A 48,847-nucleotide genomic window follows, 5' to 3' on the forward strand; every position below is an offset into this window, starting at 1 on the left:
GATTCGAAAAAGGGAAGCCCTGGCTTCCCTTTTTTCATTTCTTTGTGCTCTTTTGGGTGTTGCGTGGCCAGTGGCCGCACCAAGGGGGGCTCTGTCGAACCTGCGACAATCAAAGGTCGCCTCGATGGTGAAATTGGTAGACACAGCGGACTTAAAATCCGCCGCTTTCCCGTGAGGGGGCGTACCGGTTCGACCCCGGTTCGAGGCACCAGGCCCTAGGATTTTTCCGGTTTCGCCGGTACAGTGAGTTTCCATGACCCGATACAACGCGCCGTTCGAAATCCATGTGCATGGGGATGTGCCCCTGCGTGAGGATGTCGAGTTCGGCCAGATCCAGGAGGCGCTCAAACCTCTGTGGCAATACGCGGGCGCTCGCTCGCTGGCGGCCGCTGCGGAGAGCACCTACGAAGACGAACCGGGCATCCGCTTCGACGCCGCAACCCATGTGTTGCAGATGTGCTGGACGGTTCCAGGTGACGAGGACTTTCGTCAGGTGATCGAAGAGGCCTGCATGGGGCTCAATGAAATTGCCTCGGCGGGTGCACCGCTCGAGGTGTCGTTCTACGATGCCGAGTTCGACGAGGAAGATGATTCCTCTGAAGAAGAGGCGCGCGACGATTTCATGATGTGTTTTGTAGGCCCCACGCCGGCGGCCATCATGCAGGTGCAGCGGGACCTGCTGGTGCAGGACGTGATCCATGTCATGGAGCGTCATTTTGATGCGGCTGAGCTCGCGGACGTGGTCGGTGCCATCGACAAGCTGTTCACCGAGCGTTTCGATGCCCTGGTCAACTCCATGCAATTGGGCAAACCACCAAGGGGTCACGGTGGCTCCTCCGGCCATGGCGGCCCGCGCAAGCCCCGCCATTTGCACTGATGGTGAACCCGGTGCGGTTCTTCACGCACCGCGACTAGACTGCGCAATAGGGCGGTCGCCGACCGCCATCTGACCGGAGCGGCGGCGATGGCCCTGTTTTCTTCCGAATCCCTGAACCCGGGCGTGCGCAAGCGCGAGGTGTTTGGCTGGGCGATGTACGACTTCGCCAATTCCGGCTACACCACCGTGGTGCTCACGGCGGTCTTCGCGGCCTACTTCGTGGGTTCTGTGGCCGGGGGGGCAGATTGGGCCACGTTCGCCTGGACCCTGGCCTTGAGCGCATCGCACGTGGTGGTCATGTTCACAATCCCCGCTCTGGGGGCGTGGGCCGACCGGCATGCCGCCAAAAAACGGTTGCTGATGCTCTCGACGGTGGGCTGCGTGCTGGCCACGGCGGCGCTGGCCCTGGTCGGTCCCGGCGCGGTGGTGCTGGGCATGCTGCTTGTCATGGTTTCCAACGTGTTCTTTGCCTGGGGAGAGTCGCTGATCGCGGCATTTCTGCCCGAGTTGGCACGCCCGGCGGCGATGGGCAGGGTCAGCGGCTGGGGCTGGAGTTTTGGCTATCTGGGCGGCATGCTGGCATTGGGGTTGAGTCTGGTCTATGTGATTTGGGCGCAAGCCCACGGGCAGCCGGCGAGCCAGTTTGTCCCGGTCACCATGCTGATCACGGCTGGCATCTTTGCGGTGGCGTCGGTGTTCACGCTGGGCCTGTTGCGCGAGCGTGCGCAGTCCACGGGTGGGGAGGGTGGTGTTTCGGGCGTCAAAGCTTCGCTGCGGCAGTTGGGAGACACCTTGCGCCGTGCCCGCAACTACCGCGATTTCATGTGGCTGCTGGGTTGTGCCGTGGCCTATCAGGGCGGTGTGGCGGTGACGATCGCGCTCGCTGCGATCTACGCGGAGCAGGTGATCGGCTTCGTGCAGCAAGAAACCATGGTGCTGATCTTCGTGCTCAACATTGCCGCTGCGCTGGGCGCTTTTGCGTTCGGCTACTGGCAGGACCGGCTGGGCCACAAGCTGGCCTTGGGGATCACACTGGTGGGTTGGATGGCCACGTGCATCATCGCTGCCCTCACCACCACCAAGGGCGGTTTCTGGTACGCCGCCGCCATCGCCGGGCTGTGCATGGGTTCGAGCCAGTCGTCGGGCCGGGCGATGGCCGGCATGCTGGCACCGCCCAGACAATTGGCCGAGTTCTATGGTTTGTGGACCTTTGCTACCCGGCTGGCCAGCATCATCGGGCCCTTGAGCTATGGCGCGATCACCTGGGCCACCGGGGGCAATCAGCGGCTGGCCATCGGGTTCACGGCGCTGCTGTTTTTGCTGGGGCTGGTTTTGCTGTTGCCGGTGAACATGGAGCGGGGTCGCCGTGCAGTGTTGTCGGGTCCTGGCCTGGCGAACGCCTGACCTTGCATCACCATCGCGTCGTGCGCCCGTTCAGACGTCCATGTGAGCGGCGCGAACGGATGTCCCGAGCCAGCGCGCCGCGGCTTGCGCCAGCGGTGCCGGGTCGCCGGTGGACAACAGTGTGATCTGCGGTGTACCGGTCTCCGAGCGAGTGGCCTCGGGCAATCCCAGCACAGCGCGCGTGCGGCGTGCGACTGGAGCGCCGGTTTCAACCAGGCGCACGGCGGGTCCCGCCAGCGCCTGCAGGATGTCGGCTGCGAACGGGTAGTGCGTGCAGCCCAGTACCAGGGTGTCCATCGGCTCCGGGGTGTTGGCGTTGGCGCGCAAGGCGTCCAGGTAGCGCGCACACAAGATCCTGGTTGCGGGTTCGTCGCCTCGCTCGATCGCGTCGGCGAGGCCATCGCAGGCTTGGCCATTGAAGTGCAGCGGGCGGCCGGATTCGGACTCGACCCTGGCGCGCAGCCGTGCAAAGCGCTCACTTTCGACCGTGCCGCGCGTGGCGAGCACGCCGATGTGCCCGGTCCGGCTGAGGGCGGCAGCGGGCTTCAGAGCGGGTTCCACGCCGACGATGGGCCAGTCGGGGTGTTGCCGACGCAGGGATTCGATGGCCAGGGCGGTGGCCGTGTTGCAGGCCACCACCAGGGCATCGACCGCATGGTCCTTGCGCAGTCGGGCGGTGATGCGCTGGGCGCGCTCTGCGACCTGCTGGGCACTGCGTTCGCCATAGGGGGCGTGTGACCCGTCGGCCAGGTAGACGAAATGCGCGTCCGGCATTTCGGCCAGCAGGGCGCGCAGCACGCTCAGGCCGCCCACCCCGCTGTCAAAGACACCGATGGTCTTCAAGCGGCGGCCACCGCGATGCCCTTGAATTCGCCCGAGGCGATGCGCTTGCTCCACTCGGCCGGGCCGGTGATGTGGGCGCTGGTGCCGCCCGCGTCCACGGCCACGGTGACCGGCATGTCGACCACGTCGAATTCGTAAATGGCTTCCATGCCCAGGTCGGCGAAGCCCACGACCTTCGCGGTCTTGATGGCCTTGGAGACCAGGTAGGCGGCGCCGCCCACGGCCATGAGGTAGGCCGACTGGTGCTTCTTGATGGCCTCGATGGCGACCGGGCCGCGCTCGGCCTTGCCAACCATGGCGATCAGGCCGGTTTGCGCCAGCATCATCTCGGTGAAACCGTCCATGCGGGTGGCGGTGGTGGGGCCGGCCGGGCCGACCGCTTCGCCCTTGACAGGATCGACCGGGCCGACGTAGTAGATGACGCGGTTGGTGAAGTCCACCGGCAGCGGTTCGCCCTTGGCCAGCATGTCCTGGATGCGTTTGTGGGCGGCGTCACGGCCGGTGAGCATCTTGCCGTTGAGCAGCAGGGTCTGGCCGGGTTTCCAGCTGGCCACCTCGGCCGGGGTCAGCGTGTTGAGGTCCACGCGCTGGCTTTTCTGGGTATCGGGCGTCCAGTCCACGTTGGGCCACAGGTCCAGGCTGGGCGGGTCGATGTAGACCGGGCCGCTGCCATCGAGCACGAAGTGGGCGTGGCGCGTGGCCGCGCAGTTGGGGATCATGGCCACCGGCTTGCTGGCCGCGTGCGTGGGGTACATCTTGATCTTGACGTCGAGCACGGTGGTCAGGCCGCCCAGGCCTTGCGCGCCGATGCCCAACGCATTGACCTTGTCAAACAACTCCAGACGCATCTCTTCGACCTTGCTGAGTTGCTCGCCCTTGGCGGCCTTGGCCTGCAGCTCGTACATGTCCAGGTCGTCCATCAGGCTTTCCTTGGCCATCAGCACGGCCTTCTCTGCGGTGCCGCCGATGCCGATGCCCAGCATGCCCGGCGGGCACCAGCCGGCGCCCATGGTCGGCACGGTCTTGAGCACCCAGTCGACCACGTTGTCGCCCGGGTTGAGCATGACCATCTTGGATTTGTTCTCCGAGCCACCGCCCTTGGCCGCGACGGTGACTTCCACCGTGTTGCCCGGCACGATCTCGGTGAAGATCACGGCGGGCGTGTTGTCCTTGGTGTTCTTGCGGTCGAACTGCGGGTCGGCCACGACGCTGGCGCGCAGCGTGTTGTCGGGGTGGTTGTAGCCGCGGCGCACGCCTTCGTTGATGGCGTCGTCCAGGCTGCCGGAAAAACCTTCCCAGCGCACGTCCATGCCGACTTTCAGGAAGACGTTGACGATGCCGGTGTCCTGGCAGATCGGGCGGTGCCCGGTGGCGCTCATCTTGCTGTTGGTCAGGATCTGCGCGATCGCGTCCTTGGCGGCTGCGCTCTGCTCGCGTTCGTAGGCACGGGCCAGGTGGGCGATGTAGTCGGCCGGGTGGTAGTAGCTGATGTACTGCAGGGCGGCTGCGACGGATTCGATCAGGTCGTTCTGACGGATGCTCGTGGTCATGGCGTGGGCTTGAGGTTGACGTGGAGAAAGGGTGCCGCAGTGGCTGGGCGGCGCAATGTCTGCTACGGTGAGCGCAACCCCTTATTTTGACAGGTTGAACCCTGTCGCCGGCTGACACCAGGAGGCACGCATGGACACCCGCACCGAGCACGACACCATGGGCTCCATTGCCGTTCCGGCGGAGCGACTGTGGGGGGCGCAGACGCAGCGTTCTCTGGAGCATTTCGACATTTCGGGCGAGCGGATGCCGCCTGAATTGATCCATGCGCTGGTCCGGGTCAAGCGGGCCTGTGCCGTGGTGAACCAGGGCCTGGCCGGCCTGGCGCCCGACAAGGCGAAAGCCATCGAGGCCGCGGCCGGCGAGGTGATTGACGGGCGGTGGGATGCCGAGTTCCCGTTGGTGATCTGGCAGACCGGCTCAGGCACGCAGACCAACATGAACGCCAACGAGGTGCTGGCCAATCGCGCCAGCGAGTTGTTGGGTGGCAAGCGTGGCCAGCGGCGGCTGGTGCACCCGAACGACGACGTCAACCGCAGCCAGTCGTCCAACGATGTGTTTCCCACCGCGATGCACCTGGCGGCGGTGGACGGGCTGGTGCGGGCGCTGCTGCCCGCGCTGGGTGGCTTGCACGACACCCTGGCCGCGAAAGCCGTATTGTTCGATGGCATCGTGAAGATCGGGCGCACCCATTTGCAGGACGCCACACCGCTCACCCTGGGGCAGGAGGTGTCCGGCTGGGCGGCCCAGCTGGCGCATGCCGAGCAGCACATCCGGGCCGCGCTGCCGCACCTGTGCGAACTGGCCCTGGGTGGCACGGCTGTGGGGACCGGTTTGAACGCGCCTGTGGGGTTCGACGTGGCGGTGGCGGCCGAGCTGGCCCGGGACACCGGTTTGCCGCTGGTCACGGCACCCAACAAGTTCGAGGCGCTGGCCAGTTGCGACGCGCTGGTGCACGCACACGGCGCGCTCAAGGGGTTGGCCGCGAGTCTGATGAAGATCTCCAACGACGTGCGCTGGCTCGCCAGCGGCCCTCGCAGCGGGCTGGGAGAGCTGTCGATTCCCGAAAACGAACCCGGCTCGTCCATCATGCCGGGCAAGGTCAACCCCACGCAGTGCGAAGCGCTCACCATGTTGTGTTGCCAGGTGATGGGCAACGACGTGGCCATCAACATGGGCGGCGCCTCGGGCAACTTCGAACTCAATGTGTTCCGCCCCATGGTGGCGCACAACTTCCTGCAGAGCGTGCGCCTGCTGGCCGATGGCATGGCCAGTTTCAACGGCCATTGCGCACTCGGCATCGCGCCGAACATCGAGCGCATCGGCGAACTGGTGGAACAGTCCTTGATGCTGGTGACCGCGCTCAATCCGCACATCGGCTACGACCGGGCCGCCGAGATCGCGAAGAAAGCGCACCGGGACGGGACGACGTTGCGCGAAGCGGCGCTGGCATCCGGTCATGTGAGCGCCGAACAGTTCGATCAGTGGGTGGTGCCCGGCGAGATGACCGGTCGTTGATGCCGTCTGTGTGTCAGAACGCAACAAGCGGCCACCCGGCCGCTTGTTGCGTTGTCCCGGTTGTGAACGATCAGTGGTCGTCGGTCGCCGGACGGGCCATCAGCCGATCGGTCATCGCAATCGCCATGGCACTGAGCAGGAACACCACGTGGATGATGGTCTGCCACATCAAGACCTTCAGATCGTAGTTGGCGGCGTTGATGAAGGTCTTGAGCAGGTGGATCGAGCTGATGCCGATGATGGCCGTGGCCAGCTTGACCTTGAGTACCGAGGCGTTCACGTGGCTCAGCCACTCGGGCTGGTCCGGGTGGCTCTCCAGGTTCATGCGGCTCACGAAGGTCTCGTAGCCACCCACGATCACCATGATCAGCAGGTTGGAGATCATGACCACGTCGATCAAGGCGAGCACCACCAGCATGATGATGGTTTCGTTGAGGGTGGTGATGTCGAACGACTCCTTGTAGCCAATGCTCTTGACCAGCGCGGCCAACGCGTCCTTGTTGCCGAAAGCGGCCTCGATCAAATGGACCAGTTCGACCCAGAAATGGAACACATAGATGCCCTGGGCCAGGATCAGGCCCAGGTAGAGCGGCAATTGCAGCCAGCGGCTGGCAAAGATCAGGTTGGGCAGGGCCTGGAGCGTGCGGGGCGTTTTGACGGGGTCGGTCATGGAGGGTACAAATGCAGGGGGAATGCGGGCAGGCACAATGTATGCGAGGAAGATTGTAGGTCTGTGACGCATCGGCGCTTGCGGGCGTTGGCGCTGCCGGCTTCCCCGGGGGAGCCGGCCCGCCGCTCGTGTCTATGTAAGTGGCTCGTAAGAGCCTTTGCGCACATTCAAAGAGTCAACCTTTCCCACTACACCTGAGGAGACTGCCCATGTCCACACCTTCGACGTCCATTGAATCCACCCTGGTCGAGAACCGTGTTTTTGAGCCCACGGAGGCGACTGTCAAGGCCGCCCGGATCTCGGGTATGGATGCCTACAACGCGCTGTGCGCCGAGGCGGAAAACGACTTCGAAGGTTTCTGGGCCCGGCGTGCTCGCGAAACGCTCACCTGGCACAAGCCATTCACCAAGACGCTGGACGAATCGAATGCGCCGTTCTTCAAGTGGTTTGAAGACGGTGAACTCAATGCCTCCTACAACTGCCTGGATCGCCACATGGGCACCCCGGTGGAGAACAAGACCGCCATCATCTTCGAAGCCGATGGTGGCGAAGTGACCAAGGTGACCTACAAGGAACTGCTGGGCAAAGTGTCGCAATTTGCGAATGCCTTGAAGGCCCGTGGCGTGAAAAAAGGTGACCGTGTGGTCATCTACATGCCCATGACCATTGAGGGTGTGGTCGCCATGCAGGCTTGCGCACGCATCGGTGCAACCCACAGCGTGGTGTTCGGTGGCTTCTCGGCCAAGGCGCTGCAGGAGCGCATCCAGGACGCGGGCGCTGTGGCTGTGATCACCGCCAACTACCAACTGCGTGGCGGCAAGGAACTGCCGCTCAAGGCGATCGTGGACGAAGGCATCGCCATGGGTGGCTGCGAATGCATCAAGGACGTGATCGTGTTCCAGCGCACGCCCACGGCGGTGAACATGGTGGCTGGCCGCGACAGCTTCATGCACGACGTGATGGCCGGCCAGTCCACCGACTGCCCGGCCGAAATGGTGGGTGCCGAGCACCCGCTGTTCGTGCTCTACACCTCCGGCTCCACCGGCAAGCCCAAGGGCGTGCAGCACAGCACGGGCGGTTACCTGCTGTGGGCCAGCCTGACCATGCAGTGGACCTTCGACCTGCAGGACAAGGACATCTTCTGGTGCACCGCCGACATCGGCTGGATCACCGGTCATACCTATGTGGCCTACGGCCCGCTGGCTGCGGGTGCCACGCAGATCGTGTTCGAAGGTGTGCCGACCTACCCGAATGCGGGTCGCTTCTGGCAGATGATCGAGCGCCACAAGTGCACGATCTTCTACACCGCTCCCACCGCCATCCGCTCGCTGATCAAGGCCGCCGAGGGCGATGAAAAAGTGCACCCGGCCCGCTCCGATCTGAGCAGCCTGCGCATCCTGGGCTCGGTCGGCGAACCGATCAACCCCGAAGCCTGGATGTGGTACTACAAACACGTGGGCGGCGAGCGCTGCCCCATCGTGGACACCTTCTGGCAGACCGAAACCGGTGGCCACATGATCTCCCCGCTGCCGGGCGCCACGCCGCTGGTGCCGGGCTCGTGCACATTGCCACTGCCGGGCATCACCACCGCCATCGTTGACGAAGCCGGCATGGACGTGCCCAACGGGGCGGGCGGCATCCTTGTGGTCAAGAAGCCTTGGCCTTCGATGATCCGCACCATCTGGGGCGACCCGGAGCGTTTCAAGAAGAGCTATTTCCCCGAGGAACTCAAGGGCTACTACCTGGCCGGCGACGGTGCGGTGCGCAGTGCCGACCGTGGCTACTTCCGCATCACCGGCCGCATCGACGACGTGCTCAACGTCTCGGGCCACCGCATGGGCACGATGGAGATCGAGTCGGCGCTGGTGGGCAAGACCGACCTGGTGGCCGAAGCGGCCGTGGTGGGGCGTCCGGACGATCTGACGGGCGAAGCCATTGTGGCTTTCGTGGTGCTCAAGCGTTCGCGTCCGACGGGTGACGAGGCCAAGGCCATTGCCAAGGTGCTGCGCGACTGGGTGGGCAAGGAAATCGGTCCGATCGCCAAGCCCAAGGACATCCGGTTTGGTGACAACCTGCCCAAGACCCGTTCGGGCAAGATCATGCGTCGCCTGTTGCGTTCCATCGCCAAGGGCGAGGCCATTACCCAGGACACCTCCACGCTGGAGAATCCGGCCATCCTCGATCAGTTGTCGGAAAACAATTGATTCCGGTGCAGGGCATGTCGCCGTGCCCGGCCAATAAAAAACCCGCTGAACATCAGCGGGTTTTTTATTGGGTCAATGGCCCGTCGCTTATTTCAGGCTCAGCACCCAGGTGGCCAGCTTCTTGGCCTCGGCCGGGTTGACCTGCGTGTTGGCGGGCATAGGGATGGCGCCCCAGACACCCGAGCCACCCTTGACGATCTTGGCGGCGAGCATGTCCGCCGCCTTGGCATCGCCAGCGTATTTCTTGGCGACGTCCTTGTAGGCCGGGCCCACCAGTTTCTTGTCCACCGCATGGCAGGCCATGCAGTTCTTGCTTTTGGCGAGGGCTTCGTCGGCCATGGCCGGAGCGGAGATGGCGGCCATGGCGGCCATAATCAGAAGAGCGCGTTTCATGGAGTTATCCTCGTGGGTGAAAAATGAAAATGTCACGGTCCCGATTCTACCGATTCGGATTTTCGTGAAGCGCAGGCTTACAGTTTCTTGCCGGGCTTTATCAGCCCTTTACCGGAGGGTGTGATGTTTCTCCTGATTGCGGGCGTTGCCTTGACCATTTGGAACTATATGCGGATCGGTCTGGTCGCCGATTCGTCGTGGTGGTGGGTGTTGTCGCCTTTTCTCATGGCCATGGCCTGGTGGGCCTGGGCCGATGCCACGGGCTACACCAAGCGCAAGCAGATGGAGAAGATGGACAAGAAGAAACAGGACCGGATCGAGAAACAGCGCGAGGCCCTGGGCCTCAAGTCCAAGAGGCGCTCGCGGTAGGCGGTCGGTGCCTGGGGCAGGCCCTGCAGCCGGTCTGGTCTGACTTCACTCCGGTCAATAGTTGTCCAGCACAGCCCCCTGGCTGGCGCTGGACGCGTTGAAGGCAAATTTGGCCTGCACGCCTCGGGTGTAGCGCGGCGCGGGAGCCGTCCACGCCGCACGTCGTTTCGCGATCTCGGCGTCGGGCACATGGAGTTCCAGCAGCAAGCGGTGCGCGTCGATCGTGATGCGGTCGCCTTCCTGCACCAGTCCGATCGTGCCGCCGACCGCCGCCTCAGGCGCCACATGGCCCACCACCATGCCCCAGGTGCCGCCGGAGAAACGCCCATCGGTGATCAGGCCAACGCTCTCGCCCAGTCCGGCGCCGATCAGGGCGCCCGTGGGCGCCAGCATCTCGGGCATGCCGGGTCCACCCTTAGGGCCGAGGTAGCGCAACACCATCACGTCACCGGCCACGATGTGGCCGTCCAGGATGGCTTTGAGCGCAGACTGCTCGTCGTCGAACACGCGGGCAGGGCCGGTCATGACCGGATTCTTCAGGCCGGTGATCTTGGCCACGCAGCCTTCGGGTGACAGATTGCCTTTGAGGATGGCCAGGTGGCCGTGTTCGTACAACGGCCGATCGAGCGGCCGGATCACGTCCTGGTCGGCGCGCGGGGTATCGGGCACGTCCTTGAGCGCCTCGGCAATGGTCTGGCCCGTGATGGTGAGGCAGTCGCCGTGCAGCAGGCCGGCGTTGAGCAGCATTTTCATGACCTGAGGAATGCCGCCGGCCTTGTGCAGGTCGACCGCGAGGTATTGGCCGCTGGGTTTGAGGTCGCAGAGCACGGGAATCTTCTGGCGCACGCGCTCGAAGTCGTCGATGGTCCACTCCACCTCGGCCGCATGCGCAATGGCCAGAAAGTGCAGCACCGCGTTGGTGGACCCGCCTGTGGCCATGATCACGGCGACCGCGTTCTCAATGCTCTTGCGCGTGACGATGTCGCGGGGCTTGATGTCTTGTCGGATGGCTTCGATCAGCACCCTGGCCGATTCCCTGGCCGAGTTCGTCTTTTCGTCGTGGGGGTTGGCCATGGTGCTGGAGTAGGGCAGCGAAATGCCCAGCGCCTCGAAGGCCGATGACATGGTGTTGGCGGTGTACATGCCGCCGCACGAGCCGGTCCCCGGGATGGCGCGCTGCTCGATCTCGTGCAGGTCGTGGTCGCTGAGCCTGCCGGCGGCGTTCTGGCCCACGGCTTCGAACACGCTCACGATGTTGAGGTCCTGGTCCTTGTAGCGGCCTGGCAGGATGGTGCCGCCATACACATAGATCGCGGGCACGTTGGCGCGCAGCATGCCCATCAGACCGCCCGGCATGTTCTTGTCGCAGCCACCGATGACCACCACGCCGTCCATCCACTGGCCCTGCACGCAGGTCTCCACGCAGTCGGAGATGACCTCGCGCGACACCAGCGAATACTTCATGCCTTCTGTGCCCATGGCCATGCCATCGGAAATGGTGGGAGTGCCAAACACCTGTGCGTTGCCGCCGGCCTCTTCGATGCCCGCGATGGCCGCATCGGCCAGCTTCTGCAGGCCCGAGTTGCAGGGTGTGATCGTGCTGTGGCCGTTGGCCACACCGACCATGGGTTTGACGAAGTCGCCTTCCTCGTAGCCCATGGCGTAGTACATGGACCGGTTGGGCGCGCGCGACTTGCCCTGGGTGATGTGCGCACTGCGGCGGTTGATCGGAAGGATGGGGATGGGCGTGTTGTCGGCCATGGGGTGTCTCCGTGGGTGGGCTGGTTCGGCCGCGCCGGGCCGTTGCGGGGCGTCGGCTGGGCAAGCTTCGCTTATAGCCCACGGGGCAATCACCCCTGGCCCGTGGGAGATAATCGAAGACGCGATTTTTCCTGTCCCCGAATTCCCCCAGACGAAAAACCACCATGCCCGCATACCGTTCCAAGACCTCCACCGCCGGCCGCAACATGGCGGGCGCCCGCTCGCTGTGGCGTGCCACCGGCATGAAGGACGGCGACTTCGACAAGCCCATCATCGCCATCGCCAATTCCTTCACCCAGTTCGTGCCCGGCCACGTGCACCTGAAGGACCTGGGCCAGCTCGTGGCGCGTGAGATCGAGGCCGCCGGGGGCGTGGCCAAGGAGTTCAACACCATCGCGGTGGACGACGGCATCGCCATGGGGCACGACGGCATGCTGTATTCGCTGCCCAGCCGCGACATCATTGCCGACTCGGTCGAGTACATGGTCAACGCGCACTGCGCCGATGCGCTGGTCTGCATTTCCAACTGCGACAAGATCACTCCGGGGATGCTGATGGCCGCGATGCGCCTGAACATTCCCGTGGTGTTCGTCTCGGGCGGTCCGATGGAAGCGGGCAAGACCCGCCTGGCGGGCAGCATCGAGATCAAGAAGCTCGATCTGATCGATGCCATGGTGATGGCCGCCGACGTCAAGGTGTCGGATGCCGACCTGGCCGAGGTGGAGCGCTCCGCCTGCCCGACCTGCGGTTCCTGCTCCGGCATGTTCACCGCCAATTCCATGAACTGCCTGACCGAGGCGCTGGGACTCTCGCTGCCGGGCAACGGCACGGTGGTGGCGACCCACGCCGACCGCGAGCAGCTTTTCAAACGTGCCGGTCGCCTGGCGGTTGAACTCTGCCGCCGCTATTACGAGCAGGACGATGCATCCGTGCTGCCGCGTTCCATGGGTTTCAAGGCCTTCGAGAACGCCATCACGCTGGACATCGCGATGGGTGGTTCGACCAACACCATCCTGCACCTGCTGGCGATCGCCCAGGAAGCCGAAATCGATTTCACCATGAAGGACATCGACCGCCTCTCGCGCGTCGTGCCGCAGCTGTGCAAGGTGGCACCGAACACCAACAAGTACCACATCGAAGACGTGCACCGCGCGGGCGGCATCATGGCCATCCTGGGTGAACTGGATCGCGCCGGTAAGCTGCACACCGATGTGCCCACGGTGCACGCCCGGACCATGAAGGACGCGCTGGACCAGTGGGACATCGCGCGCAACCCGAGCGCCGAGGTGCAGATCTTTTACCGGGCCGGTCCGGCCGGTGTGCCCAGCCAGGTGGCGTTCAGCCAGTCCACGCGCTGGCCCAGTCTGGACACCGACCGCGCCGAAGGTTGCATCCGTTCGGGGGCGCATGCCTTCTCGCAAGAAGGCGGGCTGGCCGTTCTGGTGGGCAACATCGCGCTCAATGGCTGCGTGGTGAAAACCGCCGGTGTGGACGACGCGCTGCTGGTGTTTGAGGGCACGGCCCACGTGACCGAGTCTCAGGACGAGGCGGTCGCCAACATCCTGGACGACAAGGTCAAAGCCGGCGACGTGGTGATCGTGCGCTACGAAGGCCCCAAGGGCGGCCCGGGCATGCAGGAAATGCTCTACCCGACCTCGTACATCAAGTCCAAGGGCCTGGGCAAGGCTTGCGCGTTGCTGACCGATGGCCGCTTCTCTGGTGGCACCTCGGGCCTGTCGATCGGCCACTGCTCTCCGGAAGCGGCGGCCGGTGGCGCTATCGGCCTGGTGCGCAACGGCGATCGCATCCGCATCGACATTCCCAACCGCAGCATCAACGTGCTGGTGTCCGACGATGAGCTGGCACAGCGCCGCAGCGAACAGGACGCCAGGGGCTGGAAACCCGCATTGCCCCGCAAGCGCAAGGTGTCTGCAGCGCTCAAGGCCTATGCCTTGCTCGCCATGTCGGCCGACAAGGGCGCCGTGCGCGACCTCTCGCTGCTCGGCGACTGAGGCACGCGGGGTCGGGTCGATAGGGCTTGCGTGCACAATCGCTGACCATGTTGATCCATCCTCAAATCGATCCGGTCGCTCTGCAGCTGGGGCCGCTGGCCATCCACTGGTACGGACTGACCTACCTCGCGGCCTTCGGCCTGTTCATGCTCTTGGCCAATGCGCGGTTGCGCCACGAGCCCTTTGCCTCCGTGCGCCAGCCCTCGCCCTGGACCCGGCGCGACACCGAAGACATCCTGTTCCTGGGTGTGATGGGGGTGGTGCTCGGGGGGCGCATCGGGTATTGCCTGTTTTACAAACCCGCGTACTACCTGGCGCATCCGCTGGAGGTGTTCGCGGTCTGGCAGGGCGGCATGAGCTTTCATGGGGGGCTGCTGGGCGTGATGGCGGCCATGGTCTGGTACGCCCACAGCCGCCAGCGGCCGTTCATGCAGGTGATGGACTTCGTGGCGCCCTGCGTGCCCACGGGCCTGGCCGCCGGGCGGTTGGGCAACTTCATCAACGGTGAGCTCTGGGGTCGTGTGGCCGACCCGTCCCTGCCATGGGGCATGGTGTTCCGCGGCGCGGGCGATCTGCCGCGCCACCCCTCGCAGGTCTACCAGTTCCTGCTGGAAGGTTTGCTGCTGTTCGTGTTGCTTTGGTTCTATGCGCGCAGGGAGCGCGCGCGCGGGCAGGTGTCGGCGGTGTTCTTGCTCGGCTACGGGGTGTTCCGTTTTATCGCCGAGTTTTTCCGCGAGCCCGATGCCCACCTCGGCTTGCTGTCGCTGGGCATGAGCATGGGCCAATGGCTGTGCGTGCCCATGATTCTGGCAGGTGCGTTCATGTGGTGGTGGTTCGGTCGGCGTGGGGGTGCGGGCGCAGGAGCGTCCTTGTGAGTCCCTCTGGCCGGGTCGATTGCCGGATCGACGGCGGGTTGGCCCACGTCACGCTGTGCCACCCGGGCAAGTTCAACGCCATGTCGCGGCCCATGTGGCGCGAACTGCGCCGGGTCTTTGAAGAACTGGCGCTCAGTGAAACCGTGCGCTGCGTGCTGGTGCAAGGCCACGAGGGGCATTTCTGCGCGGGCGGAGATATTTCGGAGTACCCGGATTTCCGCTTTGACGAAGCGGCGCTCAGAGCGTTTCACGAGGACGACGTCTGGGGTGGGTTGAGCGCCATGCTGGATTGCGACCTGCCTGTCGTGGCGCAGATCGCTGGCAACTGCATGGGGGCGGGCCTGGAGATCGCCAGTTGTTGCGACCTGCGCGTGGCCAGCGAATCCGCGCGCTTTGGTGCGCCGATCGCGAAACTGGGCTTCCCCATGGCGCCGCGTGAAGCCCAGTTGGTGGCCCATGCGGTCGGGGAGCTGACCGCGCGCGAAATGCTGCTGGCCGCGGCCGTGTTGCCCGCAACCGAGATGAAGGCCCGTGGTTTTCTCAACCGGGTGCTGCCCGTGGACACCTTGGACACGGAAATACGCACTTTGATCGACGGCATGATCCGGCTGAGTCCGCAGGCTGCGCGCCTGAACAAGCAGACACTGCGCGCGCTCGGTGGGCGAGGGCAGGGCGTTGACTCTTCTGCCGCGCTGCTGGCGGGTGCTTACCGGTATGCGGACAGCGCCGAACACATCGAAGGCATCTCTGCCTTCCTGGCCAAACGGCCGCCCCAGTTCTGATACCGACTCTCATGCGCAACCACAATCTTTTTGCCGCGCTGCGCGCGGCGTTTCCGACCGACCTGGATGCCTGTGCCATTGAAACAGCGGGTGGCGCGGGACCAGCGCTGCGCTACTCGTGGCGCGACCTGGACCATGCCACGGCCATGGTGGCCAACCTGCTGGCCTCGCTGGAGCTGCCGGCCGGTGCGCGCATCGCCGTGCAGGTCGAGAAATCGGTCGAGGCGCTCATCCTGTACCTCGCCACGCTGCGTGCGGGGTATGTTTTTCTGCCGCTCAATACCGCCTATCAAAGTGCCGAGATCGAGTACTTCATTGGCAACGCCGAGCCTGCGGTGGTGGTGTGCAGTCCGGCCCATTTTGGTTGGGTCTCCAAGATCGCTTTCATGGCGGGTACGCGCCATGTGTTTACCCTGGACGAGGAGCGAGGCGGCAGCCTGCTGGAGCGCGCGGCCCACCACAGCACCGTGCACCAGCCCGCCGTCTGTGCGGCCGACGATCTGGCGGTCATCATCTACACCAGTGGGACCACGGGTCGCAGCAAAGGAGCCATGCTCACGCACGGCAACATGCTCAGCAACGCGCTCGTGCTGCGCGACTATTGGTGCTGGCGAGCGGACGACGTGCTGATCCACGCCCTGCCGATCTTTCATGTGCACGGCCTGTTCGTGGCGGTGCACGGTGCCTTGATCAACGGCAGCTCCATGTTGTGGCTCAACCGTTTTGACGCCCCCACCGTGGTGTCGTTGTTGCCGCGCGCCACCGTGTTCATGGGCGTCCCCACGCTGTATGTGCGTCTGCTGGCCGAGCCGGGGCTGACCCGGCAGCAGGCGGCGCACATGCGTTTGTTCATTTCGGGCTCGGCGCCGTTGCTGATCGAGACCTTTGACACCTGGAAACTGCGCACCGGACACACCATTCTGGAGCGCTATGGCATGAGCGAAACCATCATGCTGACTTCCAACCCCTGCGAAGCCGATCTTCGCCACGATGGGCTCGCCGAACGGCGCGGCGGCACGGTGGGGTTTGCGCTGCCAGGCGTGGACTTGCGTGTGGTGGACGACGCAGAGCATGCATTGACCGCGGGCGAGACCGGTGCGATCCAGGTGCGCGGGCCCAATGTGTTCAAGGGCTATTGGCGCATGCCGGAAAAAACCGCGGAAGAGTTCACGGCCGATGGTTTCTTCAAAACGGGCGATGTGGGGCGCGTGGATGCGCAGGGTTACCTGACCATCGTCGGGCGCAGCAAGGACCTCATCATTTCCGGGGGCTACAACGTCTACCCGGCCGAAGTCGAGGGTTTCATCAACGGCTTGCCTGGCGTGGCCGAGAGTGCGGTGGTCGGCGTTCCACACCCGGACTTCGGTGAAGTCGGGGTGGCGGTGGTGATTGCTCGGCCCGGCAGTCGGGTGGATCCCGAGCAGCTCATCGCCAGTCTCAAGGCGCAACTGGCCAATTTCAAGGTGCCCAAACGCTGCTTCGTGGTGGACGAACTGCCACGCAACACCATGGGAAAAGTGCAGAAAAACCTGCTGCGCGAACGGTACAAGGCCCTGTTCATGGGCTGAGGGTCGCACGCCACCGACGGGGGAGGTCCAGGGGGCAAGTGGTGGAGGCCATGTCCCAGGCACAGGGGCGCGCGGAGGCGGTTTGCCACGCCGCAACGATGGCATTCTTGGGTGCCAGGCCCACCCCGTGGGCCTGGCAAGGGAGTCATCTCAGGACGAGCACCGGAATGTGCGAGTGGGTCAGTACCTGCTGGGTCTCGCTGCCGAGCAACAACCGCTTGAGGCCCCGGCGACCATGTGAGGCCATCACGATCAGGTCGCACTTGTTGCGCTTGGCCGCGGCGATGATGGCCTCGGCAATCAGGTCGGACTTCACCGTGATCGGCTTGACCTTCACTTCGCGCAACTGACCGGCCGCCTTCACCGCGTTGACGGCCTCCATGGCCTCGTCCAGCCACTGCTTTTCGATGCGGGCCACTTCGGCCGCTGCGAGCGCCACGCCCCCTTCAAAGTAGGTCTGCGGATAACGCGGGACCACTTTGAGGGCGATCACTTCTGCGCCCGTCAGATCAGCCAGATTGATACCGTGCTCAACGGCTTGTTGGGAGAGTTTTGAGCCGTCTGTCGCGATCAAAATTCGTTTGTACATGCTGCATCTCCTCGGGCAATTGTTGGAACAGCCATAGACTAGCAAAGAGCGACCGGTTTCGGTTGACTTAAATCAAGCGTGAGGAATGCCACTTGAACTACCCTCGGGGCATGAACGAGGCCGCCACCGCGCCGCCGGTGGGGTCTTTGCTCGCCGATCCGCATCCTGATGGCCAGGCCGTTCAGGAAGAACCCTTTGCGTCTGGTTCACGAGGTTGGCTGGGAGACCATCGCGGGCCACTCACCGTGACCGACGACTTTGGCGTGCTCGACGATCCGGTCGAGCAACAGGAGTTCACGCAGTTCAGCGAGGTGGAGGGCCGAACGACCGCTGAATCGGTGTTGATGGTGCAGGGCATGTATTGCGCGGCCTGTGCCGACACCGTCGAGTGCGTGCTGCAGGACCTGCCTGGTGTGGAGTGGGCACAGGTGCATGCAGCCACGCGGCGGCTCACGCTGCGCTGGGATCCTTCCCGGACCACGGTATCGAGCCTGGCCCGAGCGGTGGGCCAGACCGGGTACCGACTGCTGCCGATGCAGCAGGCACTGTCCATCAGCGAGCGCCTGCGTGAAACGCGTCAGGCCTTGTGGCGTTTGTTCGTGGCGGGCTTTTGTGCCATGCAGGTCATGATGTACGCATGGCCGGCGTACATCACCGAGCCGGGCGAAATCCCTGCCGACATAGACCAGTTGCTGCGCTGGGCCAGTTGGGTGCTGAGTCTGCCGGTGGTGTTTTTCGCCAGTGGTCCCTTTTTCAGCAGCGCCTGGCGCGACCTGCGGCAAGGCAGGGTCGGCATGGACACACCGGTGTCGATCGGCATTCTCGTGACCTTTCTGGCCAGTTCCGCGGCCACCTTCGATCCTTCCGGCGTCTGGGGTCATGAGGTCTGGTTCGACTCGCTGACCATGTTCGTGTTTTTCCTGCTGGGTGGGCGTTACCTGGAACTCAAGGCGCGCGACCGCACGGCTGGCGCGCTCGACAGCCTGATGAACCGCCTGCCCGAAGTGTGTGAGCGACAGACACCCGCAGGCGGTTTTGAAACCATGTCGCTCCGTCGTCTGGTCGTCGGGGACGTGGTGCGTGTGCAGGCAGGGCAGGCTTTCCCCGGCGACGGTGACATCTTGAGCGAGTCGGCCACGGTGGACGAGGCCTTGTTGACGGGCGAGTCGCGCCCGGTCACGCGGGCGCAGGGGCAGGGCGTGGTGGCAGGCAGCTTCAATCTGGGTGGTCCGGTGTTGGTGCGGATTGCCCGGCTGGGGCGCGACACCCGGTTCGCGCAGATCGTGGCGCTGATGGAGCGGGCGTCTACCGAAAAGCCCCGTCTGGCCGTGCTGGCCGACCGCATCGCGGCGCCGTTTCTGGTCTTGGTGTTGCTCGCTGCCGCATTGGCCGGTTTCTACTGGTGGCAGATCGATCACACCAAGGCGCTCGGGGTGGCTGTGGCCGTGCTCATCGTCACCTGCCCGTGCGCGCTCTCGTTGGCCACGCCCGCCGCCATGCTCAGCTCGGCCGGTGCGCTGGCGCGGCGCGGCATTCTCGTGCGGCGGCTGCAGGCATTCGAGGCCTTGGCCCAGATCAACGCCGTGGTGTTCGACAAGACGGGCACGCTGACGCATGACCGGCTGGTGCTGGTGGATGTGCGCACACGTGAGGGCGTGGGGCGGGAACAGGCGCTGGCATTGGCCGGAGCGCTGGCTGCGGGTTCTCTGCACCCGGTATCGCGCGCGATAGCACAGGCGGTTTCGGTGGAGCAAGCGGGAGACGTGCCGTCCTTGACGGAGCTGACTGAGGTTGCTGGGCAGGGCATGCAGGCAAGGCGTCCCAGTGGTACCTGGGTGCGGCTGGGTTCAGCGGTTTTTTGTGGTGCGCGCCATGCCGAGCGTTCGACCGACGATTCACCCAGAGCCTTCCTGGCGGACGAGCAGGGCTGGATGGCGACTTTCGAGTTGCAGGAGGGGTTGCGCGCCGATGCCCAGGATGCGGTCGCTGCTTTGCGTGCCATGGGTGTGCGCACCTGGCTGCTTTCCGGCGACCGCGAGAGCGCAGCCATGCAGGTGGGGCGGGCCGTGGGGGTGGATCACGTGATCGCTGGCGCCTCGCCCGAGCAGAAGCTGGTCGAAGTGGTGGCCTTGCAGGGGCAAGGCATGAAGCTGGCGATGGTGGGCGATGGTCTCAACGACGGCCCGGTGCTGGCGCGAGCCAATACCTCGTTTGCGCTAGGTCACGCTGCGCCTTTGGCTCAAGCCCAGTCGGACTATGTGATCCAGGGCGGGGAGGTCATGGGCGTGGTCTTGACATTGCGTCAGGCCCGGTCCACGCTGCGCATCGTGCGGCAGAACCTCGTCTGGGCCGCGGTCTACAACCTGGTGAGCGTGCCCTTGGCGCTCGTGGGCTGGATGCCTCCCTGGCTGGCCGGACTCGGCATGGCTGGTAGTTCGTTGCTGGTGATCGTCAACGCGTTGCGCTTGGCGTCCAAAGCCACAGCGGGCGTCCCAGCGACCACTGTGGGTGCGAGCTCATCCGCATAAAGGCGCGGTATTCACCGCGTTCGATTGATAAAGGTGTTCATCATGGATGTTCTGTATTTGCTGATCCCCATTTCGGTGTTGCTCGTGTTCGCCATCATCGGGGTATTTTGGTGGGCACTTCAGGCTGGGCAATTCGACAACATCGAACGTGAGGGCGAGCGCATTCTTCGGGGCGATTGACTTAAGTCAAGGTGCATGGAGGGTGCCGTGAGGACACTCCAACAAGCGACATTTATGAGGAGTTCTGTATGTCCGTAACAAGAAAGGCCAGCCAACCGGCGGTCTACAACGACAGTGTGGTCCGCGGGTTTGCCATCATGTCCGTGATCTACGGCGTGGTGGGCATGCTGGTGGGTGTGATCATCGCGGCCCAGTTGACCTGGCCCGAGTTGAACATGGGCATTGAATGGCTGACCTACGGCCGTCTTCGCCCCTTGCACACCAACGCGGTGATTTTTGCGTTTGGTGGGTCGGTGCTGTTTGCGACCAGCTACTACGTGGTGCAGCGAACCTGCCACACCGCCTTGTTCTCGAACAAGCTGGCCTGGCTGACGTTCTGGGGTTGGAACGCGGTGATCGTGGCGGCCGTCGTGTCGCTGCCCCTGGGGCTGACTCAGGGCAAGGAATACGCCGAACTGATCTGGCCGATTGACCTGTTGATCACTGTGGTCTGGGTGTCGTATGCGATCGTGTTCTTCGGCACGGTTGGCACCCGCAAGGTCAAGCACATCTACGTGGCCAACTGGTTCTTTGGTGCCTACATCATCACCATCGCCCTGTTGCACATCTTCAACAACCTGTCCATCCCGACCGGTGCCACGCACTCCTACTCGGCCTACGCCGGCGTGCAGGATGCCATGGTGCAATGGTGGTACGGCCACAACGCGGTGGGCTTCTTCCTGACCGCCGCCTTCCTGGGCATGATGTATTACTTCATCCCCAAGCAGGCCGAGCGTCCGGTCTACTCCTACCGCCTGTCCATCGTCCACTTCTGGGCGCTGATCTTCACCTACATGTGGGCGGGCCCACACCACCTGCACTACACCGCGCTGCCCGACTGGACGCAGTCCGTTGGCATGGTGTTCTCCCTGATCCTGCTGGCTCCCAGCTGGGGCGGCATGATCAACGGCATCATGACGCTGTCGGGTGCCTGGCACAAACTGCGTGACGATCCCATCCTGCGCTTCCTGATCGTGTCCCTGTCGTTCTACGGCATGTCCACCTTCGAAGGCCCGATGATGTCGATCAAGACCGTCAACGCGCTGTCGCACTACACCGACTGGACCGTGGGGCACGTGCACTCCGGCGCTCTGGGTTGGGTGGGGCTGGTGTCCATGGGGTCGCTGTACTACCTGATTCCGCGCCTGTTTGGCCAGAAGAAGATGTATTCGGTGCCTGCCATTGAGTTGCACTTCTGGGTGGCCACCATTGGCATCGTGCTGTACATCGCCGCCATGTGGATTGCCGGTGTGATGCAAGGTCTGATGTGGCGCTCGGTCAACCCCGACGGCAGCCTGACCTACACCTTCGTCGAGTCGGTGAAGGCCACCTTCCCGTTCTATGTGATCCGTCTGCTGGGTGGTGTGCTGTACCTCAGCGGCATGCTGGTCATGCTCTGGAACGTCATCATGACGATGCGTCAGGGCCGTGTCGTGGACGTGCCCGTCCTCGCCGTCAACCCCGCACACGCCTGAGGAGTAGAAACATGGCAAACAACGAAAAAGTCGAAGGCCACGGACGGATCGAGACCAACAACTTCCTCATGATCGTGTTGATCACGCTCGTGGTGGCTGTGGGTGGTCTGGTTGAAATCGTGCCCCTGTTCTTCCAGAAGTCCACCACCACACCGATCGAAGGCCTCAAGCCCTACAGCGCACTGCAGCTGGCCGGTCGTGATGTCTATGTGAGCGAAGGTTGCTACAACTGCCACTCGCAGATGATTCGTCCGTTCCAGGCCGAGACGCTGCGTTATGGCCCTTACTCGGTGGCTGGCGAATTTGTTTACGACCGTCCGTTCCAGTGGGGTTCCAAGCGCACGGGTCCTGATCTGCACCGTGTGGGTGGCCGCTACAGCGATGAATGGCATCGCACCCACCTGACCAACCCACGCGATGTGGTGCCTGAATCGAACATGCCCGCGTACGCATTCCTTGGCGAGAAAGCGGTGAATGCGGACGTCATGCCCAAGCGCATGGAAGTGCTGCGTACGCTCGGCGCGCCTTACACCGACGAAGAGATCGCACAGTCGGTCGAAGCTGTGAAGGGTAAGACCCAGATGGAAGCCGTGATCGCCTATCTGCAGGTGCTGGGCACCGCTCGCAGCGCCAGCCGCCCGGCTGCCGAGGCGGCTCCGGCACCCGCTGCTGCTGATGTGACTCCGGCGGCCGAGGCTGCAGCGCCTACCGCTCCGGCTGTTGAGCCAGCGCCCGTCGCGGCGACTGGTACCAAGCAATAACCGCGGAAGGCCCACCATGGACATCAACGATCTGCGCAGCATCGTCACGGTGGTCAGTTTGCTGACCTTCGTGGGCATCGTGGTATGGGCCTGGTCCAAACGCAACCAGGCCAGCTTTGACGAGGCAGCCCAACTGCCCTTCACTGACGACTAAACCGCGGCACCAACAAGAGAAACATCATGAGCGACTTTACAAGTGATTTCTGGCACCTCTACGTGGGCGGGTTGACACTGGTCAGCATCATCGCCTGCCTGATCCTGCTTTGGATCAGTGGCACCACGAAGGCGAACACCCATGCCGACAACACCACCGGTCACGTCTGGGACGGCGATCTGGCGGAAATGAACAACCCGCTGCCCAGGTGGTGGGTCTATCTGTTCATCATCACGGTGCTCTTCGCGCTGGCCTACGGTGCGCTGTATCCCATGTTTGGCAAATTCCAGGGTGTACTGGGCTGGAGTTCGCAGGGGCAGCACACCTCCGAGGTTGCAAAGGTGGAGGCGGCCATCGCCCCGATATACGCCAAATTCAACGGCATGACCCCGGAGCAGATCGCTGGCGATGCGCAAGCCATGGCCATTGGTGAGCGTCTGTTCATGAACTACTGTGCCCAGTGCCATGGTTCTGATGCCCGTGGAGCCAAGGGCTTTCCCAACCTGACCGACGGTGACTGGCTGGGCGGTGGTGACCATGCGACCATCAAAAAGACGATTGCTCAGGGCCGTATCGGTGTCATGCCCCCGATGGCTGCTGCCGTGGGCAGTGCTGAAGACGTGCGCAACGTGGCGAACTACGTGCTGAGCCTGTCTGGCAGTCCGCACGACTCCGTGCGAGCCTCCCAGGGCAAAGAAAAGTTCGCTGCCTGTGCGGCCTGCCACGGCATGGATGGCAAAGGGATGGCGGCGGTGGGTGCTGCCAACCTGACCGATGGTACGTGGCTGCATGGCTGGGGTGAAGAAGCCATCATCCGCGCTGTGAACAATGGATTCACCAACCAGATGCCCGGGCAGTCGGCCTTGCTGAACGAAGCGCAGATCAACGTGCTCGCGTCCTACGTCTGGGGCATGTCGAACAAGCCCGCCAATTAAGGCAACCGAGGAGGCTGTGTGGTCGCTTTGACCGCGCAGCCTTTTTTCTTTCACCAACCACGGGTTCCTCGTGACTTCCGCCACGCCAGACGTCAGCAGCAGCAAACCGATCATTCCCATCACCCCGGAACCATCGCAAGGAGATGCTGCCGGCGACGAGGTGATGGTTTCTCTGTACGCTTCTCGCCAGAAAATTTACCCGCGCTCGGTCGCTGGTCTGTTTTCCAAATGGCGGTGGATTGCGGTCTGGATCACGCAGATCGTGTTTTACGGCTTGCCCTGGCTGGAGTGGAATGCGCGTCAAGCGGTGCTCTTCGATCTCGAAGCGCGCCGCTTTTACATTTTCGGCCTGGTGCTCTACCCGCAGGACTTCATCTACCTCACGGGGCTGTTGGTCATTTCGGCGCTGGCACTGTTCCTGTTCACGGCCGTGGCAGGGCGCCTGTGGTGCGGCTACGCCTGTCCACAGACGGTCTACACAGAGATATTCCTGTGGATCGAGAAAAAGGTCGAAGGTGACCGGTCCGCGCGCATGCGGCTCGACCAGTCACCCCTGTCGGCCGCCAAGTTCAGCAAGAAGTGGATCAAGCATGCGCTCTGGATCTTGTTTGCCCTTTGGACCGGCTTCACGTTCGTGGGCTACTTCACGCCGATTCGTGAGCTGACCTCGCTGTCCCTGGCGGCGTCCCTCGGCCCTTGGCAAACCTTCTGGATCTTCTTCTACGGGTTTGCCACCTATGGCAATGCCGGCTTCATGCGCGAACAGGTCTGCAAGTACATGTGCCCCTATGCGCGCTTCCAGAGCGCGATGTTCGACAAGGACACGATGATCGTCACTTACGACGAGAAACGTGGTGAGCCGCGTGGACCGCGTTCCAAGAAGGCGGACCCGAAAGCCCTGGGCCTGGGTGCGTGTGTGGATTGCACCTTGTGTGTGCAGGTCTGTCCCACCGGGATCGACATTCGAAAAGGCCTGCAATACGAGTGCATCGGTTGCGGGGCTTGCATCGATGTCTGCGATGAGGTGATGGACAAGGTGGGCTATCCACGTGGCCTCATCAAATACTCCACGCAAAATGGCATGGCGCAAGGGTGGAGCACCCGGCAGATGATCCGCCGCGCGATGCGCCCACGGGTCCTGGTGTATTCCGGCATTCTGCTGACCATCACCCTCGCCGTGATGATCAGCCTCTTCTTGCGCACCCCCCTCAAGGTCGACGTCATTCGTGATCGCGGCGTGCTGGCTCGCATGGTGGAGCAGGGGCGCATCGAAAACGTGTTCAGGCTGCAGGTCATGAACGCGACCGAAAGCACGCAGCGCTACGTGATCAGCGTGTCGGGGTTGCAGGGCATCACCATCGCGTCGGAAGCCGAGATTGAAGTGTTGCCCACGGAAGTCCGGTCTGCGGTGCTGCGGGTGCAGGTGCCACCCGATACGGCACCCAGCGGGTCCCACCCGATCCACTTCGAGATCCGGTCCACAGGGGATGAGGCATCCCAGGTAACCGAAAAAGCAGCCTTTCTTATCCCGCGCTGAAATGCGGACGTCGCCCATCCACCGACCACTCTGGAGTCTTCAATGAATACCGCAACCCTCAAAAATCCGGACCCTAAGCCTTCTGTCTCCTGGTGGCGCGTTCCCCACATGTGGCTGGTGGTGGGGGGACCATTGCTGGTGGTGGTCGCGAGCATCATCACCGCCGTCATTGCGGTGAAGGGCGCCGATCCCGTGCTCGACAAGGAAGACTACGAGCGCAACCTCCAGGTCGCGCGGTCGCTGCAAGGGCAGGCCCGCATTGACGCGCTGATCCAGCTGCAGCCCGCCCACCAGGCGCGCAATCACGCGGCCTCACCGGTGGTTCCAACCGACGAATAGGTGTGTGATGATCAAAGCTTCGTGAGGCGCATCACGACAACCTCCGAGTCAGCGACAGAACCCAAGGAGACAAAACAATGTGGGCTCAGCGATGGATGTGGATTGCATGGCCGGCTTTTCTGGTGGCCGCCGTACTGGAGATGATCGTGTTTGCCATGGTCGATCCCAGTGATCTGCACTGGTTCGGGCAACCGCTGGAGATGTCCAGGCAGGCCGTCTATACGATGGCCTTCTTTGTTTTCTGGCTGGTGACCATGGTGTCGAGCTCACTCACAGCGCTCTTGTCCATGTCCCCGTTCGAGGTCAACCGTTGTCCCGTTCCGTTGGAGGAGCGACCTCGCGACTGTGCCAAGAACGGTTCGTGTTCCTGAAGCAGTTTGTTGCTCAAAAATCAAGCCCCGCCCGAGCAGTCTCGGCGGGGCTTGGTTTTTGGGGTATGCCGGATGCGGGCCAGAAGCCGCTGCCTGAGTTCAGCGACAGGACTGTGGGTTGACGATCTGTTTGAGCGCGTCGGTGTTCTTGATGTGAACGTAGCGTTGCTTGACCTCGATCGTGCCTTCCTCGACGAACTTCGAGAACGTGCGGCTCACCGTCTCAAGCTTCATGCCGAGGTAGCTCCCGATTTCTTCCCGGGTCATGCGAAGAATCAGCTCCGACTGCGAGAAGCCTCGGGCATGCAGGCGCTGTACCAGATTGAGCAGGAAGGCGGCCAGCCGCTCTTCCGCCCTCATGCTGCCCAACAACAACATGACGCTGTGATCGCGCACGATCTCACGGCTCATGATCTTGTGCACATGGTGCTGCAGGGTTGTGAACTCTCTCGACAGCTGCTCGACATCGTCAAACGGCATGACGCAGACCTCGGCGTCCTCCAGCGCAATCGCATCGCAGGAATGGTGGTCACTGACGATGCCGTCCAGACCAATGATTTCGCCTGTCATCTGGAAGCCCGTGACCTGGTCCCGGCCGTCAGCCGTGGTCACACAGGTCTTGAAGAAACCTGAACGAACCGCATACAACGAGGTGAATTTGTCACCGGTGTTGAACAGCGCCGCTCCGCGCTTGATCCTGCGTCGCGAAGAAATCACGCTGTCGAGCTTGTCCATCTCTTCGGAATTCAATCCCATGGGTAAGCACAACTCGCGCAGGTTGCAGCTTGAACAGGCGACTTTGATGCTATGAACGTCCATATTTTTCCCGGAATTGCAGCCCGAGCTTACCCCATGGTTCCGCAGCCTGTCGAGCGAGCATCGGTTTCCAGAGACGGGAACTCAGGGTCAACCCGAGTATGACGGGTGGGCTTGATCAAGATCAAGGGGCTCGCCCTGTGCATGATGCACAGTAAAGCTGAAGAACTGGAGAATTGTTTGTGAGTCATGCCATTTCCAACGAATTGCTCAAGCGATTCGACGTCCCCGGACCGCGTTACACCTCTTATCCGACCGCTGATCGTTTCGTTGAAGCCTTCACCGAGCAGGACTATGTCCAGGCGCTGGAGCAACGCCGGGCCGGGTCGATGGCGTTGCCCCTGTCTCTCTACGTGCACATCCCGTTCTGCGAGTCGGTTTGTTACTACTGCGCCTGCAACAAGGTCATCACCAAGCACCATGAGCGCGCCGCCGAGTATCTGCGCTACCTGTCGCGTGAAGTCGATCTTCAGGTCCAGCATTTCGGTCAGGGGCACAGTGTTTCACAGTTGCACCTCGGTGGCGGCACACCCACTTTCCTCTCGGACGCCGAACTCGAAGACCTCATGGCCATGATCCGGCGAAACTTCACACTGGTGCCAGGCGGCGAATACTCGATCGAGGTCGATCCCCGAACCGTCACCGACCAGCGCCTGCAGACCCTGGCCAGACTGGGTTTCAACCGCCTGAGCTTTGGCGTGCAGGACTTTGACCCCGCTGTGCAAAAGGCGGTCCACCGCGTACAGCCGGCCGAGCAGGTGTTCGCGCTGGTGGACACGGCGCGCAAGATCGGGTTTGAGTCGGTCAATGTCGATCTGATTTACGGCCTGCCTCTGCAGACGCCCGAGTCGTTCTCCCGCACGCTGGCGCAAGTCAATGCCCTGCGCCCGGATCGCATTGCGCTCTACGCCTATGCGCATCTGCCCTCGCGTTTCAAGCCTCAGCGACGCATCATCTCTGCGGAGCTTCCCAGCGGCGGTGACAAGCTGTCCATGCTGTCGGCCTCGCTCGATGCGCTGATGGGCGCTGGATACGTTTATGTTGGCATGGATCACTTTGCCTTGCCGACCGATGCGCTGGCCGTGGCCAAGCGGCAGGGGCGCTTGCACCGAAACTTCCAGGGTTACAGCACCCAGCCAGACTGTGACCTGATCGCGCTGGGTGTTTCGGCCATCGGTCGCATTGGTGCCACCTACAGCCAAAACGCCAAGACGCTGGAGGAGTATTACGACGCGCTCGATCAGGGGCGACTGCCGATCGTGCGCGGGTTGGCCTTGACCCGCGATGATCTGCTGCGCCGGTCGGTGATCATGTCCATCATGTGCCAGGGGCAGCTCCAGTACGAGTCGATCGAACTTGGACACCTGATCGATTTCAAGACGTACTTCGCGCGCGAACTGGAGGCGCTGGCCGGGTTGGCCGAACATGGGCTGGTCACCATCGACGACAGTGGTGTGCAGGTGACGGCCACGGGCTGGTTCTTGGTGCGGGCCATTGCCATGGTGTTCGACAAGAACCTGCAGGTGGACCAGGACCGGGCACGTTTCTCCAAGATCATCTGATCGCTTGTTCGACTCGAAGCCCGAAGCACCCTGGGCTGCCGACTGCGCTACAGTGCCCTCATGCAGACTTCAATGGCGATCACGGCCCTTTTCATGGGGCTGGCCGGCGGGCCCCACTGCGTCGCCATGTGTGGCGCGGCCTGCGCAGGCATCGGTCGTGCCGCTGGTGAGCGGAGCACGCGCGCCTTGTGGACGTTCCAGCTCAGTCGCATGGTCGGCTATGCCTTGTTCGGTGCCTTTGCCGCCGGCTCGGTGCAAGGGCTGGCATGGTTGGGCACGAATACCACCGCCATACGTCCGGTCTGGACCATGTTTCATGTCGGGGCGTTGGTGCTGGGGGCCGTGCTGATCTGGCAGGCGCGCCAGCCGGCATGGATCGAAAATCTGGGGCAAACCGTCTGGCGCAAAGCCAGGCCCGTACTGACCACATTGGGGCAGCGTGCTCCGGTGGTGCTGGGCGTTGCCTGGGCACTCATGCCTTGTGGCCTGTTGTATTCGGCGCTGTTGGTGGCGTCGCTCTCGGCCAATGCGCTGGAGGGCGCGGCCATCATGGCGCTGTTCTCCCTTGGAACCTCTGTCTCGCTGACCGCTGCACCGTGGTTGCTGCTGCGTCTGCGTGGTGGCCGCTCGGGCGCATGGGGAATCCGTTTGGCTGGATTGGCGCTGGCGGCCACGTCTGGCTGGGCGCTGTGGATGGGCATCACGCATCCGACAGGGCTGTGGTGCGCTTGACTTTGTTTCAGGTCGCTTAAGTTCATCGTTCTGGAAGCGTTGCCAACACCGGGCCGAGTCGGGCGCGATGGCAAACGCAATTTTCTGTGATGTAGTCAGTGGTTCCCCCGTGAACGGCACGGCAATGGCCATCATTGCTGATGGGGCATGACGTAAATACACCCGCCCGCGAGGCCGTCGAATCGATGGCCGCCCATATTGGCTGCGTGTCGCGGACTTGCTCGAATGGGGCAAGCGCGGAGAGATCGATGCCGGCCTGCGCGATGGCTTGACCGGCGGCGAGCGCGAGCGTCTCACGTCATGCTTGGAACACGCCGATGCTTGTTGCGTGCGGAATAGGTCGCGCAGGGGGCCGAGGGATCCGATGTCCTGTCAAGAGCAGAACCCTGAAAGAAAGAAGAAGGGACTCTGACCATCTCAGGATGAGAGAATCAATTTTCTCTATATGAAATCATGAAATGGTGCGCCGCAAGAAATTTTCTCAATACGAGAGAAATGTTTTCGCATTGAGAAATTATGATAGAAAGTTGTTGAATTTAAAAAGAAAAATATTTGTCTTATATAAGACATAAGAGATTTTCAAAGTCTTCTATAAGACTTAAAGTCTCTTCACCGGCATCGCGTTCTCGAACGCACCCGCCGACCCCTTTCAATCAACCTCATGGAGTGAACACATGCCCCAATCCCTCAACGAGCAACTGAGCCGTCAGCAGCAGATCGACGCCCTGGAAAAGGACTGGGCAACCAACCCCCGCTGGAAGGGCGTGAAGCGTGGCTATTCCGCAGCGGACGTCGTGCGTCTGCGCGGCAGCATGCAGGTAGAGCACACGCTGGCCAAGCGTGGCGCCGAGAAGCTGTGGGACAAGGTCAACGGCGGCGCCAAGAAGGGCTACGTCAACGCCTTTGGCGCCATCTCCGCCGGTCAGGCCATGCAGCAGGCCAAGGCGGGTCTGGAGGCCGTGTACCTGTCGGGCTGGCAAGTCGCCGCCGATGGCAATACCAGCGAAACCATGTACCCCGACCAGTCGCTCTACGCCTACGACTCGGTGCCCACCATGGTCCGCCGCATCAACAACACCTTCAAGCGCGCCGACGAGATCCAGTGGGGCCGTGGCATTGAGCCGGGCAGCCCTGAGTTCATCGACTACTTCCTGCCCATCGTGGCGGATGCCGAGGCTGGTTTTGGTGGTGTGCTCAACGCCTTCGAACTGATGAAGAACATGATCGCCGCCGGTGCCGCCGGCGTGCACTTTGAGGACCAGCTGGCCGCTGTGAAGAAGTGCGGCCACATGGGTGGCAAGGTGCTCGTGCCCACGCAGGAAGCCTGCGAAAAGCTGATCGCCGCGCGCTTCGCCGCCGACGTGATGGGGGTGTCCACCATTGTGCTGGCCCGCACCGATGCCGAAGCCGCCAACCTGATCACCAGCGACCACGATGCCAACGACAAGCCCTTCCTGACCGGCGAGCGCACGCAAGAAGGCTTCTACCGCGTCAAGAACGGCCTGGAGCAGGCCATCAGCCGCGGCATTGCCTACGCTCCCTACGCCGATCTGGTGTGGTGCGAAACCGGCGTGCCCGACATCGGCTTTGCCCGCGAGTTCGCCCAGGCCGTGCAAGGCGCCTGCCCTGGCAAGCTGTTGTCCTACAACTGCTCGCCGTCCTTCAACTGGAAGAAGAACCTGGACGACAAGCAGATTGCCTCCTTCCAGGAGGATCTGGCTGCGCTGGGCTACAAGTACCAGTTCATCACGCTGGCCGGTATCCACATCAACTGGTTCAACACCTTCCAATTCGCCCATGCCTATGCCCGTGGCGAAGGCATGAAGCACTACACGGAGATGGTGCAGGAGCCTGAGTTCGCCGCGCGCGAGAAGGGCTACACCTTCGTGTCGCACCAGCAGGAAGTCGGCGCGGGCTACTTTGACGACGTCACCACGGTGATCCAAGGCGGTTCGTCTTCCGTGAAAGCCTTGACCGGCTCGACCGAAGAAGAGCAGTTCCACTAAAAGCGCCCCCGAGCGGTGAGGAGACGAAGCCCGGGCCTGTCCCGGGCTTTTTTGTGGGAAAATTCAAGCTCTTCGAATCAGCAAGAGCGAGAAAGGCAATCTGGTTATGACACCGCGAACTCAGGAGAAGCTTCTCCAGGCCCTTTGAGGCCAGCAGTTCGCGCCTGCCCGATTCTCTTTTCTTTCTCTCCACTCCAGCGCGGCCCTTGCCGCGCTTTTTTGTTTCTGGACACCCATGTTGCACATCACGCTCCCTGACGGCTCACAACGCGAGTTTTCTGGCCCGGTCACCGTGGCCGAGGTTGCCGCCTCGATCGGTGCTGGTTTGGCCAAGGCCGCTCTGGCGGGAAAGATCGATGGCAAGGTGGTCGATACCAGTTTTCAGATCACGCAGGACAGCTCGCTGTCCATCGTGACGGCCAAAGACACAGACGGTCTGGAGGTGATTCGCCACTCCACCGCCCACTTGCTGGCCTATGCCGTCAAGGAGCTGTTTCCGGATGCCCAGGTCACCATTGGCCCGGTGATCGAACACGGGTTCTTCTACGATTTCTCCTATAAGCGGCCTTTCACGCCCGACGACTTGGTGGCGATCGAGAAGCGCATGGCCGAGCTGGCCGCCAAGGACGAACCGGTGGTGCGTCGAGTGCTGCCGCGCGACGAGGCGGTGGCGTACTTCAAAGGCTTGGGTGAGCACTACAAGGCCGAGATCATTGCCAGCATTCCCAGCAACGAGGATGTGTCGCTCTACCGCGAAGGTGCGTTCGAAGACCTGTGCCGCGGCCCGCACGTGCCCAGTACCGGCAAGCTCAAACATTTCAAACTCATGAAGGTGGCGGGCGCCTACTGGCGTGGTGATCACCGCAACGAAATGCTGCAGCGCATCTACGGCACGGCCTGGGCGACCAAGGATGAACTGCAGCAGCACCTGACCATGCTCGAAGAGGCGGAGAAGCGCGACCACCGCAAGCTCGGGCGTGAGCTCGATCTGTTTCACATTGACGAACACGCGCCCGGGTTGGTGTTCTGGCACCCCAAGGGGTGGACGCTGTGGCAGGAGGTGGAGCAGTACATGCGCCGCGTCTACCGCAACAACGGATACCAGGAGGTCAAGGGTCCGCAAATTCTGGACAAAGGTCTCTGGGAGAAGACCGGTCATTGGGACAAGTATCGCGACAACATGTTCACCACGGAGAGTGAAAAGCGCGACTATGCCCTCAAGCCCATGAACTGCCCGGGCCACATTCTGATCTACAAGCAGGGCATCAAGAGCTATCGGGATCTGCCTTTGCGGTACGGAGAATTTGGTCAGTGTCACCGCAATGAGCCCAGTGGCGGTCTGCACGGCATCATGCGCGTGCGTGGCTTTACGCAGGACGATGGCCATATCTTCTGTACCGAGGACCAGATTCTGGGCGAATGCGTTGCATACACCGCGCTGCTGCAGAAGGTGTATGCCGACTTTGGCTTCAAGAACATCATCTACAAGGTTGCCACGCGGCCCGATGCGCGCATTGGCAGCGACGAGATATGGGACAAGGCCGAACATGCGCTCGTCGAGAGTCTGCGTGCTTCGGGTTGTGAGTTCGAGTTGTCCCCGGGCGAAGGTGCGTTCTATGGTCCGAAGATCGAGTACACGCTCAAGGATGCGATCGGGCGTCAATGGCAGTGTGGCACGATGCAGGTGGATTTCTCCATGCCGGAGCGGCTGGACGCCGAGTACGTGGCGGAGGATGGCAGCCGTCAACGACCGGTGATGTTGCACCGCGCCATCGTCGGCAGCCTGGAGCGTTTCATCGGGATATTGATCGAGGAGCACGCGGGTGCGCTGCCGACATGGCTGGCGCCGGTGCAGGTGGCCGTGCTCAATATCACCGATGCGCAGGCCGAATACTGTCGCGAAATCGCGGAATCACTGCAGAATCAAGGGCTTAGGGTCACGATCGACCTCCGCAACGAGAAAATAACGTATAAAATACGGGAGCACGCGTTGCAAAAGCTCCCTTACATCCTTGTCGTGGGCGACAAAGAGAAGGCGGCTGGTGCCGTGGCTGTGCGGGCGCGAGGTAACAAAGACCTCGGGGTCATGCCGCTGGAAGACTTTTCCAGACTTATCACGGCAGACATTTCATCCAAGGTTTGAATTCAAACACCCGGTTGATGCCCCTGCGGCTGCAGCACACAATGCGGACGCACTGGGGCTGCCAATAGGTTGCCCATCTGTTTGATCTGCCCACGCAAAGGAACCTACCATAGCTACCAATTTTCGTGACCGCCGCCAGCGCGAGGAGCGCGCGCACCGACTGAATCGTGAAATCATGGCCCCCGAGGTTCGCCTCAACGGGCCGGAGAACGAGCCGCTGGGCATTGTCAGTCTGCAGGAAGCGCTGCGCATGGCTGGTGAGCTGGATGTGGATCTGGTCGAAATTGCGGCTGCGGCCAATCCTCCGGTGTGTCGCCTGATGGACTACGGCAAGTTCAAGTACCAGGAGCAGAAGAAGGCGGCTGAGGCGAAGGCTAAGCAGACGGTTATCGAGATCAAGGAGATCAAGTTCCGTCCTGGGACCGATGATGGCGACTACAACATCAAGATGCGCAATATCCGGCGTTTTCTCGATGAAGGTGACAAGTGCAAGATCACGTTGCGCTTCCGTGGTCGTGAAATCACGCACCAGGATCTGGGGCTGGCGTTGCTCAATCGCATACGCGATGAGTTGGCCGATTCGATCGTGGTGGAGCAGTTTCCCAAGCTCGAAGGTCGTCAGATGATCATGATGATCGCGCCAGGTCGCAAGAAGGCCGGCGGTGCTGCCAAGGCGACCGAGGCGACGGCGGCGCAAAGCGCTGAGCAGCCGACAGCCTGAGGTAGTGCGGCTGTTGTGACAAGGATTGGACGGGCAGGGTAGTCTCCTGCCGGTTCGAGGCACTGGTTGAAAAACCGGTTGCCGAACGAGAAGCCGCAAGGCTTTTCATAAAAGTGGCTCGGGGCCAACAAGTCTGCGGAAGGTTCGCGGCGCCTCACGAGCACAAATGAAAAGGAGCATGAATATGCCCAAAATGAAGACCAAGAGCAGCGCGAAGAAGCGATTCCGCGTTCGTCCCGGTGGCACCGTCAAGCGCGGTCAAGCCTTCAAACGTCACATCCTGACCAAGAAGACCACCAAGAACAAGCGCCATCTGCGTGGTGCGGTGACTGTTCATGAGACCAATATGGGTCACATGGCACAGATGCTGCCCGGCATGGGTATTTGATCAACGACGAACAAGGAGTCACTCATGCCTCGCGTCAAACGTGGTGTAACGGCACGCGCCCGCCACAAAAAAGTTCTCGCCCTTGCCAAGGGTTTTCGCGGTCGCCGCGGTAACGTCTTCCGCATCGCCAAACAGGCGGTGATGAAGGCTGGGCAGTACGCCTACCGTGATCGCCGCAACAAGAAGCGCGTCTTCCGTCAGCTCTGGATCGCGCGTATCAATGCCGGTGCCCGTGCTTGCGGCCTGACGTACAGCCAGTTCGCCAATGGCCTGAAAAAGGCTTCTATTGAAATCGACCGCAAGGTCCTGGCCGATCTGGCCGTGAACGACCCGGCTGCCTTTGGCAGCATCGTGGAGCAAGTCAAAGCCAAGCTGGCCGCTTGATTCACGATGGGATGACCGTCGCCTTTCCGGCGGCGGTTTCCCCTGTCGCTCAAAGGGGTTGAGGCTTGAGGGATTTCCCTCGCAGCGCTCAACCCCTTTTTTGTTTTGCAAACCTGTAAACACACATGAACGAGTTGGACGCACTGGTCGATAGCGCACGTGTTGGCTTTGCGCAGGCCGTCACCCCTGCCGACCTGGAAAATGCCAAGGCCCAGTTCCTGGGCAAGTCGGGTCGCATCACCGAGCTGATGAAGGGCATGGCCGCTTTGTCGGTGGACGAAAAAAAGACCCGCGGAGCTGCCATCAACCAGGCCAAGCAGGCGATCGAAGCCGCGCTCACCGCGCGTCGCCAAGCGCTCGCTGACGCGGAACTCCAGGCCCAGCTCAAGTCCGAGGCGTTGGACGTGACGTTGCCCGGCCGTCAGCGTGGACAGGGTGGCCTGCACCCGGTCAGCCTGACGCTGGAGCGGATCGAGGCGATCTTCTCGTCGATGGGGTTCGACGTCGCCGAAGGCCCTGAGATCGAGTCCGACTGGTTCAACTTCACTGCCCTGAACACGCCCGAGGACCACCCGGCGCGTTCCATGCACGACACCTTCTACGTTGAAGGCGGCAGTGAGAAGGCCCCCAACCTGCTGCGCACCCACACCAGTCCGATGCAGATCCGCCATGCGGTGCAACATGTCAAGCGCCACCGCGCTGCGCTGGACGCAGGCCAGGGCATGCCCGAGATTCGCGTGATCGCGCCGGGCCGCACCTACCGTGTGGACAGCGACGCCACGCATTCGCCCATGTTTCACCAGTGTGAAGGTCTGTGGATCGGCGAAAACGTGAGCTTCAAGGACCTGAAGTATGTCTTCACCGATTTTTGCCGGACCTTCTTTGAAAGCCACGATCTGGTGCTGCGGTTCCGTCCCAGCTTCTTCCCCTTCACCGAACCCAGCGCTGAAATCGACATCCAGTTCCAGAGTGGTCCACTGGCCGGGCGCTGGCTCGAAGTGGCCGGATCGGGTCAAGTGCACCCGAACGTGGTGCGCAACATGGGACTGGACCCTGAACGCTATATCGGCTTTGCCTTCGGCATGGGGCCGGACCGCCTGACCATGCTGCGCTATGGCGTGAACGACCTGCGCCTGTTCTTCGACGGCGATATCCGCTTCCTCTCGCAATTCCGTTAGACCATGAACACCCCCGCGCCGCTTCGCGTCACCCCCTTCAGGGGGCAACACCAGCAGCCCGGCAAAGCCGGTTCTGCGGTGTTCCCGGTCGAAGCCCTTGCTGTGCCCACGTACTGAGTCGTTTCATGCAATTTCCCGAATCCTGGCTGCGCGCCTTCTGCAACCCACCCCTGACCAGCCAGCAACTGGCCGACACCCTGACCATGGCCGGTCTGGAGGTCGAAGAACTTCGCCCGTTCGCGCCCGCTTTCACCGGCGTGGTGGTGGGCCAGATCCTGAGCGCCGAACAACACCCCAACGCCGATCGCCTGCGCGTGTGTCAGGTGGATGTGGGGCAGGGTGCTCCGCTGAACATCGTCTGCGGTGCCCCGAACGCGCGCGCCGGCATCAAGGTGCCGTGTGCCACCGTGGGTGCGCTGTTGCCGCCCGGTGAAGACGGCAAGCCTTTTGCCATCAAGCTGGGCAAGTTGCGCGGGGTTGAAAGCCAGGGCATGCTGTGCTCGGCCAAGGAGCTGCAAATCTCCGAAGAGAGCAACGGTCTGCTGGAACTGGGCGACGACGCTGTGGTCGGTCGCAATATCCGCGAACAGCTGGGCCTGGATGACATGCTGTTCACGCTCAAGCTCACGCCCAATCTGGCCCACTGCCTGAGTGTGTACGGCATCGCGCGTGAGGTGTCGGCCCTGACCGATACGCCGTTGCTGCCGTCCGAGTTTCCCAAGGCCGCTGTGCAGATACCGGACCGCCTGCCGGTGAGCGTGCAGGCGCCCGACCTGTGTGGGCGCTTCAGCGGCCGCATTGTGCGCGGTGTGAACACGAAAGCGCAGACCCCGGCCTGGATGGTCGAGCGACTGGCGCGCTGCGGTCAGCGCAGCATCTCGCCGCTGGTGGACATTTCCAATTACGTGATGTTCGAGCTGGGCCGCCCTTCGCACATTTTCGACCTCGACAAGATTCACGGCGGCCTGCAGGTGCGTTGGGGTCGCGAGGGCGAGCAGCTCAAGCTGCTCAACGGCAACACCATCACGGTGAACGCCGACGTGGGTGTGATCGCGGACGACCATCGGGTCGAGTCGCTGGCCGGCATCATGGGCGGAGATGCCACCGCCGTGTCCGACGACACGCAAAACATCTTCATCGAAGCCGCTTTCTGGTGGCCCAAGGCGATTGCCGGGCGTTCGCGGCGGTACAACTTCTCCACCGATGCCGGACACCGGTTCGAGCGCGGTGTGGACCCCTCGACCACGGTGGAGCATGTCGAGCGCATCACGCAGCTCGTGCTGGAGATTTGTGGCGGGCAGGCGGCGGTGCTGGATGACCAGGTGATCCACCTGCCGCAGGCCACGCCGGTGACCTTGCGTGTGGCGCGCGCGGTCAAGGTGATCGGCATGCCACTGACGCAGGCGCAATGCGCAGCTGCTTTGCGGCGTCTGGGATTGCCTGTGGCGGAGGGTGATGGCACCCTCACCGTGACACCACCGGCCTATCGCTTTGATCTGCAGATCGAAGAAGACCTGATTGAAGAGGTGGCGCGTGTCGTGGGCTACAACGAACTGCCCGACACACCGCCACAGGCACCCATCACCGCCAAGGTCCGGACCGAAGCGCGCCGTGGTCCGTTTGCGGTCCGCCGCGCCTTGGCGCAGCTGGGCTATCAGGAGACCATCAATTTCAGCTTTGTCGAAGAGCGCTGGGAGTCGGAACTGGCGGGTAACGCCGATCCGATCCGTCTGCTCAACCCCATCGCCAGCCAGATGAGCGTGATGCGCTCTTCATTGCTCGGCAGCTTGGTGGCCGCGCTCAAGTTCAATCTGGACCGCCGTGCCGACCGCGTGCGCCTGTTCGAGGTGGGTCGCGTGTTCCGCAAGGACGCGTCGGTGACCGACAGCGACACGAGTGTGGCCGGGTTCGATCAACCGATGCGCGTGGCCGGACTGTGCTTCGGTGCGGTTGACGTCCTGCAGTGGGGCTCGCCCGCACGCGCGGTGGACTTCTTTGACGCCAAAGGGGACGTGCAGGCGCTGCTCGCACCCAGGTCGGTCGAATTCAGGGCGGCCGAACATCCCGCCATGCACCCCGGTCGTTGCGCCAGTGTCTGGCTGGCTGGGTCTTGCATTGGCCATGTGGGCGAGCTGCACCCCAAATGGCGGCAGGCCTATGAGTTGGCTCAGGCGCCGGTGATGTTTGAGCTCGACCTCAACGCCGTGCTGGCACGCGATGTGCCGGCTTACCAGGGGGTGAGCCGCCATCAGGCGGTGGAGCGCGACCTTGCCATCGTGGTCAAGGAGTCCGTTACCCACGCGGCGGTGGTCGATGCCATTCGTGCGCCCGCCAATCCCTGGCTGCGCGATGTGATGCTGTTCGATGTGTACCGGCCCAAGAAGCAGGTCGGCGCCGATGCGAGCACTCCCGGTGCGCTGGCAGCCGACGAAAAAAGCCTCGCCATGCGATTGGTGCTCAATCGGGACGACGCTACACTGACCGACGAGGACATCGACGCTGCCATCAAAGCGGTGCTCGAATCACTGGGGCAGCGCGTCGCAGCCAGGCTGCGTGCCTGATCACAAAAAAATGGAGGTTCATCGCATGGAACTCGCCGTTGAAAGCCTGGAAACGCCGGCATTGACCAAAGCGCAGCTCGCCGAATTGCTGTTTGACCAAATTGGTCTGAACAAGCGAGAGTCCAAAGACATGATCGATGCTTTTTTTGATCTCGTCACCGACAGCCTCGTCAATGGCACCGATGTGAAGATCTCGGGTTTCGGCAATTTTCAGATCAGGACCAAGGCCCCCCGACCCGGGCGCAACCCGCGAACCGGTGAACCGGTGGCCATCGAGGCGCGCCGCGTGGTCACCTTCCACGCCAGCCCCAAGCTCAAGGAGCAGGTACAGACTGCCATCGTCGGCGGCTGATCTCGGTGCTTCCCATACCGGCCCGGTGGTCTAGTGATCACCGGGCTTTTTTTCATCTGTTCAAGGGTTGTCGCTTTTTAAATTATGGGATAGCGTGGCATTTGCAACAGTTTGTATGGAATTTTTCATCTGCCAGGACAGGCCCGACTGTGTTAGAGTAAATTTCAAGGTTCGGTCCGTACCGCCTTGATTTTCATGGAAAAAACGCTCCCGCCCATTCCCGCAAAGCGCTACTTCACCATTGGTGAAGTGGGCGAGTTGTGTGGTGTCAAGCCGCATGTGCTGCGGTATTGGGAGCAGGAATTCACCCAGCTGCGGCCCATGAAACGGCGTGGCAACCGCCGCTATTACCAGCACCATGAAGTGCTCATGATCCGCAGGATCCGCGAACTTTTGTACGACCAGGGGTTCACCATCAGTGGTGCGCGCAACAAGCTGCAGGAGCTTGTGCAGGCCGAGCGGGACAAGCGTCGTCAGGACGAAGTCGAAGGCATCGAGGTCATCGAACTTGATCTGGATTCCCAGTTCCCTGTGGATGACTCGACTTTTGGCGCCGATGCGGAGAGCGATATCGCGGTGACGGCGCCAGCGATCAATGGATCGGGCACGCTGTTGCGCGATATGCGCCGCGAATTGCTGGAAATTCGAGAGCTTCTGCGCCACGCGAGCTGAAAGCGGTGTTTTGCCGGCTATAATTTGAGGCTTGTCGGCGTGTAGCGCAGCCTGGTAGCGCACTTGCATGGGGTGCAAGGGGTCGCGAGTTCGAATCCCGCCACGCCGACCATTAAAATCAACGGGTTAGCTCAGAAATGAGCTAACCCGTTTTTCTTTGTGGGTTGCTAGGTGGAGGCCCTGGGGCATACCTTGTCCCGCAATGGAGACCTTGCCCGACAAGGGGCTTGCCCACTGGCATGTCCGCCTGCGGGGGACCGGTCTGCTGGCACGCATTCCCAAACAATGCCAGATGGAGCTGGCCGCTCTGGACAACCTCCGGTACCAAAGCGCCTGCTTCCGACGTGCCGCGGCTTCGGGTCATGTTCCGATGCTGGAGGGGGTGGCCAACCCGTCGGGCCTTTTGCCCCGGGGCGCCCTGCTGGTTGAAGAAATCCTGGGCACGACCGCCTGTGAGCCAGGTCATCTGGAGCCCATCGTGCGGGCCCTTGCTGCCATCCATGCGCTGCCGCTGCCTTTACCGCAAGACCGGGCGCCACTGCTTAACGAACCGGACCCCCTCGCAGGCCTCACCGCGCTGATCGAACATGTTCAGAACCGGGTGAACGACTGCCTGTCCATGCGGTGCATCGAACGCATGCTGGCGGATTTCCACGAGGTGCAAGACCTGTTGGCAACAACGGCCGGATGACCGTGGCGAAGCTGTAAGCTTTGGCGGCGTCGCCCGACCATGGGCTTACATCCTTGTCTTCTTTGGAGTCTTTGCACATGAAATGCCTGCCCCTCACCACCCTGGCGCTGAGCCTGTCGCTCCCCTTTGCCGCGAACGCCGACTGGGCCAAGGTCGAAGCCGAGGCCAAGGGCCAGACGGTGTATTTCAACGCCTGGGGCGGCAGCGAGGCGACGAATGCCTACATCGGCTGGGTGGCGCAGCAGGTCAAGGGCCGCTACGGCGTGGAGCTGCGCCATGTGAAGGTGACGGACACGGCCGAGGTGGTCAAGCGGGTGCAGACCGAGGTGGCCGCCGGGCGCCGCACGGACGGCTCGGTCGATCTGATGTGGATCAACGGTGAAAACTTCCGCAACCTGAAGCAGGGCGGTCTGCTGTTCGGCCCCTGGGCCGAGAGCCTGCCCCACTGGGGCGCGGTGGACCTGAACAAGCCCGTGCGCAGCGACTTCTCGGTGCCCACCGATGGCTTTGAAGCGCCCTGGGGCACGGCGCAGCTGACCTTCATCGCCGACAAGGCCAAGACGCCCACGCCGCCGCGTTCGGCGGCCGAGCTGCTGGCGTTTGCCAAAGCCAACCCGGGCCGCGTGAGCTACCCCAAGCTGCCCGACTTTCACGGCACCACCTTCGTCAAGCAGGTGCTGATCGAGCTGGCGCCCGACCGCCAGCTGCTGCAGGCGCCGGTGTCGGCCGCCGGTTTCGCCTCGGCCACGGCACCGCTGTGGGCCTATCTGGACCAGCTGTACCCGCAGCTCTGGCGCAGCGGCAAGACCTTCCCGGCCAGCGCCGCGGAAATGCACCGCATGCTGGCCGATGGCGAGCTCAAGCTCTCGCTGACCTTCAACCCCAACGAAGCGGCCAACCTGATCACCACGCGCCAGTTGCCGGCCACGGCCTACAGCTTCGGTTTCACGGGCGGCACCATCGGCAACGTGCACTTTGTCGCCATCCCGGTCAACGCCAAGGCCCGGGCCGGCGCCCAGGTGGTGGCCAACTTCCTGCTGTCGCCCGAAGCCCAGGCCCGCAAGGCCGACGTGGCGGTCTGGGGCGACCCCAGCGTGCTCGACATGGCCAAACTGCCCGCCGCGATGCAGTCCACGATGCGCAAGACCGCGCCCGGCGCGCTGGCCGAGGCCGTGCCCACGCTCGCCGAGCCACACGCCAGCTGGGTGGAGGCGTTGGAGGCGGAGTGGCTCAAGCGCTACGGCTCACGCTGATCCGGCGCTTGGCACCGCTTGGGTCGCCGGGCCACGGGCGGCGATGGTCGTCGGTGTGGCTGGCGGCCCTGCCGGTGGCGCTGATCCTCGGGCCCCTGCTGCCCGGGTTGTACTGGGCGCTCGCGCCCGCGCTGGACGCCGCCGTCTGGCAGGCCCTGTGGGCCGACGCCCAGTGGCCCCAGGCCTTGCAGGCCAGCTTGCTCTCGGCCTTGCTGGGGACCGCGCTGGGCGCCGCGATGGCCGCCGTGCTCGCCACCCTGTATTACCCGGGCCGCCGCTGGGCCGACCTGCAGCGGCGCATGCCCTTGTTGCTGTCGGTGCCGCACGCGGCCTTTGCGGTGGGGCTGTTTTTTCTGCTCTCGCCATCGGGCTGGCTGGCGCGCGCGCTGGCCCAGGGGCTGGGCTGGGCCGATCCGCCCGCCTGGATCACGGTGCAGGACCCCCATGGCCTGAGCCTGGCGCTGGCGCTGGGCATCAAGGAGAGCTGGTTTCTCTTGTGGGTGCTGGTCGCGGTCCTGGGTGAGCAGCAGGTGCAGCGCCACATGGTCGTGGCCCGCTCGCTGGGCTACAGCCGGGTGCAGGTCTGGCACCTGGTGCTGTGGCCGCAGTTGCTGCCGCGCCTGGGCTGGCCGCTGGCCGCCGTGTGGGCCTACAGCCTGTCGGTGGTGGACATGGCGGTGATCCTCGGGCCGGGCACACCGCCCACCCTGGCCGTGCTGATCTGGCAATGGCTCATCGACCCCGATGCCGCGATGCAGGCCAAAGGCGGCGCGGCCTCGCTGGTGTTGCTGGGGCTGTTCCTGCTGGGGGCCGGCGCCGCGCGCTGGTTGTGGCGCCACACCGTTCGCAGCGCTGCTTACCCTTCGGGCGAGCGCCGGCCCGCGCCGCGCCCGGCGCGCGTGGGCCTGCATGTGCCTTTGCTGCTGATCGGCTACGCGGTGGTGGCGGTGCTGCTGGTGTGGTCGCTCGCCGACAGCTGGTTTTTCCCGGCGCTGTGGCCCGAATCGCTCTCGCTGCAGACCTGGCGGCAGGCCGACTGGGCGCCGTTCTGGACCACGCTGTGGCTCGGCGCGGCGGCGGTGCTGCTGTGCCTGCCGGCGGCGCTGCTCTGGCTGGAGTGGGGGCCGCAGCGGTTCAACGCCGTGCTGTACGTGCCGCTGATCATTCCCACCCTGCCGCTGGTGGCGGCGCAATACGCGGCCCTGTTGCGGCTGCAGGTGGACGGCACCGCGGCCGGCCTGGTGTGGAGCCACCTGCTGTGGGTGCTGCCCTACATGGTGCTCACGCTGATCGGCCCCTACCGCGGATTTGATCGCCGCCTCATGACCACCGCTCGGGCGCTCGGACATTCACCGCTGAGGGCCTGTTGGAGTGTGAAGTGGCCGATGCTGTTGAAGCCCATGCTGGCCGCGCTGGCCGTGGGTTTTGCGGTGAGCGTGGCGCAGTACCTGCCGACGCTGTTCGCGGGTGGCGGGCGTTTTGTGACCGTGACCACCGAGGCCGTGGCCCTGAGCGCCGGCGGCAACCGCCGCGTGCTGGCCGTGCAGGCGATGCTGCAGATCGCGCTGCCGCTGCTGGGCTTTGGCCTGGCGGCGCTGATGTCACACTGGGCCGGCCGCGCTCGGAAAGGACTTCGTTGACATGCTGGATATACGGAACCTCACCATCACCCAGGGCCCGAATGCGCTGATTGCGGGGCTGAACCTGCAGGTCGAGCGGGGCGCCATTGCGACGGTGACCGGGGCTTCGGGCTCGGGCAAGTCCACGCTGCTCAACTGGCTGGTGGGCGATCTGGACCCGGCCTTCCAGGCCAGCGGTGAGCTGTGGCTGGACGGCCAGCGCCGCGACCAGCTGCCGGTGGAAGCGCGGGGTGTCGGCATCCTGTTCCAGGACGACCTCTTGTTTCCGCACCTGAGCGTGGGCCAGAACCTGGCCTTCGCCTTGCCCGCGGCGCTCAAGGGCGCCACCGCGCGCCGCGCGCGGGTGGAACAGACGCTGCGCGAGATCGGGCTGGACGGCTTCCACGACCGCGATCCCGCCACGCTTTCGGGTGGTCAGCGCGCCCGCGTGAGCCTCATGCGCGCCTTGCTGGCGGAGCCCGGCGCGCTGCTGCTGGACGAGCCGTTCTCCCGGCTCGATGCCGAGCTGCGCGCGCAGTTCCGCGGCTTCGTGTTCGAGCAGATCGCCCGCCAGCGCATTCCGACCTTGCTGGTCACGCACGACCCGGACGACGTGCCGCCCGGCGGGCGGGTGCTGGACATCCACCAATGGCAAGGGCCTCCGGTCTGACACACGCCATCAGGGGGTCAGCACCACCGGTTCCAGCGCGTCGGAAGCGCCGCGGATGCGCCCGATGGCGGCCGTCTGCGCATAGCCCGCGGCCTTCAGGGCGCGGATGCAGGCGCTTGCCTGATCGGCCGGCACGCTGGCCAGCAGGCCGCCGGCCGTCTGCGGGTCGAACAGCAGCGGGTAACGCGGGTCTTTCACGAAGTCTTCGGCGTTGCGCAAGGCGCGGCGCAGCCGCACATTGGCCGGTTGCAGCGAGCTGACGATGCCGGCCTCGACGCATTCCACCGCACCGTCGAGCAAGGGCAGGGCGCTCAACTGCAGCTCGGCGTCCACGCCCGAGGGGCGCGTCATCTCCACCAGGTGCCCGAGCAGGCCGAAACCGGTCAGGTCGGTGCAGGCGGTGGCGCCGTACTGGCGCAGGATCTGGGCGCCGGCCTGATTCGATACCACCATGGATTGCAGCGCGGAGGCGATCCAGCGGCCTTTGGCGGCGTGCCGCGCGTGGGCCGCGAACAGGGTGCCGGTGCCGATGGGTTTGGTGAGCAGCAGCACGTCGCCGGGCCGCATGCCGCCCTTGCGCATGACGCCGTCCAGTTGCTCGTCGATCAGGCCGTTGACGGCGAAGCCCAGCGCCAGCTCTCGGCCTTCGCCGGTGTGCCCACCGACCAGGCTGCAGCCCGCGGCGTTCAGCACCTCGACCGCGCCGGTCATCATCTGCAGCAGCAGGTCTTCGATCTTGGCCTCCAGGCCGGGCGGCACGGTGGCGATGGCCGTGGCGGACTGCGGCTCGGCGCCCATGGCGAAGATGTCGCCCAGCGCGTGGTTGGCCGCGATCTGGCCAAACAGGTAGGGGTCGTCGATGAAGCTGCGGAAGAAATCCACGGTGTGCACCATGGCCTTGCCGGGCGGTACACGCACCACGGCAGCGTCGTCGGGCGCGTGCAGGCCGATCAGCACGTCGTCGCGCTGCACCGGTTGCAGCTGCCCCAAGGCGCGGCTCAGGATGCTGGCGCCCACCTTGGCGCCGCAGCCGCCGCAGCGCATGGCGATGGCCGAGATGGCCTGCTGCGATTCTTCGGCGCTCAGCGTCAGGCCGCTGGTGGGCGCGGCCGCTGCCGGGCCCGCGTCCGCCATGGCCGGCAGCTCGGTGAACCTGCGCATGAAGCGGCGGTCGATCCAGTCCTTCCAGGTCCAGACCCAGGCGCCGGCGAAGCCCAGGGCGCCGCGCGAGGCCACGGCGTAGCGGTCGCCGGTGGAGATCAGCGCCAGCCATTGTTGCTGGGGTTGGTAGGCCACCAGGGGCTGGCCGCACAGGCTGAGACGCAGGTTCTTCGCCAGCGGCGGGCCCATGCGCACGGCGAACACTCCCGCCTTCTCCAGCGGTCGGGCCGTGAACGAGGCCACGTCGCCCGCGGCAAAAATCTTCGGGTCGTCCAGGGCCTGCAGTTGCGGATTGACCTGGATGAAGCCGTCCTCGTCCAGCGCCAGGCCCGTGCTTTGCAGCCAGGCCGGCCCGCCGGCCTGCGTGACCCACATCGTCTCATCGGCATCGAAGGTGCGGCCGTCCTGCGTGTGCAGGCAGCCGGGCGAGACCTGCGTCACCTCGGCGCGGGTGTGCACCGCCACATGGCGCTCGCGCAAGATGCGGGCGAAACGCTCACGCACCGAGGGGTTGTGCGTCGGCAGCAGGGTGTCGCTCGCGGTGAGCAGCACGAAACGCAGCAGCTCGGGGTTGCGGCCCAGCTTCTGCAGCTCGTTGCGCAGCCGGTACTGCATGGACAGCGCCAGCTCCACGCCGCCGGCGCCACCGCCCACCACGGCGATCGTGAAGCGGCTGTGCAGCGCGCGCACGCGGTCGAGCAACTGCAGCCAGCGCTGGTTGAAATGGGCGATGGGCTTGACCGGCACGGTGTTCGCCCGCGCGCCATCCACCTGGCGCAGCTTGGGTGTGGAGCCGGTGTTGATGGACAGCAGGTCGTAGGGCATCGACGGCCGGTCGCGCAGCAACACGCGCTGGTTGGCGCGGTCCAGGCCGATCACCTCACCGTGGATGAAGCGCGCCCCGGCAAACGCCGCCAGGCGGCCCAGGTCGATGTGCACCTCGTCAAAGCTGTAGTGGCCCGAGATGTGGCCGGGCAGCATGCCGGAGTAGGGCGTGTCGATGTCGGTGCAGATCAGCGTGATGCGCAGGCCCGGCTCGGGCCGCATGGCGAACATGCGCAGGGCGACCACGTGGCTGTGGCCCCCGCCAACGAGGACCAGGTCGCGCAGGATGGGTTGTTCGGGGGCTTGCATGGGACCTCGGTTCGGGGCTGTTGCCGCCGATCATAGGTGGGCGCACGCCGCGCTGCAGCCGGCTGCACCAGGTCGCCACCGGGAGGTCGATGGCGTTCCCGTGCTTTACCGCCCGTGCCGGGGCCACCGGGCCACGAAGGTCTCGATGGTGTGGGTCAGTTCGTCGGGGCGGTCGCGGTGCGGTGAATGGCCGCAACCCGGCATGACATGCGTCGTGGCCTGCGGTGCCAGGGCGCCGATGCGCTCGATCTGGGCCAGCGTGCCGTATTCGTCGGCGCTGCCCTGGACCGCCAGCACCGGGCAGCGGATGAGCGGCAGCAGGTCTTCGATCGACCAGTGGCGGAACGCCGAGGACAGCCAGACGTCGTTCCAGCCCCAGAAGGCCGAGTCCGGGTCCTGGTGGTGCCGGGCCAGCCGGGCTTTCAGGTCGGTCTGGAGGTAGGCCTCGCGCGCCTGCTGGATGCTGCGCACGGAGATGTCTTCCACCATCACGTGGGGCGCTACCACGATCAGGCCCTGCACCGACTCGGGGTGGCGCGCGGCGTGGATCAGCGCGATCGACCCGCCGTCGCTGTGGCCCAGCAACCAGACTTCGCGGTACGTCTGGTGCACGCCGAGTGTGCGCAGCAAGGCCGGCAGCACCTCGCTGGCCTGGCGCTCCAGAAAGTCGGGCTGCCAGTGCTGGTCCGCGGGCCGTGGGGTCGAGCGGCCATAGCCGGGCCGTGAATAGACCAGGCCATGCCAGTCCAGCGCCTGGCAGAGCCGGGCGGGGTAGTCTCGCCACATGCTGACCGAGCCCAGCCCCTCGTGCAGGAACACCAGCAGGGGCCGGTCGGCGGTGCTGGCGGGCATCCACCGGGTTTCGATGTCGACGGCGCTGCCGGCCCAGTCCACGCGGCAAACGGTGGTGGTGTTCATGGGTTCTTTTTCGCGGCGGACGGCGGCTCACTGGGTGAATTCGATGCGGCCTTCGGGCAGCAGGTACAGGACCAGGGCGCGGCCGCCGGCCACGGTGGGCGAGTGCGCCGAGCCCGGGCCATAGACCAGCCAGCCCGCGCCGCGACCGTCGAAGGTGGCCGTGTCGTCCAGCGGCATGATCAGATCGATTTCCCCCAGGGGGTGCGCATGGTGGGGGCCGGCGAGGCTGTTCATGTCCACCACGTCCACCGAAAAGCGGTGCAGGGCGTCGTCGGGTTTGAAGATCCGTCCGTACCTGAGGCCGCCCCCTTCGCGCTGGCAGAGCCAGCCCTCGGCCACCCCTTGTTCGCACGCGGCCTTGAGTTCGCGGTAGGTGGGCGAGGCGGCGCCCAGTTCATGGTTGAGCCACGCCTGTAGCGGGGCGTCGAGCGCACGGTCGCCGATCTGTCGCGTCACGTCTTGCAGCAGGGTCTTGAATGCATCGGGGTTCACGGGAGTCTCCTGGTGGTCATGGGGTATGCACTATTGTGCAGTTCGGCAAGACTAGCGGAATGTGATGATCTGTCAAGCAGTATGTTGCACGCCTATTGGGTGTGATTCGCGCAGGCAGTGAGAGTGATGGGTTGTTATATGCATTAAAATGCTTGACCTGGTGCAATTACGTGCACTATGATGCATCAAATCCAGCCCAACAGCATCTTGCATTTACCTAGGAATGGCCCCATGAACGCTCCCGATCCCTTCGTCACGCGCCAGGCTCAGATGGTTGACTACCGAACCGCCCCGAGCGAATACCGCCATTGGAAACTCGCCTTCGATGGCGCGGTTGCCACCCTGGCGATCGACATCGACGAAGACGGCGGCATCCGCCCGGGCTACAAACTCAAGCTCAACAGCTACGACCTGGGCGTGGACATCGAACTGCACGACGCCCTGAACCGCATCCGCTTCGAACACCCCGAAGTGCGCACCGTGGTCGTCACCAGCGGCAAAGACCGCGTGTTCTGCTCCGGCGCCAACATCTTCATGCTCGGCGTCTCCAGCCACGCCTGGAAAGTGAACTTCTGCAAGTTCACCAACGAAACCCGCAACGGCATCGAAGACAGCAGCAAACATTCCGGCCTCAAATTCCTCGCCGCCTTGAACGGCGCCTGCGCCGGCGGCGGCTACGAACTGGCCCTGGCCTGCGATGAAATCCTCTTGGTCGACGACCGCTCCAGCGCGGTCAGCCTGCCCGAAGTGCCGTTGCTCGGCGTCTTGCCCGGCACCGGGGGCCTGACCCGCGTGACCGACAAACGCCACGTGCGCCACGACCTGGCCGACATCTTCTGTACCACCAGCGAAGGCGTGCGCGGCCAAAAGGCCGTGGACTGGCGCCTGGTCGACGCCGTGGCCAAGCCCCAGCAGTTCGCCGCCGCCGTGAGCGAACGCGCCGCCAAACTGGCCACCCAGAGCGACCGCCCGGCCGGCGCCAAAGGCGTGAACCTGCCTCGCATCGAACGCAGCGACAGCGAAGATGGCATGGCCTACACCTATGTGAATGTGGCCATCGACCGCGCCAAACGCAACGCCACCCTCACCATCAAAGCCCCGAGCGGCGCCCAGCCGACCGACATCGCAGGCATCGAAGCCGCCGGTGCCGCCTGGTACCCGCTGCAGATGGCCCGCGAACTGGACGACGCCATCCTCAACCTGCGCACCAACGAACTCGACATCGGCACCTGGATCCTGAAAACCGAGGGCGATGCCGCCGCTGTGCTGGCGTGCGACCAGCTTCGCGAGCGCTTTGCCGATCACTGGTTGGTTCGCGAGGTCCAAGGGCTTCTGCGCCGCACCTTCGCGCGTCTGGACGTGTCTTCTCGCAGCCTGTTCGCTTTGATCGATGAGGGTTCGTGTTTTGCCGGGACGCTGGCTGAGCTGGCCTTTTGCGCCGACCGTACCTACATGCTGGCATTGCCAGATCAGCCTGAAAAAGCGCCGCGACTGACCTTGTCCGATGAAAATTTTGGTTCGTTGCCCATGGTGAACGACCAGTCGCGCCTGCAGCGCCGCTTCTACGAAGAAGCCGGCCCCATGGAAGCCGCGCGCGGCGCCATCGGCCAGGCCCTGGACGCCGACGCCGCCTTCGCCCTGGGCCTGGTGACCGCCGCGCCC

The 48,847-nt window shown here is 63.7% G+C and carries 44 protein-coding genes, 2 tRNA genes and 1 pseudogene; 37 read left to right on the forward strand and 10 right to left on the reverse strand.

Going from position 1 to position 48,847, the window contains the following annotated elements:
- Nucleotides 1-118 precede the first annotated feature (118 nt).
- From AC07YZ_RS09265 to AC07YZ_RS09275, 3 genes are all read left to right on the forward strand, one after another.
- Nucleotides 119-211: transfer RNA gene (locus tag AC07YZ_RS09265), tRNA-Leu, on the forward strand.
- Between the two features lie 42 nt (nt 212-253).
- Nucleotides 254-877, forward strand: coding sequence for a DUF6806 family protein (locus AC07YZ_RS09270; RefSeq protein WP_226493462.1), 624 nt, complete (start codon nt 254-256; stop codon nt 875-877).
- An 87-nt stretch (nt 878-964) separates the two neighbouring features.
- Nucleotides 965-2,281, forward strand: a complete 1,317-nt coding sequence (locus AC07YZ_RS09275; RefSeq protein ID WP_494794532.1) for an MFS transporter — start codon at nt 965-967, stop codon at nt 2,279-2,281.
- Nucleotides 2,282-2,311: 30 nt separating this feature from the next.
- Here AC07YZ_RS09275 and murI read toward each other — a convergent pair whose 3' ends face one another.
- Nucleotides 2,312-3,124 (reverse strand): glutamate racemase, encoded by an 813-nt coding sequence (murI, locus tag AC07YZ_RS09280; protein WP_226493460.1) that lies wholly within the window; start codon nt 3,122-3,124, stop codon nt 2,312-2,314.
- The gene (locus tag AC07YZ_RS09285) at nt 3,121-4,674 is read right to left on the reverse strand and encodes a fumarate hydratase (protein WP_226493459.1); all 1,554 of its coding nucleotides are present in this window, start codon (nt 4,672-4,674) and stop codon (nt 3,121-3,123) included. The genes murI and AC07YZ_RS09285 overlap by 4 nt, the downstream gene beginning before the upstream one ends.
- Before the next feature lie 130 nt (nt 4,675-4,804).
- On the opposite strand from AC07YZ_RS09285, the gene fumC reads away from it, so the two are divergent.
- On the forward strand, nt 4,805-6,190 hold the full coding sequence (gene fumC / locus AC07YZ_RS09290) for a class II fumarate hydratase (RefSeq protein ID WP_494794533.1): 1,386 nt from the start codon (nt 4,805-4,807) through the stop codon (nt 6,188-6,190).
- Between the two features lie 70 nt (nt 6,191-6,260).
- Here fumC and AC07YZ_RS09295 read toward each other — a convergent pair whose 3' ends face one another.
- Nucleotides 6,261-6,860: a YqhA family protein gene (locus AC07YZ_RS09295; protein WP_226493457.1), complete on the reverse strand. Its 600-nt coding sequence runs from the start codon at nt 6,858-6,860 to the stop codon at nt 6,261-6,263.
- Between the two features lie 209 nt (nt 6,861-7,069).
- Here AC07YZ_RS09295 and acs point away from each other — a divergent pair, with 209 nt between their 5' ends.
- The gene (gene acs / locus AC07YZ_RS09300) at nt 7,070-9,064 is read left to right on the forward strand and encodes an acetate--CoA ligase (protein WP_494794534.1); all 1,995 of its coding nucleotides are present in this window, start codon (nt 7,070-7,072) and stop codon (nt 9,062-9,064) included.
- A gap of 87 nt (nt 9,065-9,151) precedes the next feature.
- Here acs and AC07YZ_RS09305 read toward each other — a convergent pair whose 3' ends face one another.
- Nucleotides 9,152-9,457: a c-type cytochrome gene (locus AC07YZ_RS09305; RefSeq protein WP_068175565.1), complete on the reverse strand. Its 306-nt coding sequence runs from the start codon at nt 9,455-9,457 to the stop codon at nt 9,152-9,154.
- 123 nt (nt 9,458-9,580) lie between these two features.
- On the opposite strand from AC07YZ_RS09305, the gene AC07YZ_RS09310 reads away from it, so the two are divergent.
- On the forward strand, nt 9,581-9,826 hold the full coding sequence (locus tag AC07YZ_RS09310) for a TIGR04438 family Trp-rich protein (RefSeq protein WP_226493455.1): 246 nt from the start codon (nt 9,581-9,583) through the stop codon (nt 9,824-9,826).
- A 54-nt stretch (nt 9,827-9,880) separates the two neighbouring features.
- Here AC07YZ_RS09310 and ilvD (AC07YZ_RS09315) read toward each other — a convergent pair whose 3' ends face one another.
- Nucleotides 9,881-11,587 (reverse strand): dihydroxy-acid dehydratase, encoded by a 1,707-nt coding sequence (ilvD, locus tag AC07YZ_RS09315; RefSeq protein WP_494794535.1) that lies wholly within the window; start codon nt 11,585-11,587, stop codon nt 9,881-9,883.
- A gap of 164 nt (nt 11,588-11,751) precedes the next feature.
- On the opposite strand from ilvD (AC07YZ_RS09315), the gene ilvD (AC07YZ_RS09320) reads away from it, so the two are divergent.
- Genes ilvD (AC07YZ_RS09320) through AC07YZ_RS09335 form a run of 4 tightly spaced genes read left to right on the forward strand, consistent with a single transcriptional unit; the run spans nt 11,752 to nt 16,824 of the window.
- Entirely contained in the window at nt 11,752-13,599 is a 1,848-nt protein-coding gene (ilvD, locus tag AC07YZ_RS09320) for a dihydroxy-acid dehydratase (RefSeq protein ID WP_494794536.1), read from the forward strand.
- A gap of 47 nt (nt 13,600-13,646) precedes the next feature.
- Nucleotides 13,647-14,474 (forward strand): prolipoprotein diacylglyceryl transferase, encoded by an 828-nt coding sequence (gene lgt / locus AC07YZ_RS09325; RefSeq protein ID WP_226493452.1) that lies wholly within the window; start codon nt 13,647-13,649, stop codon nt 14,472-14,474.
- Nucleotides 14,471-15,256 carry an enoyl-CoA hydratase/isomerase family protein gene (locus AC07YZ_RS09330; protein WP_494794537.1) on the forward strand — a complete coding sequence of 262 codons (786 nt, stop codon included), beginning with the start codon at nt 14,471-14,473 and terminating at the stop codon, nt 15,254-15,256. The genes lgt and AC07YZ_RS09330 overlap by 4 nt, the downstream gene beginning before the upstream one ends.
- An 11-nt stretch (nt 15,257-15,267) precedes the next feature.
- Complete coding sequence (locus tag AC07YZ_RS09335) at nt 15,268-16,824, forward strand: malonate--CoA ligase (RefSeq protein ID WP_494794538.1); 1,557 nt, start codon at nt 15,268-15,270, stop codon at nt 16,822-16,824.
- A gap of 145 nt (nt 16,825-16,969) precedes the next feature.
- Here AC07YZ_RS09335 and AC07YZ_RS09340 read toward each other — a convergent pair whose 3' ends face one another.
- Nucleotides 16,970-17,413: a universal stress protein gene (locus tag AC07YZ_RS09340; protein WP_226493449.1), complete on the reverse strand. Its 444-nt coding sequence runs from the start codon at nt 17,411-17,413 to the stop codon at nt 16,970-16,972.
- A gap of 92 nt (nt 17,414-17,505) precedes the next feature.
- Here AC07YZ_RS09340 and AC07YZ_RS09345 point away from each other — a divergent pair, with 92 nt between their 5' ends.
- The 9 genes from AC07YZ_RS09345 (at nt 17,506) to AC07YZ_RS09385 (ending at nt 25,732) form a co-directional block, all read left to right on the forward strand.
- Nucleotides 17,506-19,941: a heavy metal translocating P-type ATPase gene (locus AC07YZ_RS09345; protein WP_494794539.1), complete on the forward strand. Its 2,436-nt coding sequence runs from the start codon at nt 17,506-17,508 to the stop codon at nt 19,939-19,941.
- 42 nt (nt 19,942-19,983) lie between these two features.
- Nucleotides 19,984-20,121: a cbb3-type cytochrome oxidase assembly protein CcoS gene (gene ccoS / locus AC07YZ_RS09350; RefSeq protein ID WP_226493447.1), complete on the forward strand. Its 138-nt coding sequence runs from the start codon at nt 19,984-19,986 to the stop codon at nt 20,119-20,121.
- Nucleotides 20,122-20,189: 68 nt separating this feature from the next.
- On the forward strand, nt 20,190-21,635 hold the full coding sequence (gene ccoN, locus AC07YZ_RS09355) for a cytochrome-c oxidase, cbb3-type subunit I (RefSeq protein WP_226493446.1): 1,446 nt from the start codon (nt 20,190-20,192) through the stop codon (nt 21,633-21,635).
- Between the two features lie 11 nt (nt 21,636-21,646).
- A complete protein-coding gene (gene ccoO, locus AC07YZ_RS09360; protein WP_494794540.1) occupies nt 21,647-22,396 on the forward strand; it encodes a cytochrome-c oxidase, cbb3-type subunit II in 750 nt (249 codons plus the stop codon).
- Nucleotides 22,397-22,412: 16 nt separating this feature from the next.
- Nucleotides 22,413-22,550, forward strand: coding sequence for a cbb3-type cytochrome oxidase subunit 3 (locus AC07YZ_RS09365; protein ID WP_226493444.1), 138 nt, complete (start codon nt 22,413-22,415; stop codon nt 22,548-22,550).
- A 26-nt stretch (nt 22,551-22,576) separates the two neighbouring features.
- Nucleotides 22,577-23,485, forward strand: a complete 909-nt coding sequence (gene ccoP / locus AC07YZ_RS09370) for a cytochrome-c oxidase, cbb3-type subunit III (protein ID WP_494794541.1) — start codon at nt 22,577-22,579, stop codon at nt 23,483-23,485.
- 70 nt (nt 23,486-23,555) lie between these two features.
- A complete protein-coding gene (gene ccoG / locus AC07YZ_RS09375; RefSeq protein ID WP_494794542.1) occupies nt 23,556-25,022 on the forward strand; it encodes a cytochrome c oxidase accessory protein CcoG in 1,467 nt (488 codons plus the stop codon).
- Nucleotides 25,023-25,064: 42 nt separating this feature from the next.
- Complete coding sequence (locus tag AC07YZ_RS09380) at nt 25,065-25,361, forward strand: nitrogen fixation protein FixH (RefSeq protein ID WP_494794543.1); 297 nt, start codon at nt 25,065-25,067, stop codon at nt 25,359-25,361.
- A gap of 77 nt (nt 25,362-25,438) precedes the next feature.
- On the forward strand, nt 25,439-25,732 hold the full coding sequence (locus tag AC07YZ_RS09385) for a hypothetical protein (RefSeq protein ID WP_494794544.1): 294 nt from the start codon (nt 25,439-25,441) through the stop codon (nt 25,730-25,732).
- A 99-nt stretch (nt 25,733-25,831) separates the two neighbouring features.
- On the opposite strand, the gene fnr is transcribed toward AC07YZ_RS09385, so the two are convergent.
- Nucleotides 25,832-26,551, reverse strand: a complete 720-nt coding sequence (gene fnr / locus AC07YZ_RS09390; RefSeq protein ID WP_226493440.1) for a fumarate/nitrate reduction transcriptional regulator Fnr — start codon at nt 26,549-26,551, stop codon at nt 25,832-25,834.
- A gap of 179 nt (nt 26,552-26,730) precedes the next feature.
- Between fnr and hemN the strand changes: the two genes are divergently transcribed.
- The 17 genes and pseudogenes from hemN to AC07YZ_RS09475 all read left to right on the forward strand — a co-directional run bounded on the left by hemN (nt 26,731) and on the right by AC07YZ_RS09475 (nt 43,480).
- On the forward strand, nt 26,731-28,110 hold the full coding sequence (hemN, locus tag AC07YZ_RS09395; RefSeq protein WP_226493439.1) for an oxygen-independent coproporphyrinogen III oxidase: 1,380 nt from the start codon (nt 26,731-26,733) through the stop codon (nt 28,108-28,110).
- Nucleotides 28,111-28,182: 72 nt separating this feature from the next.
- Nucleotides 28,183-28,842 (forward strand): sulfite exporter TauE/SafE family protein, encoded by a 660-nt coding sequence (locus AC07YZ_RS09400; protein WP_319004824.1) that lies wholly within the window; start codon nt 28,183-28,185, stop codon nt 28,840-28,842.
- Between the two features lie 173 nt (nt 28,843-29,015).
- Nucleotides 29,016-29,137 (forward strand): annotated as a pseudogene (locus AC07YZ_RS09405) (IS3 family transposase); the annotation flags it as partial.
- A 379-nt stretch (nt 29,138-29,516) separates the two neighbouring features.
- Entirely contained in the window at nt 29,517-30,848 is a 1,332-nt protein-coding gene (aceA, locus tag AC07YZ_RS09410; protein WP_226493437.1) for an isocitrate lyase, read from the forward strand.
- Nucleotides 30,849-31,083: 235 nt separating this feature from the next.
- The gene (gene thrS, locus AC07YZ_RS09415) at nt 31,084-32,991 is read left to right on the forward strand and encodes a threonine--tRNA ligase (RefSeq protein ID WP_494794545.1); all 1,908 of its coding nucleotides are present in this window, start codon (nt 31,084-31,086) and stop codon (nt 32,989-32,991) included.
- A 109-nt stretch (nt 32,992-33,100) separates the two neighbouring features.
- A complete protein-coding gene (gene infC, locus AC07YZ_RS09420) occupies nt 33,101-33,712 on the forward strand; it encodes a translation initiation factor IF-3 (RefSeq protein WP_494794575.1) in 612 nt (203 codons plus the stop codon).
- 184 nt (nt 33,713-33,896) lie between these two features.
- Nucleotides 33,897-34,100, forward strand: a complete 204-nt coding sequence (gene rpmI, locus AC07YZ_RS09425) for a 50S ribosomal protein L35 (protein ID WP_066151481.1) — start codon at nt 33,897-33,899, stop codon at nt 34,098-34,100.
- Between the two features lie 24 nt (nt 34,101-34,124).
- Nucleotides 34,125-34,484 carry a 50S ribosomal protein L20 gene (rplT, locus tag AC07YZ_RS09430; protein WP_068175536.1) on the forward strand — a complete coding sequence of 120 codons (360 nt, stop codon included), beginning with the start codon at nt 34,125-34,127 and terminating at the stop codon, nt 34,482-34,484.
- A 125-nt stretch (nt 34,485-34,609) separates the two neighbouring features.
- Nucleotides 34,610-35,662, forward strand: coding sequence for a phenylalanine--tRNA ligase subunit alpha (gene pheS, locus AC07YZ_RS09435; protein ID WP_494794546.1), 1,053 nt, complete (start codon nt 34,610-34,612; stop codon nt 35,660-35,662).
- Nucleotides 35,663-35,787: 125 nt separating this feature from the next.
- Nucleotides 35,788-38,223 (forward strand): phenylalanine--tRNA ligase subunit beta, encoded by a 2,436-nt coding sequence (gene pheT / locus AC07YZ_RS09440; protein ID WP_226493434.1) that lies wholly within the window; start codon nt 35,788-35,790, stop codon nt 38,221-38,223.
- Nucleotides 38,224-38,248: 25 nt separating this feature from the next.
- Entirely contained in the window at nt 38,249-38,575 is a 327-nt protein-coding gene (locus AC07YZ_RS09445; protein ID WP_226493433.1) for an integration host factor subunit alpha, read from the forward strand.
- A gap of 195 nt (nt 38,576-38,770) precedes the next feature.
- On the forward strand, nt 38,771-39,247 hold the full coding sequence (locus AC07YZ_RS09450; RefSeq protein WP_226493432.1) for a MerR family transcriptional regulator: 477 nt from the start codon (nt 38,771-38,773) through the stop codon (nt 39,245-39,247).
- A 35-nt stretch (nt 39,248-39,282) separates the two neighbouring features.
- Nucleotides 39,283-39,359: transfer RNA gene (locus tag AC07YZ_RS09455), tRNA-Pro, on the forward strand.
- Nucleotides 39,360-39,449: 90 nt separating this feature from the next.
- Entirely contained in the window at nt 39,450-39,938 is a 489-nt protein-coding gene (locus AC07YZ_RS09460) for a hypothetical protein (RefSeq protein ID WP_494794547.1), read from the forward strand.
- A 77-nt stretch (nt 39,939-40,015) separates the two neighbouring features.
- The gene (locus tag AC07YZ_RS09465; protein ID WP_494794548.1) at nt 40,016-41,191 is read left to right on the forward strand and encodes an ABC transporter substrate-binding protein; all 1,176 of its coding nucleotides are present in this window, start codon (nt 40,016-40,018) and stop codon (nt 41,189-41,191) included.
- On the forward strand, nt 41,164-42,831 hold the full coding sequence (locus tag AC07YZ_RS09470) for an ABC transporter permease (RefSeq protein ID WP_494794549.1): 1,668 nt from the start codon (nt 41,164-41,166) through the stop codon (nt 42,829-42,831). The genes AC07YZ_RS09465 and AC07YZ_RS09470 overlap by 28 nt, the downstream gene beginning before the upstream one ends.
- Before the next feature lies 1 nt (nt 42,832).
- Nucleotides 42,833-43,480, forward strand: coding sequence for an ATP-binding cassette domain-containing protein (locus tag AC07YZ_RS09475; protein WP_494794550.1), 648 nt, complete (start codon nt 42,833-42,835; stop codon nt 43,478-43,480).
- A gap of 9 nt (nt 43,481-43,489) precedes the next feature.
- Here the strand turns inward: AC07YZ_RS09475 and selD are convergent, their stop codons facing one another.
- The 3 genes from selD to AC07YZ_RS09490 form a co-directional block, all read right to left on the reverse strand.
- Complete coding sequence (gene selD / locus AC07YZ_RS09480) at nt 43,490-45,775, reverse strand: selenide, water dikinase SelD (RefSeq protein ID WP_494794551.1); 2,286 nt, start codon at nt 45,773-45,775, stop codon at nt 43,490-43,492.
- A 105-nt stretch (nt 45,776-45,880) separates the two neighbouring features.
- The gene (locus tag AC07YZ_RS09485; protein WP_494794552.1) at nt 45,881-46,693 is read right to left on the reverse strand and encodes an alpha/beta fold hydrolase; all 813 of its coding nucleotides are present in this window, start codon (nt 46,691-46,693) and stop codon (nt 45,881-45,883) included.
- A gap of 27 nt (nt 46,694-46,720) precedes the next feature.
- On the reverse strand, nt 46,721-47,185 hold the full coding sequence (locus AC07YZ_RS09490; protein WP_226493425.1) for a DUF4863 family protein: 465 nt from the start codon (nt 47,183-47,185) through the stop codon (nt 46,721-46,723).
- A gap of 231 nt (nt 47,186-47,416) precedes the next feature.
- Between AC07YZ_RS09490 and boxC the strand changes: the two genes are divergently transcribed.
- A partial coding sequence (gene boxC / locus AC07YZ_RS09495; RefSeq protein ID WP_494794553.1) for a 2,3-epoxybenzoyl-CoA dihydrolase occupies nt 47,417-48,847 on the forward strand: 1,431 nt, incomplete at its 3' end.

The sequence above is a fragment of the Hydrogenophaga sp. GW101-3F08 genome (assembly GCF_059424585.1).

Excerpts from the sequence above, each read along its gene's own strand:
- AC07YZ_RS09270 (WP_226493462.1), top strand. The coding sequence starts at position 254 with ATGACCCGATACAACGCGCCGTTCGAAATCCATGTGCATGGGGATGTG.
- AC07YZ_RS09275 (WP_494794532.1), top strand. The coding sequence starts at position 965 with ATGGCCCTGTTTTCTTCCGAATCCCTGAACCCGGGCGTGCGCAAGCGC.
- AC07YZ_RS09285 (WP_226493459.1), bottom strand. The coding sequence starts at position 4,674 with ATGACCACGAGCATCCGTCAGAACGACCTGATCGAATCCGTCGCAGCC.
- fumC (WP_494794533.1), top strand. The coding sequence starts at position 4,805 with ATGGACACCCGCACCGAGCACGACACCATGGGCTCCATTGCCGTTCCG.
- AC07YZ_RS09295 (WP_226493457.1), bottom strand. The coding sequence starts at position 6,860 with ATGACCGACCCCGTCAAAACGCCCCGCACGCTCCAGGCCCTGCCCAAC.
- acs (WP_494794534.1), top strand. The coding sequence starts at position 7,070 with ATGTCCACACCTTCGACGTCCATTGAATCCACCCTGGTCGAGAACCGT.
- AC07YZ_RS09305 (WP_068175565.1), bottom strand. The coding sequence starts at position 9,457 with ATGAAACGCGCTCTTCTGATTATGGCCGCCATGGCCGCCATCTCCGCT.
- AC07YZ_RS09310 (WP_226493455.1), top strand. The coding sequence starts at position 9,581 with ATGTTTCTCCTGATTGCGGGCGTTGCCTTGACCATTTGGAACTATATG.
- ilvD (WP_494794535.1), bottom strand. The coding sequence starts at position 11,587 with ATGGCCGACAACACGCCCATCCCCATCCTTCCGATCAACCGCCGCAGT.
- ilvD (WP_494794536.1), top strand. The coding sequence starts at position 11,752 with ATGCCCGCATACCGTTCCAAGACCTCCACCGCCGGCCGCAACATGGCG.
- lgt (WP_226493452.1), top strand. The coding sequence starts at position 13,647 with ATGTTGATCCATCCTCAAATCGATCCGGTCGCTCTGCAGCTGGGGCCG.
- AC07YZ_RS09335 (WP_494794538.1), top strand. The coding sequence starts at position 15,268 with ATGCGCAACCACAATCTTTTTGCCGCGCTGCGCGCGGCGTTTCCGACC.
- AC07YZ_RS09340 (WP_226493449.1), bottom strand. The coding sequence starts at position 17,413 with ATGTACAAACGAATTTTGATCGCGACAGACGGCTCAAAACTCTCCCAA.
- ccoS (WP_226493447.1), top strand. The coding sequence starts at position 19,984 with ATGGATGTTCTGTATTTGCTGATCCCCATTTCGGTGTTGCTCGTGTTC.
- ccoN (WP_226493446.1), top strand. The coding sequence starts at position 20,190 with ATGTCCGTAACAAGAAAGGCCAGCCAACCGGCGGTCTACAACGACAGT.
- ccoO (WP_494794540.1), top strand. The coding sequence starts at position 21,647 with ATGGCAAACAACGAAAAAGTCGAAGGCCACGGACGGATCGAGACCAAC.
- AC07YZ_RS09365 (WP_226493444.1), top strand. The coding sequence starts at position 22,413 with ATGGACATCAACGATCTGCGCAGCATCGTCACGGTGGTCAGTTTGCTG.
- ccoP (WP_494794541.1), top strand. The coding sequence starts at position 22,577 with ATGAGCGACTTTACAAGTGATTTCTGGCACCTCTACGTGGGCGGGTTG.
- AC07YZ_RS09380 (WP_494794543.1), top strand. The coding sequence starts at position 25,065 with ATGAATACCGCAACCCTCAAAAATCCGGACCCTAAGCCTTCTGTCTCC.
- AC07YZ_RS09385 (WP_494794544.1), top strand. The coding sequence starts at position 25,439 with ATGTGGGCTCAGCGATGGATGTGGATTGCATGGCCGGCTTTTCTGGTG.
- fnr (WP_226493440.1), bottom strand. The coding sequence starts at position 26,551 with ATGGACGTTCATAGCATCAAAGTCGCCTGTTCAAGCTGCAACCTGCGC.
- AC07YZ_RS09400 (WP_319004824.1), top strand. The coding sequence starts at position 28,183 with ATGGCGATCACGGCCCTTTTCATGGGGCTGGCCGGCGGGCCCCACTGC.
- aceA (WP_226493437.1), top strand. The coding sequence starts at position 29,517 with ATGCCCCAATCCCTCAACGAGCAACTGAGCCGTCAGCAGCAGATCGAC.
- thrS (WP_494794545.1), top strand. The coding sequence starts at position 31,084 with ATGTTGCACATCACGCTCCCTGACGGCTCACAACGCGAGTTTTCTGGC.
- rpmI (WP_066151481.1), top strand. The coding sequence starts at position 33,897 with ATGCCCAAAATGAAGACCAAGAGCAGCGCGAAGAAGCGATTCCGCGTT.
- rplT (WP_068175536.1), top strand. The coding sequence starts at position 34,125 with ATGCCTCGCGTCAAACGTGGTGTAACGGCACGCGCCCGCCACAAAAAA.
- pheS (WP_494794546.1), top strand. The coding sequence starts at position 34,610 with ATGAACGAGTTGGACGCACTGGTCGATAGCGCACGTGTTGGCTTTGCG.
- pheT (WP_226493434.1), top strand. The coding sequence starts at position 35,788 with ATGCAATTTCCCGAATCCTGGCTGCGCGCCTTCTGCAACCCACCCCTG.
- AC07YZ_RS09445 (WP_226493433.1), top strand. The coding sequence starts at position 38,249 with ATGGAACTCGCCGTTGAAAGCCTGGAAACGCCGGCATTGACCAAAGCG.
- AC07YZ_RS09450 (WP_226493432.1), top strand. The coding sequence starts at position 38,771 with ATGGAAAAAACGCTCCCGCCCATTCCCGCAAAGCGCTACTTCACCATT.
- AC07YZ_RS09460 (WP_494794547.1), top strand. The coding sequence starts at position 39,450 with ATGGAGACCTTGCCCGACAAGGGGCTTGCCCACTGGCATGTCCGCCTG.
- AC07YZ_RS09465 (WP_494794548.1), top strand. The coding sequence starts at position 40,016 with ATGAAATGCCTGCCCCTCACCACCCTGGCGCTGAGCCTGTCGCTCCCC.
- AC07YZ_RS09475 (WP_494794550.1), top strand. The coding sequence starts at position 42,833 with ATGCTGGATATACGGAACCTCACCATCACCCAGGGCCCGAATGCGCTG.
- selD (WP_494794551.1), bottom strand. The coding sequence starts at position 45,775 with ATGCAAGCCCCCGAACAACCCATCCTGCGCGACCTGGTCCTCGTTGGC.
- AC07YZ_RS09485 (WP_494794552.1), bottom strand. The coding sequence starts at position 46,693 with ATGAACACCACCACCGTTTGCCGCGTGGACTGGGCCGGCAGCGCCGTC.